Source organism: Nocardioides sp. Soil_C_8 (assembly GCF_057656315.1).
On sequence record NZ_JBDGKQ010000002.1, the window covers coordinates 450,474 to 505,671 of the forward strand.

Annotated in this window: 57 protein-coding genes (2 of these 57 only partly in view); 23 read left to right on the plus strand and 34 right to left on the minus strand. The window is 72.1% G+C overall.

From position 1 onward, the window contains the following. The 5 genes from AC3A3L_RS11960 to AC3A3L_RS11980 all read right to left on the minus strand — a co-directional run. Window positions 1–127, minus strand: the start of a protein-coding gene (locus tag AC3A3L_RS11960) for a TetR/AcrR family transcriptional regulator (RefSeq protein WP_487640251.1). Its footprint begins 470 nt before the window's first position; the window shows 127 of its 597 coding nt (coding positions 1–127); its start codon is at window positions 125–127; its stop codon lies beyond the left edge, outside the window. Window positions 128–178: 51 nt separating this feature from the next. Then, on the minus strand, window positions 179–1,228 hold the full coding sequence (locus AC3A3L_RS11965; protein ID WP_487640252.1) for an ABC transporter ATP-binding protein: 1,050 nt from the start codon (window positions 1,226–1,228) through the stop codon (window positions 179–181). Beyond that, window positions 1,225–2,013, minus strand: coding sequence for an ABC transporter permease (locus AC3A3L_RS11970; RefSeq protein WP_487640253.1), 789 nt, complete (start codon window positions 2,011–2,013; stop codon window positions 1,225–1,227). The genes AC3A3L_RS11965 and AC3A3L_RS11970 overlap by 4 nt, the downstream gene beginning before the upstream one ends. After that, window positions 2,010–2,771, minus strand: a complete 762-nt coding sequence (locus tag AC3A3L_RS11975) for an ABC transporter permease (RefSeq protein ID WP_487640254.1) — start codon at window positions 2,769–2,771, stop codon at window positions 2,010–2,012. The genes AC3A3L_RS11970 and AC3A3L_RS11975 overlap by 4 nt, the downstream gene beginning before the upstream one ends. Window positions 2,772–2,887: 116 nt before the next feature. Next, window positions 2,888–4,012, minus strand: coding sequence for an ABC transporter substrate-binding protein (locus AC3A3L_RS11980; protein WP_487640255.1), 1,125 nt, complete (start codon window positions 4,010–4,012; stop codon window positions 2,888–2,890). Between the two features lie 260 nt (window positions 4,013–4,272). On the opposite strand from AC3A3L_RS11980, the gene AC3A3L_RS11985 reads away from it, so the two are divergent. Together AC3A3L_RS11985 and AC3A3L_RS11990 are read left to right on the plus strand one after the other, a co-directional pair. Continuing rightward, complete coding sequence (locus AC3A3L_RS11985) at window positions 4,273–4,656, plus strand: PLD nuclease N-terminal domain-containing protein (RefSeq protein WP_487640256.1); 384 nt, start codon at window positions 4,273–4,275, stop codon at window positions 4,654–4,656. 11 nt (window positions 4,657–4,667) lie between these two features. Then, complete coding sequence (locus AC3A3L_RS11990; protein WP_487640257.1) at window positions 4,668–6,389, plus strand: fumarate hydratase; 1,722 nt, start codon at window positions 4,668–4,670, stop codon at window positions 6,387–6,389. Between the two features lie 9 nt (window positions 6,390–6,398). On the opposite strand, the gene AC3A3L_RS11995 is transcribed toward AC3A3L_RS11990, so the two are convergent. Further along, a complete protein-coding gene (locus AC3A3L_RS11995) occupies window positions 6,399–7,262 on the minus strand; it encodes a MerR family transcriptional regulator (RefSeq protein WP_487640258.1) in 864 nt (287 codons plus the stop codon). Window positions 7,263–7,386: 124 nt separating this feature from the next. Here AC3A3L_RS11995 and AC3A3L_RS12000 point away from each other — a divergent pair, with 124 nt between their 5' ends. Then, the gene (locus AC3A3L_RS12000; RefSeq protein ID WP_487640259.1) at window positions 7,387–7,638 is read left to right on the plus strand and encodes a hypothetical protein; all 252 of its coding nucleotides are present in this window, start codon (window positions 7,387–7,389) and stop codon (window positions 7,636–7,638) included. Here AC3A3L_RS12000 and AC3A3L_RS12005 read toward each other — a convergent pair. Next, the gene (locus AC3A3L_RS12005) at window positions 7,635–8,504 is read right to left on the minus strand and encodes a MerR family transcriptional regulator (protein WP_487640260.1); all 870 of its coding nucleotides are present in this window, start codon (window positions 8,502–8,504) and stop codon (window positions 7,635–7,637) included. The two genes, AC3A3L_RS12000 and AC3A3L_RS12005, sit on opposite strands and share 4 nt — an antisense overlap. Window positions 8,505–8,639: 135 nt before the next feature. On the opposite strand from AC3A3L_RS12005, the gene AC3A3L_RS12010 reads away from it, so the two are divergent. After that, window positions 8,640–9,326, plus strand: a complete 687-nt coding sequence (locus AC3A3L_RS12010; RefSeq protein ID WP_487640261.1) for a spermidine synthase — start codon at window positions 8,640–8,642, stop codon at window positions 9,324–9,326. Window positions 9,327–9,339: 13 nt separating this feature from the next. On the opposite strand, the gene AC3A3L_RS12015 is transcribed toward AC3A3L_RS12010, so the two are convergent. The 3 genes from AC3A3L_RS12015 to AC3A3L_RS12025 are packed head-to-tail and all read right to left on the minus strand — an operon-like array spanning window position 9,340 to window position 12,185. Next, window positions 9,340–11,232, minus strand: a complete 1,893-nt coding sequence (locus AC3A3L_RS12015) for a penicillin-binding transpeptidase domain-containing protein (RefSeq protein ID WP_487640262.1) — start codon at window positions 11,230–11,232, stop codon at window positions 9,340–9,342. A gap of 54 nt (window positions 11,233–11,286) precedes the next feature. After that, the gene (locus AC3A3L_RS12020; protein ID WP_487640263.1) at window positions 11,287–11,808 is read right to left on the minus strand and encodes an SRPBCC family protein; all 522 of its coding nucleotides are present in this window, start codon (window positions 11,806–11,808) and stop codon (window positions 11,287–11,289) included. Next, window positions 11,805–12,185: an ArsR/SmtB family transcription factor gene (locus AC3A3L_RS12025; protein ID WP_487640264.1), complete on the minus strand. Its 381-nt coding sequence runs from the start codon at window positions 12,183–12,185 to the stop codon at window positions 11,805–11,807. Before AC3A3L_RS12025 ends, AC3A3L_RS12020 begins: the two co-directional genes overlap by 4 nt. A 72-nt stretch (window positions 12,186–12,257) precedes the next feature. On the opposite strand from AC3A3L_RS12025, the gene AC3A3L_RS12030 reads away from it, so the two are divergent. The 4 genes from AC3A3L_RS12030 (at window position 12,258) to AC3A3L_RS12045 (ending at window position 17,370) form a co-directional block, all read left to right on the plus strand. After that, window positions 12,258–13,652: a class II fumarate hydratase gene (locus AC3A3L_RS12030; protein WP_487640265.1), complete on the plus strand. Its 1,395-nt coding sequence runs from the start codon at window positions 12,258–12,260 to the stop codon at window positions 13,650–13,652. 41 nt (window positions 13,653–13,693) lie between these two features. Next, complete coding sequence (locus tag AC3A3L_RS12035; protein WP_487640266.1) at window positions 13,694–14,284, plus strand: GNAT family N-acetyltransferase; 591 nt, start codon at window positions 13,694–13,696, stop codon at window positions 14,282–14,284. A gap of 27 nt (window positions 14,285–14,311) precedes the next feature. Continuing rightward, window positions 14,312–14,956: a DUF4396 domain-containing protein gene (locus tag AC3A3L_RS12040; RefSeq protein WP_487640267.1), complete on the plus strand. Its 645-nt coding sequence runs from the start codon at window positions 14,312–14,314 to the stop codon at window positions 14,954–14,956. A 92-nt stretch (window positions 14,957–15,048) separates the two neighbouring features. After that, the gene (locus AC3A3L_RS12045) at window positions 15,049–17,370 is read left to right on the plus strand and encodes an arylsulfatase (RefSeq protein WP_487640268.1); all 2,322 of its coding nucleotides are present in this window, start codon (window positions 15,049–15,051) and stop codon (window positions 17,368–17,370) included. A 12-nt stretch (window positions 17,371–17,382) separates the two neighbouring features. Here AC3A3L_RS12045 and AC3A3L_RS12050 read toward each other — a convergent pair whose 3' ends face one another. The 3 genes from AC3A3L_RS12050 to AC3A3L_RS12060 form a co-directional block, all read right to left on the minus strand. Continuing rightward, the gene (locus tag AC3A3L_RS12050; RefSeq protein ID WP_487640269.1) at window positions 17,383–18,060 is read right to left on the minus strand and encodes an aggregation-promoting factor C-terminal-like domain-containing protein; all 678 of its coding nucleotides are present in this window, start codon (window positions 18,058–18,060) and stop codon (window positions 17,383–17,385) included. A gap of 369 nt (window positions 18,061–18,429) precedes the next feature. After that, complete coding sequence (gene phoH2, locus AC3A3L_RS12055; protein ID WP_487640270.1) at window positions 18,430–19,785, minus strand: RNA 5'-3' helicase PhoH2; 1,356 nt, start codon at window positions 19,783–19,785, stop codon at window positions 18,430–18,432. A gap of 218 nt (window positions 19,786–20,003) precedes the next feature. Continuing rightward, window positions 20,004–20,783 carry an isoprenyl transferase gene (locus tag AC3A3L_RS12060; RefSeq protein ID WP_487640271.1) on the minus strand — a complete coding sequence of 260 codons (780 nt, stop codon included), beginning with the start codon at window positions 20,781–20,783 and terminating at the stop codon, window positions 20,004–20,006. Window positions 20,784–20,886: 103 nt separating this feature from the next. Here AC3A3L_RS12060 and trhA point away from each other — a divergent pair, with 103 nt between their 5' ends. Together trhA and AC3A3L_RS12070 are read left to right on the plus strand one after the other, a co-directional pair. Next, on the plus strand, window positions 20,887–21,612 hold the full coding sequence (gene trhA / locus AC3A3L_RS12065) for a PAQR family membrane homeostasis protein TrhA (protein WP_487640272.1): 726 nt from the start codon (window positions 20,887–20,889) through the stop codon (window positions 21,610–21,612). Between the two features lie 160 nt (window positions 21,613–21,772). After that, window positions 21,773–22,171 (plus strand): hypothetical protein, encoded by a 399-nt coding sequence (locus tag AC3A3L_RS12070; RefSeq protein WP_487640273.1) that lies wholly within the window; start codon window positions 21,773–21,775, stop codon window positions 22,169–22,171. On the opposite strand, the gene AC3A3L_RS12075 is transcribed toward AC3A3L_RS12070, so the two are convergent. After that, window positions 22,158–23,093: a DUF1353 domain-containing protein gene (locus AC3A3L_RS12075; RefSeq protein ID WP_487640274.1), complete on the minus strand. Its 936-nt coding sequence runs from the start codon at window positions 23,091–23,093 to the stop codon at window positions 22,158–22,160. The two genes, AC3A3L_RS12070 and AC3A3L_RS12075, sit on opposite strands and share 14 nt — an antisense overlap. A gap of 50 nt (window positions 23,094–23,143) precedes the next feature. Beyond that, on the minus strand, window positions 23,144–24,148 hold the full coding sequence (locus tag AC3A3L_RS12080) for a glycoside hydrolase family 26 protein (protein ID WP_487640275.1): 1,005 nt from the start codon (window positions 24,146–24,148) through the stop codon (window positions 23,144–23,146). Between the two features lie 139 nt (window positions 24,149–24,287). Here AC3A3L_RS12080 and AC3A3L_RS12085 point away from each other — a divergent pair, with 139 nt between their 5' ends. Next, on the plus strand, window positions 24,288–25,277 hold the full coding sequence (locus AC3A3L_RS12085) for a YihY/virulence factor BrkB family protein (RefSeq protein ID WP_487640276.1): 990 nt from the start codon (window positions 24,288–24,290) through the stop codon (window positions 25,275–25,277). A 15-nt stretch (window positions 25,278–25,292) separates the two neighbouring features. On the opposite strand, the gene AC3A3L_RS12090 is transcribed toward AC3A3L_RS12085, so the two are convergent. The 4 genes from AC3A3L_RS12090 to AC3A3L_RS12105 form a co-directional block, all read right to left on the minus strand. Further along, entirely contained in the window at window positions 25,293–25,946 is a 654-nt protein-coding gene (locus AC3A3L_RS12090) for an HAD family hydrolase (protein ID WP_487640277.1), read from the minus strand. Beyond that, entirely contained in the window at window positions 25,943–26,410 is a 468-nt protein-coding gene (locus AC3A3L_RS12095; RefSeq protein ID WP_487640278.1) for a PTS sugar transporter subunit IIA, read from the minus strand. The genes AC3A3L_RS12090 and AC3A3L_RS12095 overlap by 4 nt, the downstream gene beginning before the upstream one ends. Next, entirely contained in the window at window positions 26,407–26,640 is a 234-nt protein-coding gene (locus tag AC3A3L_RS12100) for a PTS sugar transporter subunit IIB (RefSeq protein WP_056908300.1), read from the minus strand. The genes AC3A3L_RS12095 and AC3A3L_RS12100 overlap by 4 nt, the downstream gene beginning before the upstream one ends. Window positions 26,641–26,710: 70 nt before the next feature. Then, window positions 26,711–27,757: an SIS domain-containing protein gene (locus tag AC3A3L_RS12105; RefSeq protein WP_487640279.1), complete on the minus strand. Its 1,047-nt coding sequence runs from the start codon at window positions 27,755–27,757 to the stop codon at window positions 26,711–26,713. Between the two features lie 95 nt (window positions 27,758–27,852). On the opposite strand from AC3A3L_RS12105, the gene AC3A3L_RS12110 reads away from it, so the two are divergent. The 4 genes from AC3A3L_RS12110 to AC3A3L_RS12125 are packed head-to-tail and all read left to right on the plus strand — an operon-like array spanning window position 27,853 to window position 31,668. Next, window positions 27,853–28,629: a GntR family transcriptional regulator gene (locus tag AC3A3L_RS12110; RefSeq protein WP_487640280.1), complete on the plus strand. Its 777-nt coding sequence runs from the start codon at window positions 27,853–27,855 to the stop codon at window positions 28,627–28,629. After that, complete coding sequence (locus AC3A3L_RS12115) at window positions 28,629–29,876, plus strand: PTS transporter subunit EIIC (protein WP_487640281.1); 1,248 nt, start codon at window positions 28,629–28,631, stop codon at window positions 29,874–29,876. Before AC3A3L_RS12110 ends, AC3A3L_RS12115 begins: the two co-directional genes overlap by 1 nt. A 1-nt stretch (window position 29,877) precedes the next feature. Further along, on the plus strand, window positions 29,878–31,023 hold the full coding sequence (nagA, locus tag AC3A3L_RS12120; protein ID WP_487640282.1) for an N-acetylglucosamine-6-phosphate deacetylase: 1,146 nt from the start codon (window positions 29,878–29,880) through the stop codon (window positions 31,021–31,023). Window positions 31,024–31,047: 24 nt separating this feature from the next. After that, window positions 31,048–31,668, plus strand: a complete 621-nt coding sequence (locus AC3A3L_RS12125) for a class I SAM-dependent methyltransferase (protein WP_487640283.1) — start codon at window positions 31,048–31,050, stop codon at window positions 31,666–31,668. A gap of 83 nt (window positions 31,669–31,751) precedes the next feature. Here AC3A3L_RS12125 and AC3A3L_RS12130 read toward each other — a convergent pair whose 3' ends face one another. Continuing rightward, window positions 31,752–36,497, minus strand: coding sequence for a 3-keto-alpha-glucoside-1,2-lyase-like domain-containing protein (locus AC3A3L_RS12130; RefSeq protein ID WP_487640284.1), 4,746 nt, complete (start codon window positions 36,495–36,497; stop codon window positions 31,752–31,754). A 140-nt stretch (window positions 36,498–36,637) separates the two neighbouring features. Here AC3A3L_RS12130 and AC3A3L_RS12135 point away from each other — a divergent pair, with 140 nt between their 5' ends. Further along, window positions 36,638–38,779: an MMPL family transporter gene (locus tag AC3A3L_RS12135; protein ID WP_487640285.1), complete on the plus strand. Its 2,142-nt coding sequence runs from the start codon at window positions 36,638–36,640 to the stop codon at window positions 38,777–38,779. A 38-nt stretch (window positions 38,780–38,817) separates the two neighbouring features. Here the strand turns inward: AC3A3L_RS12135 and AC3A3L_RS12140 are convergent, their stop codons facing one another. Continuing rightward, window positions 38,818–39,090 (minus strand): hypothetical protein, encoded by a 273-nt coding sequence (locus tag AC3A3L_RS12140; protein WP_487640286.1) that lies wholly within the window; start codon window positions 39,088–39,090, stop codon window positions 38,818–38,820. Window positions 39,091–39,113: 23 nt separating this feature from the next. Continuing rightward, window positions 39,114–40,013 carry a mycothiol conjugate amidase Mca gene (gene mca / locus AC3A3L_RS12145; protein WP_487640287.1) on the minus strand — a complete coding sequence of 300 codons (900 nt, stop codon included), beginning with the start codon at window positions 40,011–40,013 and terminating at the stop codon, window positions 39,114–39,116. A gap of 38 nt (window positions 40,014–40,051) precedes the next feature. On the opposite strand from mca, the gene AC3A3L_RS12150 reads away from it, so the two are divergent. Both AC3A3L_RS12150 and greA read left to right on the plus strand, forming a co-directional pair. Beyond that, window positions 40,052–40,441: a DUF4307 domain-containing protein gene (locus tag AC3A3L_RS12150; RefSeq protein ID WP_487640288.1), complete on the plus strand. Its 390-nt coding sequence runs from the start codon at window positions 40,052–40,054 to the stop codon at window positions 40,439–40,441. 175 nt (window positions 40,442–40,616) lie between these two features. Beyond that, window positions 40,617–41,108 (plus strand): transcription elongation factor GreA, encoded by a 492-nt coding sequence (gene greA, locus AC3A3L_RS12155; protein WP_487640289.1) that lies wholly within the window; start codon window positions 40,617–40,619, stop codon window positions 41,106–41,108. Between the two features lie 109 nt (window positions 41,109–41,217). Here greA and ilvA read toward each other — a convergent pair whose 3' ends face one another. From ilvA to AC3A3L_RS12185, 6 genes are all read right to left on the minus strand, one after another. Then, a complete protein-coding gene (ilvA, locus tag AC3A3L_RS12160) occupies window positions 41,218–42,426 on the minus strand; it encodes a threonine ammonia-lyase (protein WP_487640290.1) in 1,209 nt (402 codons plus the stop codon). After that, entirely contained in the window at window positions 42,423–43,823 is a 1,401-nt protein-coding gene (locus AC3A3L_RS12165) for an AI-2E family transporter (protein WP_487640291.1), read from the minus strand. Before AC3A3L_RS12165 ends, ilvA begins: the two co-directional genes overlap by 4 nt. Window positions 43,824–43,833: 10 nt before the next feature. Further along, window positions 43,834–45,240: a glutamate mutase L gene (locus AC3A3L_RS12170; protein ID WP_487640292.1), complete on the minus strand. Its 1,407-nt coding sequence runs from the start codon at window positions 45,238–45,240 to the stop codon at window positions 43,834–43,836. After that, window positions 45,237–45,554 (minus strand): YidH family protein, encoded by a 318-nt coding sequence (locus tag AC3A3L_RS12175; RefSeq protein ID WP_487640293.1) that lies wholly within the window; start codon window positions 45,552–45,554, stop codon window positions 45,237–45,239. The genes AC3A3L_RS12170 and AC3A3L_RS12175 overlap by 4 nt, the downstream gene beginning before the upstream one ends. Window positions 45,555–45,557: 3 nt before the next feature. Next, complete coding sequence (locus AC3A3L_RS12180; RefSeq protein WP_487640294.1) at window positions 45,558–46,718, minus strand: cystathionine gamma-synthase; 1,161 nt, start codon at window positions 46,716–46,718, stop codon at window positions 45,558–45,560. 107 nt (window positions 46,719–46,825) lie between these two features. Continuing rightward, window positions 46,826–47,485 (minus strand): hypothetical protein, encoded by a 660-nt coding sequence (locus tag AC3A3L_RS12185; protein WP_487640295.1) that lies wholly within the window; start codon window positions 47,483–47,485, stop codon window positions 46,826–46,828. 160 nt (window positions 47,486–47,645) lie between these two features. Here AC3A3L_RS12185 and msrA point away from each other — a divergent pair, with 160 nt between their 5' ends. Continuing rightward, entirely contained in the window at window positions 47,646–48,290 is a 645-nt protein-coding gene (msrA, locus tag AC3A3L_RS12190; protein ID WP_487640296.1) for a peptide-methionine (S)-S-oxide reductase MsrA, read from the plus strand. An 11-nt stretch (window positions 48,291–48,301) separates the two neighbouring features. Here the strand turns inward: msrA and AC3A3L_RS12195 are convergent, their stop codons facing one another. Then, window positions 48,302–49,090 carry a CPBP family glutamic-type intramembrane protease gene (locus AC3A3L_RS12195; protein ID WP_487640297.1) on the minus strand — a complete coding sequence of 263 codons (789 nt, stop codon included), beginning with the start codon at window positions 49,088–49,090 and terminating at the stop codon, window positions 48,302–48,304. A 51-nt stretch (window positions 49,091–49,141) separates the two neighbouring features. Here AC3A3L_RS12195 and AC3A3L_RS12200 point away from each other — a divergent pair, with 51 nt between their 5' ends. Then, window positions 49,142–49,456 carry a GNAT family N-acetyltransferase gene (locus AC3A3L_RS12200; RefSeq protein ID WP_487640298.1) on the plus strand — a complete coding sequence of 105 codons (315 nt, stop codon included), beginning with the start codon at window positions 49,142–49,144 and terminating at the stop codon, window positions 49,454–49,456. A gap of 83 nt (window positions 49,457–49,539) precedes the next feature. Continuing rightward, window positions 49,540–49,881 carry a YciI family protein gene (locus AC3A3L_RS12205; protein WP_487640299.1) on the plus strand — a complete coding sequence of 114 codons (342 nt, stop codon included), beginning with the start codon at window positions 49,540–49,542 and terminating at the stop codon, window positions 49,879–49,881. A 21-nt stretch (window positions 49,882–49,902) separates the two neighbouring features. Here the strand turns inward: AC3A3L_RS12205 and AC3A3L_RS12210 are convergent, their stop codons facing one another. The 3 genes from AC3A3L_RS12210 to AC3A3L_RS12220 all read right to left on the minus strand — a co-directional run bounded on the left by AC3A3L_RS12210 (window position 49,903) and on the right by AC3A3L_RS12220 (window position 52,457). After that, the gene (locus tag AC3A3L_RS12210; RefSeq protein ID WP_487640300.1) at window positions 49,903–50,448 is read right to left on the minus strand and encodes a hypothetical protein; all 546 of its coding nucleotides are present in this window, start codon (window positions 50,446–50,448) and stop codon (window positions 49,903–49,905) included. Window positions 50,449–50,535: 87 nt separating this feature from the next. Continuing rightward, window positions 50,536–50,823 carry a DUF1905 domain-containing protein gene (locus AC3A3L_RS12215; RefSeq protein ID WP_487640301.1) on the minus strand — a complete coding sequence of 96 codons (288 nt, stop codon included), beginning with the start codon at window positions 50,821–50,823 and terminating at the stop codon, window positions 50,536–50,538. 149 nt (window positions 50,824–50,972) lie between these two features. Beyond that, window positions 50,973–52,457 (minus strand): S8 family serine peptidase, encoded by a 1,485-nt coding sequence (locus AC3A3L_RS12220; protein WP_487640302.1) that lies wholly within the window; start codon window positions 52,455–52,457, stop codon window positions 50,973–50,975. 159 nt (window positions 52,458–52,616) lie between these two features. Between AC3A3L_RS12220 and AC3A3L_RS12225 the strand changes: the two genes are divergently transcribed. Both AC3A3L_RS12225 and AC3A3L_RS12230 read left to right on the plus strand, forming a co-directional pair. Beyond that, a complete protein-coding gene (locus AC3A3L_RS12225) occupies window positions 52,617–53,987 on the plus strand; it encodes an ABC1 kinase family protein (protein ID WP_487640303.1) in 1,371 nt (456 codons plus the stop codon). A 60-nt stretch (window positions 53,988–54,047) separates the two neighbouring features. Further along, on the plus strand, window positions 54,048–54,479 hold the full coding sequence (locus AC3A3L_RS12230) for a nuclear transport factor 2 family protein (RefSeq protein ID WP_487640304.1): 432 nt from the start codon (window positions 54,048–54,050) through the stop codon (window positions 54,477–54,479). A gap of 4 nt (window positions 54,480–54,483) precedes the next feature. Here the strand turns inward: AC3A3L_RS12230 and AC3A3L_RS12235 are convergent, their stop codons facing one another. Then, window positions 54,484–54,855: a VOC family protein gene (locus AC3A3L_RS12235; RefSeq protein ID WP_487640305.1), complete on the minus strand. Its 372-nt coding sequence runs from the start codon at window positions 54,853–54,855 to the stop codon at window positions 54,484–54,486. Window positions 54,856–54,976: 121 nt separating this feature from the next. Further along, window positions 54,977–55,198 carry the 3' end of a VWA domain-containing protein gene (locus AC3A3L_RS12240; RefSeq protein ID WP_487640306.1) on the minus strand. It continues 1,776 nt past the right edge of the window, so the window shows 222 of its 1,998 coding nt (coding positions 1,777–1,998); the start codon falls outside the window, past its right edge; it ends in the stop codon at window positions 54,977–54,979.

Sequence of the window (55,198 nt, forward strand, 5' to 3'; positions counted from 1 at the left end):
CGGCGTCGGCGAGCTCCTCCATGGTGAAGCCGTCGATGCTGCCGCGCTCGTCGGCGAGGCGCTGGGCGGCCTCGGTGATGCGGAGCCGGGTCCTGCGTCGGCTCGGCGAGATTGCACTATCGGTCACAGAGTGCAGTTTTGCACTCTAAGGCACAGGGTGCAAATCGAGCAGGGGTGCTCAGGCGACGACGAGCACCGGGGCCGGCTCGACGGTCAGTCGCACGCGCCTCCCGGGTTCGAGGCGCAGGGCATCGGAGCTCGCGAGCTGGGCGACGACGGCGGTGCCGTCGTCGAGCGTGCAGGTGACCCGCGAGAGCGGCCCGAGGAACATCACCGTCGTGACGGTGGCGTTGCCCTCGCCCTCCGCGACCACCGAGACCGCCTCCGGGCGCACGAGCGCCTGCCCCGCTCCTGTGGTCGAGCCGGGCAGGACGGGCACTTCTCGGCCGAGGACGGCGGCCACCCCGTCGCGGACCTCGGCCGGCACCCGGTTGCTCAGCCCGACGAACTCGCCGACGAACCGGGTGGCCGGGGCCGAGTAGAGCTCGGCAGGCGGCGCGAGCTGCTCGAGGCGGCCGGCGTTCATCACGCCGACCCGGTCGGCGACGGCGAGCGCCTCCTCCTGGTCGTGGGTGACGAACAGCGTGGTGGTGCCGACCTCGAGCTGCACCCGGCGGATCTCGTCGCGCAGCTGCACGCGCACCTTGGCGTCGAGCGCCGAGAGCGGCTCGTCGAGCAGCAGGACCGACGGCTCGACGGCCAGCGCCCGGGCCAGCGCGACACGCTGCTGCTGACCACCCGACAGCTGGTGGGCGTAGCGGTCGGCGTGCTCGCCGAGGCCGACCAGGTCCAGCATGTCGCCGGCACGCGTGCGCCGCGCGGCGCCGTCGTTGCCGCGCAGCTTGAGGCCGAAGGCGACGTTGTCGATCACGGTCATGTGGGGGAAGAGGCTGTAGGCCTGGAACACCATCCCCATGTCGCGCTTGTTCGCGGGCACGCGGGTGATGTCGCGACCGCCCACCGACACCGAGCCCGAGGTGGCCCGGTCGAGCCCCGCGAGGATGCGGAGGGCCGTGGTCTTGCCGCATCCCGACGGGCCGAGCAGCGCGACCAGCTCGCCGGGCTCGATGTGGAGGGTCAGTCCGTCGAGGGCGCGGACCTCTCCGTAGACGCGGGTGAGGTCGGAGAGCTCGACGGCCAGCCCGCGCTCGGTCGAGAGGTCGGTCATGAGGACGCTCCTTGCTTGTGCCGGTCGCGGCTGAGGAAGGTGAGGAGGACGAGCAGCACGGCCACGAGGATCATCGAGGCGAGCGCAGCGGCCATGGCGGCAGGGCCGTTGCTCTTGTAGAGGAACGCCATCGCCACAGGAAGGGTGTCGAAGTGCAGCAGCGAGGCGAACACGTACTCGCCGAGCACGAGGGCCACCGCGATGAACGCGGCTCCGAGGATGCCGCCGGTGATGTTCGGCATGATGATGCGCACGATCACGGTGAACCACCCGGCACCGAGCGAGCGGGCGGCCTCCGCCAACGTCGCGGCGTCGATCGCGGACAGCGAGGCGTCGATCGCTCGGTAGGCGTAGGGAAGCACCAGCACGACGTACGCGAAGGTCAGCACCAGGGCGCTGTCCCCCAGCAGGTAGGTCACCCATGAGTAGACGTTGCTGATCCCCACCACGATCACCAGCGCGGGGATCGTCAGCGGGAGCAGGCACAGGAACTCGATCAGCCCGCGTGCCCGCGGCACCCGTAGCCGTACCCACACCATCGTCGGCACCAGCAGGGCCACCATCAGCACGACCGTGAACAGGGCCAGCAGCAGCGACGCGACGATCGAGGACCGGAGGTTCTCGTCGGTGACCATGAAGGCCCAGTTGTCCCAGGTGCGGCCGGGGGCGCTCCCCCGGACCTGCGTGGAGAAGTCGAGCATCGCCAGCAGCGGCACGAAGAAGTAGGCCGCGAACACCAGCAGGCCGATGGCGCGGAAGACCTTGAAGCCCCGGGACTGGGTCATCGCATCCACCTCGCCGCACGCCGGAGCAGCAGGTTGTAGCCCACCATCACCACCGTCACCACCACGATCATCTCGAGCGCGAGCGCGAAGCCCACGTTGGCCTGGCCCAGCAGGACCTCGCTGGTGATGGCCTGGCGGATCATGAGCGGCACGATCGGCTGTCCCTGGCTGACCAGCACCGCCGCGGTGGCGTACGCCGCGAACGCGTTGGCGAACAGCAGCAGCAGCGCCCCGAGGAAGGGCGGCGTGAGCAGCGGCAGCGCCACGTGGCGCCAGTAGGTCCAGGTGCTCGCGCCGAGGTTGACCGCCGCCTCGCGCCACTGCGGCCGGAGCCCGTCGAACGCCGGGGCGAAGACGATCACCATCAGCGGAACCTGGAAGTAGGAGTAGACGACGACCAGGCCCGGCAGCCCGAAGAGCCACCCGTCGCCGTAGACGTCGGCCCCGAGCCAGTCGGACATCGCCTGGGTGACGACACCGACCGGGCCGATGGTCGCGATCCACGCGAAGGCGAGCACGACGCCGCCGAACTGGGCGAGCACGCCGCTGACGGCGAGCGACGAGCGACGCAGGAGGTTGTTCGTCGGGAGCGAGACGATGAGGTAGGCGAGCACCGCGCCGAGCACCGCGCCGATCAGGGCGGTCGAGGCCGACAGGATCAGCGACCCCCTGAGCGCGGTGAGGGCGGCCTCGCTGCGCAGCGCGTCCAGGTTGCCCAGCGTCGGGCGACCCTCCGCGTCCTGGAACGCGCCCACCACCACGGTGAGGGTGGGGACGACCAGGAAGACCAGGACGTAGAGGAGGAACGGGAGGAGGGGCAGGGCCGGGCCGACGGCGAACCGCCGGCCCGGGCCCGCGCTCGTGGCGGTCGTGCTCAGCGGACGGCCTTGGACCAGTTCGCCGCGAGGTACTCCCCGGCCTTGGTCGTCTGGTCGTCCGTCGGGATCACCGGCTCGCCGGTGACCTCGGGCAGGGCTCCCCAGAGCTCCTCGTCGATGGTGCCGGCCTCGGCCATCGCGTCGCCGCGGACGGGCCGGGCGCCGCCCTTGAGCCAGAGGTTCTGGCCCTCGTCGCTGTAGAGGAACTCCTGCCACAGCCGGGCTGCCGCCGGGTGCGGGGCGTCGGCGTTGATGGCCTGGAAGTAGTAGCCCGCGACCACGGCCTCCTCCGGGACGACCGTCTTCCACGTGTCGACGTTGGCCGCCGCGGCCGCGCCCAGGTAGTCCCAGTCGATGACGACGGGCGTGGTGCCCTGCTCGATGGTGCTCGAGTCGGGGTCGACGGTCAGGAAGTTGCCGGCCTTCTTGAGGTCGGCGAAGAAGTCGACCCCGGGAGCGATGTCGTCGGCCGACCCGCCGTTGGCGATCGCCGCCATCATCACGCCGCTGAACGCCGCACCGGCCTGCGTCGGGTCACCGTTGAGGGCGACCTTGCCCTTGAACTCCGGCTTCATCAGGTCGGCCACCGAGGTGACGTCGGGGACGACGGACGAGTCGTAGCCGATCGACATGTAGCCGCCGTAGTCGTTGACCCACGTGCCGTCCGGGTCCTTGAAGTCGTCCGGGATGTCGTCCCAGGTCTCGACCTGGTACGGCGCGAACAGGTCGGTGTTGGCGAGCGCGACCGACTGGCCGAGGTCGAAGACGTCGGGCGCGCGCTCGGTGCCCTTCAGGTCGTTGGCCGCATTGATCTCGTCCTGCGACGCGGCGTCCGGCTGGTCGGAGTTGACCGTGATGTCGTACTTCTCCTCGAACGTCGAGATCATCTCGCCGTAGTTGGCCCAGTCGGGCGGGAGCGCGATCACGTTGAGCTCGCCCTCGTCCTGGGCGGCCTTCACGAGCTCGTCCATCCCGCCGAAGTCCTCCGCGGACTTCGCGGACGCGGCATCGACGCCGCTCTCCGTCGTGGTGTCGGACTCCTTCTCGGGAGCCGCGCAGCCGGCCGCGGCTGCGAGGGTCGCCATCGCGGCGAGGGACACGAGTGCGTTGCGGACCTTCAACTTCGACCTCCAGGGTTGCTGGCCGGCCGCAGCCGGTGGAATGTGCCGCGCGGAGCCTCGTCGGGCCCGTCTGCTCGGAGGCTACTCCCGAGTGACCGTTCTGGGTACGACCGATGAACGCGTGGTCTGGCCCGGAGGTCGTCGACCCACGAGGTCGCGACAACTCACCATGTCCGGACGCCGGACGCGCTAGCCTGCCGCCACGCCGGGTCGTCCCCCTGCGTCCGCGGCCCCGGCAGGGCCGACCTGCGGGGGTCGTCGTGATTCGGTTGCTGTTCTTCCTGGTGCCGCTCGTGCTGAGCATCTACTGCCTGGTCGAGGCGATCTCCAGCAGGGACGACGAGGTCCGCCACCTGTCGAAGGTGTGGTGGATCCTGCTGATCCTCTTCTTCCCCTTCGTGGGCTCGATCGCGTGGCTCGCGGCCGGCCGGCCGACGCGGGCGCCGCGCCGGCACGGGCCCCACGAGCGCAGCGCAGGCGCGTTCCCCGAGTACGACCGCCCCGGCCGCTTCGCCGCCGCCGACCCGGCCGCCGACGAGGAGTTCCTGAGGAAGGTGCGCGAGCGCGCCGAGGAGCAGCGGCGCCGGGCGCGCGAGCAGAAGGCCAGGGAGGCCGAGTCCGGCGAGGAGCCCGGCCCGGCGTAGCATCGGCAGCCGTGACGACCGCTGCCGCTGGCCCCGAGTTCCACTACTCCGACCTCCTCCCGACCGCCGGCTCCAACGGCGCCCCGGAGACGCCCTACCGCCTCGTCACGACCGAGGGCGTGTCGACCGTGGAGGTCGAGGGGCGCACCTTCCTCAAGGTCGACCCCGAGGCGATCCGGCGGCTCACCGAGGAGGCGATGCACGACATCAGCCACTACCTCCGGCCCGGCCACCTCGCCCAGCTGCGCAGGATCATCGACGACCCCGAGGCGTCGGGCAACGACCGCTTCGTCGCGCTCGACCTGCTCAAGAACGTCAACATCTCCGCCGGCGGCGTGCTGCCGATGTGCCAGGACACCGGCACCGCGATCGTGATGGGCAAGAAGTCCGAGGGCGTGCTCACCGGCTCCGACGACGGCGAGGCGATCAGCCGGGGCGTGTACGACGCCTACACCCGGCTCAACCTCCGCTACTCCCAGCTCGCGCCGCTGACGACGTTCGAGGAGAAGAACACCGGCACCAACCTGCCGGCCCAGATCGAGCTCTACTCCACACCCGCCAAGGACGTCCCCGAGTACAAGTTCCTCTTCATGGCCAAGGGCGGCGGCTCGGCCAACAAGTCGTTCCTCTTCCAGGAGACCAAGGCCGTCCTCAACCCGACACGGCTGATGGAGTTCCTCGACGAGAAGATCCGCTCCCTCGGCACCGCCGCCTGCCCGCCGTACCACCTCGCGGTCGTCATCGGAGGCACCAGCGCCGAGTTCGCCCTGAAGACCGCGAAGTACGCCTCCGCGCACTACCTCGACGACCTCCCGACCGAGGGGTCGATGTCCGCCCACGGCATCCGCGACGTCGAGCTGGAGGAGAAGGTCTTCGAGCTGACGCAGTCGTTCGGGATCGGCGCGCAGTTCGGCGGCAAGTACTTCTGCCACGACGTCCGCGTCGTCCGCCTCCCCCGCCACGGCGCCTCGTGCCCGGTCGCGATCGCCGTCTCCTGCTCGGCCGACCGGCAGGCGCTCGGCAAGATCACGCCGGAGGGCGTCTTCCTCGAGCAGCTCGAGACCGACCCGGCGCACTACATGCCCGAGGCCGGCATGGCCCACGACATCGAGGGCGGAGCGGTCGTCCCGATCGACCTCAACCAGCCGATGGCCGACATCCTGGCCGAGCTCTCGAAGCACCCGGTCAAGACGCGGCTCTCGCTCACCGGCCCGCTGGTCGTGGCACGCGACATCGCGCACGCCAAGATCAAGGAGCGCCTCGACGCCGGCGAGGAGATGCCCGACTACCTGCGCAACCACCCGGTCTACTACGCCGGGCCCGCGAAGACGCCCGAGGGGATGCCGTCCGGGTCGTTCGGACCGACGACGGCCGGGCGGATGGACTCCTACGTCGAGCAGTTCCAGGCCGCGGGCGGGTCGATGGTCATGCTCGCCAAGGGCAACCGCTCGAAGGCCGTCACCGACGCGTGCGTCACGCACGGCGGGTTCTACCTCGGCTCGATCGGCGGCCCGGCCGCCCGCCTCGCCCAGGACTGCATCCGCTCCGTCGAGGTCGTGGAGTACGAGGAGCTCGGCATGGAAGCGGTGTGGAAGATCGAGGTCGAGGACTTCCCCGCCTTCATCGTCGTCGACGACAAGGGCAACGACTTCTTCACCGACCCGTCGGGCGCGGTGACGGTGCCACTCAGCTCGATCACGGGGGCGGGCATCCGGGTCCGCTCGGCGCAGTAGCCGGCCGAGTCAGCCGGCGGCGGTGAGGCGCCCGGCGAGATCGGCGGCCGCCTCGCCGATCTGGTGGCCGAGGGCCTCGGCGCCCGCCACCCGCCCCTGGTGCGCGCCGCCGAGGAGGACGGTCGCGATGGGCGTGATCGCCTGCACGGCCTCGCGCACCGCCGGGAGGTCCTCGACGGTCGGCACCGCGAGCACGACTGCCTCGGGCAGCAGCGCCCGGACGGTGTCGACCCAGCTCTCGACGGGCAGGTCGGCGCCGAGGTACGTGACGTTGACGCCGCGGCTGCGCAGCACCATCGCAAAGGCCATGACCCCCAGCTCGTGGCGCGAGCCCCTGGCCAGCCCGACCATCACCTGCGGCGCTCCGGGCTCCGCGTGCGGGAGCTGGTGGAACGCCTGCGCGAGCCGGCGCAGGACGGCGGCGCTGACGAAGTGCTCGCCGGCGACGCTGACCGTGCCCTGCTGCCAGGCCTCGCCGAGGCGCACGAGGGACGGCATCAACCACTCGTCGACCGTGATCGCCAGGTCGCCCTCGGCGAACACCTTGTCCAGCATGCTCTCGAGGCGTACGACGTCGAAGTCCTCGCCGCAGGCGGCGAGGTCGTCGAGCCGGGACAGCGGCGACCCCGGTCGGGGCAGGGCGGCGGCCGACCCCGTCGGCTCGTCGAGCACGCGTCGCGCGGCCTCGCGCGGCGCCCAGCCGGAGTCGACGAGGTCGCGCATCACCGACAGGCGTCTGACCGCCTCGTCGTCGTAGAGGCGGTAGTTGCCCTCGGTGCGGGCCGGCGACACCACGCCGTACCGCTGCTCCCACTTGCGCAGGGTCTCGCGCGGCACTCCGGTGAGCTGAGCGGTGCGTCCGACGGTGTACACGCCCACAAGGGTAGCGAACTTTGGACAAAGTATGGACAACAGCCCTAGTCTCCGCGTTGTCCACCAACGGTGGACAAACTGTGGACAAGCCGCAGGCGCACCGGAGGAGCACCGGAGGAGCACCATGTCGATCACCGCGCAGCCGCCCATCGCGACCACCGCACCGCCGGTGGCGCACCTCGACCTCCGTCCCGATCGGCGGCTCCGCGTGGGCGGCATCGCCGTCCTCGTCGCGGCCGCACTGGGCTCGGTGCTGGGCGCGGCTCCCGCGATGTCCGACGCCCCGTCGACCGACCACCCCTGCCGCATGGACATCGTCGGCAGCTACTGGTTCAGCAGCGGGTGCACCGAGGAGCCCGCAGCACCGGCGCGCTAGCTGACCGCGCCGAGGCGGGTGGCGAGCGCGGCGGCCGCCGCGCCGGCCTGGTGCCCGAGGTGCACCGGGCCCTCGACCCGGTCCTGGTGGGCGCCCCCGAGCAGCACCTCGGTGAGCGGCATGAGCGCGTCGCTCGCCTCGCGCACCGCCGGGAGGTCCTCGATCGTGGGGGCGGCGAGCACCACGGCCCGGGGCTGGATGAGGCGTGCGGCGCCGACCCAGGCCTCGAGCGGGAGGTCGCCGCCGAGGTAGGTCACCGCGACGCCCCGCGACCTCAGCACCAGGGCGAAGGCGAGGACGCCGATCTCGTGTCGCGATCCGCGTGCGAGGCCGACGACGACGCGCGGGCCGCCGCTCGGGGCGGGCGGGAGCGACTGGAAGGTCAGGGCGAGCCGGCGGTGCACCGCGCCGGTGACGAAGTGCTCCCCCGCGACCGAGACGAGCCCCCGCTGCCAGGCCTTGCCGAGGTGGACCATGGACGGCAGGAGCCAGTCGTCGACCACCGAGACGACGTCGATGTCGGCGAATCCCTCGGCGAGCAGTCGCTCGAGCTGGGGGACGTCGAAGTCCTGGGCGCAGGCGACGAGGGTCTCGAACCGGGCCTCGTAGGCGGGCTCGTCGGGCCGACCGACCTCGGCCTCGGCGGCGGCGACGTCCTCGGCCACGTGGCGCGCCGCCTCCTGCGCGGTCCAGCCGGCCTCGACCAGGCTGCGCATCACGACGAGCCGACGCACGGCCTCGTCGTCGTAGAGCCGGTAGTTGCCCGGCGAGCGCTGCGGGACGACGATGCCGTAGCGCTGCTCCCACTTGCGGAGGGTCCCGGTGGGCACGCCGGTCAGCTCAGCGGTGCGGCCGACGGTGTACACGGGTTCACGGTAGTCCCGTGCGCCGCGTCTGGGCACGCATTTGCCATGCACGGCCGACGCGTCGACCTTGGACAGAGGTTGTCCGCGACCGTGGGCAGCGTCGGGCCCGCGAGCCGTCCTTGGCAGGATGACGCCATGCCGAGCACCGAGAGCCCCCAGAGCGTGGAGATCGCCCGGGCGGAGACCCCACGCGGCGAGGTCGTGCTCCGGCGGCGCACGAACGGCACCGGGGCCGACGTGCTCGAGCTGCGGGTGAACGGGGTGTTCGTGATGGACACCCTCGAGACGACCAGCGAGATCGAGCTGGCCGCACAGGCGCTCGACCTCGTGGACGAGCCGTCCGCGGTGCTCGTCGGCGGCCTCGGGCTCGGCTTCACGCTGCAACGCGTGCTCGCCGACCCCCGCGTCGAGCGGGCGGTGGTGGTCGAGATCGAGGAGGCGCTGGTCCAGTGGATGCGCGACGGGACGGTGCCGCACGGACCCGCCCTGCTCGCCGACACCCGTGCCACGGTCGTCAACGCCGACATCGCCATGGCCATCGCCGAGGCGCGCTCGACGTACGACCTGGTGCTCCTCGACGTCGACAACGGTCCGGGCTACCTGGTGCACCAGCGCAACGAGGCTGTCTACGAGGAGGAGTTCCTCCGGCGGTGCCGCGACGTCCTCGGCCCCGGTGGCGTCCTCGTGGTGTGGTCGGCCAGCGCCGCGCCGGAGCTGCTCGCCTCGCTCCGCACGGTGTTCGGCAACGCCGAGGAGCAGGCCCACGACGTGCTGCTGCAGGACCGGCCCGAGGAGTACTTCCTCTACCTGTCGCGCCGCTGACGGACCCCGGACGTCACCTGAGGAAGGCCTCGAGCAGGGGTCCTGCGGTCTGCGACCCCGAGACGCCGGTCTCGACGAAGACGGCGACCGCGAGGTCGCCGCGCGTGGCGATCATCCAGGTGTGTGTCGGCAGCGCCCCCGAGGCGTCGGGCTGGCCGTACTCGGCCGTGCCGGTCTTCGCCCCCACCTCGCCCGGCACGTCCGAGAGGAAGCGTCCCGACCCGGTGGTGACCACGGCGCGCATCAGCCCGCGGAGGGTGCCGGACTCGGGACCGGTGAGCGGCTTCCCGGGCGGCACCTGCGCGACCTGGTGGTCCGGCAGCAGCACCGGCAGGACCGCTCTCCCCGCCCGCACCGACGCGGCGACGGTGGCCATGGCGAAGGGGCTGGCCAGCACCGTGCCCTGACCGATCATGTCGGCGGCGGCGCCGGTCTCGGTGTCCGGCGGCGGGACCTGCCCGAAGTAGACCGGGAAGCCGAGGTCGTGGTCCGTGCCGAGCCCGAGGGCGCTGGCCGCCGCAGCGAGGTCGCCGTCGGCGAGGCGACCGGCGTTGCCGATGAGGGCCGTGTTGCAGGACTGGGCGATGGCCTGGGTGAGGGTGACGTCCCCGAGCGCGGAGGCCGGGTAGTCGTCGTAGTTCTTGAACGACCGGCCGTCCACGACGGTCGTGGCGGGGCAGGCGACGACGTCGTCCACGCGCATCCCGCTGCGCAGCAGCGCGAGCGACGTGACGACCTTGAACGTCGACCCGGGGGCGTACTGCCCGGTCATGGCGATGTCCGCGCCGGCTGCCCCGACACCGTTGGCGCTCGCCAGGACCGCGCCGTCGGACGGCCGGATCGCCACGAGAGCCGCGGCCGGCGCACCGTCGCCGAGCCCGGCGAGGACGTCCTCGGCCTTCTGCTGGAGCGCCGGGTCGAGGGTGGTGGCGAGGTCGGCACCGTCGGCGGCCGGGACCTCGGCGAGGGTGCGGAGCCGGTCGTCGGCGCCGCGGGCGATGACGGCTGCGCCGGGCGCGCCCCGCAGCTGCTCGTCGTAGCGGGCCTGGAGGCCGGAGAGGCCGACCTCGTCGCCCGCGACGATGCGGCCCTCGGAGGCCTCCACGACCTCGGCCGTGGCCGGGCCCACGCGACCGAGCAGCGCCGCGGCGAACTCGCGGGTCGGGGCGAGCGGCAGGGTGTCGCGCACGGCGAGCGCCCCACGGACCTTCGCGAAAGCCGGCAGCACGTCGAGGGCGTCGTCCTCGCGCAGCACGAGCCCCTCGACGAACGCCTCGTCGCCCATGGCCTCGGCCCGCTCGACGAACGACGCCACGTCGATCCCGAGGATGCGCGCGATGCGGCGGGCGCTCCGGGCGACCTGGGGCCCCTCCACCTTGGTCTTGTCGAGCCCGTAGCGCAGCACCGGTCGCTCGGTCACCAGGACCGCACCGGCGGCGCCGGTGATGTCGCCGCGCACGGGCGGGAGGGTGCGCAGGCCGAGCGTGTCGCCGTCGGCGAGGTCGGGCGCCAGCGCGTCGGGCGTCCAGTCGACCTGCCACCCGGTGCCGTCGGCCACGAGCGCCACGGTGGTGTCGTACTCCCACGGCGTGGTGTCGGTCAGCTGCCACCGCCACGCCAGGGTCGCCGTCGCCGAGTCGGGCTCGTCGCCGGTCGCCTCGACCTCGTCGACGGAGGCGACCTCGACGGCCACCGGCACGTCCTCGAGGGGAGAGACCAGGTCGGCGAACGCGGCACGGGCGGACTCGTCGACGAGGGGCACCTCGCCGAGCGAGTGGTCCGACAGCGCGGCAGCGAGGTCGTCGGCCACCCCGGACGGCGGGTCGGTGTCGTCACCGCCGAGCGCGGAGCACGACGAGCTCACCCCCACGAGCAGAGCGGCGACCCCGAGACGGAGTGATCGCATGCGCCCATGCTCCCAACGCGTCGTGACGGCTCCAAGCGGCCACGCCGCGACCCCTCAGCCGAGCTGCGCGCGATAGTGGTCCTTGAACGCCGGGTAGTAGTCGTCGAAGTCGACGGTGGCGACGTCGCCGCCGGTCTCGGCGAGGACCATCCGGTCGAGGTAGTAGTCCCACCCCGGACCGACGCTCTCGGCCAGCTCCACGTCGGTGACCCCCTGCGCGAAGGTCAGCGTCGTGGTGCCGTCGGCCTCGACCAGGTCGATCTCCCACGCCCAGAGCTTCTCGGGCTCGACGGGCTGTGCGGACCGCATGACGACCCGGCGGGGCGGGTCGCACTCGTCGACCCAGATGGTCTCGTCGGCGACGTCGTCGCCCTCGGCGGTCATCCGGAAGGTGACCGACCCGGTCGAGGGGTCGCCGGTCCACTCCCCGATCCAGCGGGAGAGGCGGTCGGACTCGGTGACGGCGGCCCACACGTCCTCGATGGGGGCACGGAAGGTGCGCTCGAAGACGAGGTAGGTCTCGCCGTGCCGCTGCTCGCGCCGTCCGGTGGGGCGGGGCTGGTGGGTGGTGGTCATGCGGTCTCCTGGGTGGTGTCGGGCTGGTCGGCGGGCTGGACGGCAGGCTGGCTGGCGGACCGGTCGCGGGTCGTACGGCGCACCTCGAGGTCGAGGCCGTCCAGGACCGACTCGTCGAACCGCGGGCGTGGCTCGAGCGCCGCGAGCCAGTCGGTGACCACGTCCAGACCCGTGCGCCGGAGCCGGTAGTGCCGCTCGCGCCCGCGGTCCTCCGCCTCGACCAGGCCCGCTTCGGCGAGCACGCGGAGGTGACGGCTGATCGCCGGCCGGCTGATGGCGTGGTCGGCGGTCAGGTCGACCACGCGGGCCGGGCCGCTCGCCAGGCGCACGACGAGGTCACGGCGTACGGGGTCGGCGAGCGCTGCGAACGGGTCCACGCCTATTGGTAACCTTTCTGTTACCAATTGTCAAGCAGGCGTAAGCACCTCGTCCTTGGGTACGGTCGTCAGGTGACCGAGACACGCACCGAGCACGACTCCATGGGCGAGGTCGAGGTGCCTCGCGACGCCCTCTGGCGGGCCCAGACCCAGCGCGCGATCGAGAACTTCCCGATCAGCGGCCTCACGCTCCAGCCCCGGCACGTCCAGGCGCTGGCGCACGTGAAGGCGGCGGCCGCGACGGCCAACGCCGCGCTGGGCGTCGTACGCCACGAGCAGGCGCAGGCCATCGTCGCCGCCGCCGACGCCATCGTCGCGGGGACGCACGACGGGGAGTTCCCGATCGACGTCTTCCAGACGGGGTCGGGCACCAGCTCCAACATGAACGCCAACGAGGTGATCGCGACCCTGGCCGCGCAGGCGGGCGTGGAGGTGCACCCCAACGACCACGTCAACGCCTCGCAGAGCAGCAACGACACGTTCCCCACCAGCATCCACGTGGCCGCGACGCTCGCCGTGGTCGACGACCTGCTGCCCGCGCTCGACCGGCTCGCGACGTCGTTCGAGGGCAAGGCCGAGGAGTTCGCCGACACCGTGAAGTCTGGGCGCACGCACCTGATGGACGCCACGCCCGTCACGCTCGGTCAGGAGATGGGGGCGTACGCCGCCACGCTGCGGCTCGGCGTCGAGCGACTCGAGGCGGCGCTCCCCCGGGTGCGCGAGCTGCCGCTCGGCGGCACCGCCGTCGGCACCGGCATCAACACCCCCGCCGCCTTCGCCGAGCGCGCCATCGCCGCGCTGTCCGACCGCACCGGGCAGCCCTTCACCGAGGCGCGCGACCACTTCGAGGCGCAGGGCACCCGCGACTCGCTGGTAGAGCTCTCCGGCGCGCTGCGCACGATCGCGGTCGGCCTCACCAAGGTGTGCAACGACCTGCGCTGGATGTCGTCCGGCCCCACCACCGGGCTCGCCGAGATCCACCTGCCCGACCTGCAGCCCGGCTCGAGCATCATGCCCGGCAAGGTCAACCCGGTGCTGCCCGAGGCCACGCTGATGGTCTGCGCCCGGGTCGTCGGCAACGACGCGACGATCGCCTGGGCGGGCGCGTCCGGCAGCTTCGAGCTCAACGTGATGATGCCGGTCATGGCGCACGCCCTGCTCGAGTCGATCCACGTGCTCTCGACCTCCACGGTCCTCCTCGCCGAGCGGTGCGTCGACGGGATCACCGCCGACGCCGAGCGGATGCGGCGCTACGCCGAGTCCTCCCCGTCGGTGGTCACCCCCCTCAACGCGCACATCGGCTACGAACAGGCGGCCAAGGTCGCCAAGAAGGCACTGGCCGACGGGGCCACGATCCGCGAGACCGTGATCGCGATGGGCTACGTCGAGCGCGGCGACCTGACCGAGGAGCAGCTCGACGCCGCCCTCGACGTCGACTCGATGACGGGGCGCCCGGCCTCGGAGTGAACCGGTAGCCTCTCGTCCGGTTCCGGTCGTACGGTCGACGGATGAGCGAGACCACGTACGAGATACGGGCGCTGACGCCCGAGACCTGGGACCTGTTCGCCGACCTCAACGAGCGGATGGGCGGGCTGTTCGGCGGCTGCTGGTGCGTCGCGTTCCACGCGGAGCGCGACGACCACGTTCCCGGTCCGGAGGGGAACCGTGCGTTCAAGAAGGCGATGGTCGACGAGGGCATCGCCCATGCAGCACTGGTGATGGACGGCGACCTCGCCGTCGCGTGGGCGGAGTACGGCACGCCGGCCGAGCTGCCCGACATCCACCACCGCAAGCAGTACGACGCGGAGAAGGACGCCGACCCGGACTGGCGGGTCACGTGCATCCGCGTCGACAAGGGCCGCCGGCGCGAGGGGCTCGCCGAGGTGGCCCTGCGCGGTGCTCTCGAGCTGATCGCCGCCGCGGGCGGCGGCACGGTCGAGGGCTACCCGCACGACCTCACCGAGGTCACCAAGAAGACGTCGTCCTCGTGGCTCTACAACGGCACGCGCCGTCTCTACGAGCGCCTGGGCTTCACCTACGTGCGGCCCAAGGGGCTGAAGAACTGCGTGATGACCACGACGGTCGCGCCGTTGACCTAGATACCCCCCGGGGGTATGTTCGACGCTATGGATCACGACGCGTCCCACACGGCCGGGCACGACACCCACCACGAGATGGGCAGCACCAACGCGATGGCGGTGTCGGCCACGCTGCACTGCCTGACCGGCTGTGCGATCGGCGAGATCGTCGGCCTGATGGTCGGCACCGCCCTCGGGCTGGGCAACCTCGCCACCATCGCGATCGCCGTCGGACTCGCGTTCCTGTTCGGCTACACCCTGTCGACGCTCCCGCTCCTGCGCGCCGGACTCGGGGTCGGCGCCGCGCTGACCGTCGTCCTCGCGGCCGACACGCTGTCGATCGCGACCATGGAGCTCGTCGACAACCTGGTCGTCGCCGTCATCCCGGGAGCGATGGACGCGGGGCTCGTCAACCCCGTCTTCTGGCTCTCGATGATGCTCGCGCTGACGGTGGCGTTCTTCGCCGCGTGGCCCGTCAACCGCTACCTGCTCGCCCGCGGCAAGGGCCACGCCCTGACCCACGACTTCCACGGCGCCGAGCCGGAGGGCGCGCGCCGCTACATCCCGGACCTCGCCACGTCGACCCTCGTGGCGGCCATCGTCGCGTTCATGCTGGGCGGCCTGGTCGTCTCGGTCGCCGACGAGCTCGAGGCGTCACCGGGGACGGGTCACGCGGCCCCCGTCGGGAGGTGAGGTCCCACGTCGGTCTCGCCCGCAGCGGGTGACGCGGGGCCGGACGCCTCCTCCTTACCGTGGCGGTCCGTCCGACCAGGAGATGGAGCGCCGTGACCCCCTTCCCGCAGCTGCCGCGACAGGACGTCCTCCCGTTCCCCCCGACGCCGTCGGCGTCCCACGCCGGACGCACCATGCAGGACTCGATCTACGAGCCGCGTGCGCAGGAGCGGCGGCTGGCGGCCGACGCCCCGAACATCCTGGTCGTGCTGATCGACGACGCCGGCCCGGGACTGCCGGACACCTTCGGCGGTGAGGTGCGCACCGCGACGCTGACCCGGGTGCTCCGGGAGGGCATCGGCTACAACCGCTTCCACACGACGGCGATGTGCTCGCCCACCCGCGCCTCGCTCCTGACCGGGCGCAACCACCACCGCATCGGCAACGGGCAGATCGCGGAGCTCGCCAACGACTGGGACGGCTACTCCGGCCACATCCCGACGAGCACGTCGCTGGTCGCCGAGGTCCTCACCGACTACGGGTACGCGACGTCGGCGTTCGGCAAGTGGCACAACACCCCGGCCGAGGAGACGACGCCGTCGGGCCCCTTCCACAACTGGCCGACGGGTCGCGGGTTCGAGTACTTCTACGGGTTCCTCGCGGGCGAGGCCTCCCAGTACGAGCCCAACCTGGTGCGCAACACCACCAGCGTGCTGCCACCGAGGAGGGCGGAGGACGGCTACCACCTCAGCGAGGACCTGGCCGACGACGCGATCGGCTGGCTCCGCCGCCACCAGGCCTTCGAGCCGGACAAGCCGTTCTTCATGTACTGGGCGAGCGGCTGCCTGCACGGACCGCACCACGTCATGAAGGAGTGGGCGGACAAGTACGCCGGGCGGTTCGACGACGGCTGGGACGCCTATCGCGAACGGGTGTTCGCGAGGGCCAAGGAGGCCGGGTGGATCCCGGAGGACGCCGAGCTCACGCCCCGCGACCCGACGCTCCCTGCATGGGACGACATACCAGAGGACGAGAAGCCCTTCCAGCGACGGCTGATGGAGGTCGCCGCCGGCTTCGCCGAGCACGTCGACGTCCAGGTCGGTCGCCTCCTCGACGAGGTGGAGCGCCTCGGCCACGGGGAGAACACCCTGGTGTTCTACATCTGGGGGGACAACGGTTCGTCCGGCGAGGGCCAGAACGGCACCATCAGCGAGCTGCTGGCCCAGAACGGCATCCCGACCACGGTGGACATGCACATCAGGGCGCTCGACGAGATGGGCGGCCTCGACGTGCTCGGCTCGCCGAAGACGGACAACCAGTACCACGCCGGCTGGGCATGGGCGGGGAGCACGCCCTACCGGGGCATGAAGCTGCTGGCCTCGCACCTCGGCGGGACGCGCAACCCGATGGCGGTGCGCTGGCCCTCGCGGATAGCCCCCGATGCCCGCCCGCGCACACAGTTCCACCACTGCAACGACCTCGTGCCGACCATCTACGAGGTCCTCGGGATCACCCCACCGCGAGTCGTCCGCGGCGTGGAGCAGCAGGCCCTCGACGGCACCAGCCTCGCCTACACCTTCGACGACCCCGATGCCGCCGGCCGCCTGAAGACGCAGTACTTCGAGATCATGGGCAGCCGGGCGATCTACCACGACGGCTGGATGGCGTCCGCGTTCGGACCGCGGACACCCTGGCTGCCCGGCCTGCCTCCCGGGATCCAGGACTGGACGCCCGACCACGACCGGTGGGAGCTCTACCACCTCGACCAGGACTGGACGCAGGCCCACGACGTCGCCGACGCACACCCCGAGAAGCTCGCGGAGCTCAAGGAGGTCTTCGCCATCGAGGCGGCGCGCAACAGCGTGTACCCGATCGGGGGCGGGCTCTGGGTGCCCGTCTACCACCCGGAGCTGCGGATCTCGACGCCGTACCGCAGCTGGACGTTCAGCGGCGACGTCGTGCGGATGCCGGAGTTCTGCGCACCCGCGCTCGGCAACCGCGCCAACACCGTCACCATCGACGCCGAGCTGCCCGAGGCGGCGAACGGCGTCCTGTACGCGCTCGGCGGCGCCGGCGGCGGCCTCACCTGCTACCTCGACGACGGCCGCCTCTGCTACGAGTACAACTGCTTCATCCTGATGCGCACCAAGATCCGGAGCGACGGGCCGCTCCCCGCCGGACGGACCAGGATCGAGGTGCGCACCGAGTACGCCGAGGTCCGGCCCGGCGGACCGCTGGACGTGACGCTCACGGTCGACGGCACGGAGGTGGCGTCGGGACAGGTCCCCGTCAGCGCGCCGCTGCTGTTCACCGCCAACGACTGCCTCGACATCGGGACATGTCTGGGCGGCTCGGTCTCGCTCGACTACTACGACCGCGCGCCGTTCCCCTTCGAGGGCGCCATCGACACCGTCGAGGTCCGCTACCTCACCTGAGCCGCGCCGGGGTCAGTACCAGCCGTTGCCCTGCTTGAAGCTCCACGCGCTGCACGGGGTGCCGTAGGTGTCCTGGATGTACTCCAGGCCCCACCGGATCTGCGACTCGGCGGAGGTCATGTAGTCCGCCGGCAGGTCGTGCAGCTGCGTCAGCGCCTGCGGGATGCCGTACGCCGACGACGTCGGGTTGTCGGCGTCGATGCGCCAGTCCGACTCGCTGACGTAGAGCGAGTCGAGGCACGAGAACTGGTCGGAGGAGAAGCCGTACGCCGGCAGCAGCGCGCGGGCGATGTCACGCGGGTCGCCCTCGGACAGCTTCTCCGAGCGGGCCACGGCCGAGCCGCCCGACATCGCCAGCGTCGTGGCCTTGGCCTTGTCGGTGCGTCGCGCCGAGCGGGAGGCGACCTGGCGGGAGGACCGCTCGACGGAGGTCGCAGCGGCGGTCGAGCCGGTCGCCCGGGGCGTGGCGTCGGCGGACGGCGTCGGGGTCGCGGGCGCGACGTCGGCGGCGGCGGGGGTCAGCACGTCGGGGTCGCTCGAGGCGAGGCCGCCGGTCACGCTCACACCGGTCACGGCAGCGGCCAGCCCGGTCAGGGCGACGCCGGTGCGCAGCGCTCGGCGCGGCGCGCGGACGGCCTTGTGCTTGCCGGGGGCGCGGTGCTTCGGGACGTACTTGTCTGACTTCGACACAGGGGCTCACGGGGGTTGACGACAGGGGGTGTCACGCCGGGTCGTGCACGGAGGCGCGGGCGACCACGAGGACCTGGACCGGCTGGACGGGGCGGTGCTGCGGGGGGATCCCGGCGCCCTGCCGGCGACCGAGGTCACGAATCGGTCACGAGCCACCTTGCATGAGGGTTCAACCACGTGCAAACCGAACACCACAATTGGTGCTGTCCCTTGCGTCACATGCGTTGCACTACACCTCATCGGCCACATCCGTCACGCCGTGGTGACCACCGCCACCGCCGGCAACGGGGTCGGACGACCACCTGGCGAGCGCTGTAACGCCGGGTAACCCGGCGTTACAGCGCGCCAGCCCGACCGGCCGCGCGGTCCTCAGAGGGTGACGTCCTCCAGCATCTCGGTCACGAGCGCGGCGATGGGCGATCGCTCGGAGCGGGTGAGGGTGACGTGCGAGAAGAGCGGGTGGCCCTTGAGCTTCTCCACCACCGCGACGATGCCGTCGTGGCGGCCGACGCGGAGGTTGTCGCGCTGGGCGACGTCGTGGGTGAGCACGACCTTGGAGTTCGCCCCGATACGGGACAGCACGGTCAGCAGCACGTTGCGCTCGAGCGACTGCGCCTCGTCGACGATGACGAAGGCGTCGTGGAGGGAGCGGCCGCGGATGTGGGTGAGCGGCAGCACCTCGAGCATCCCGCGGTCCATCACCTCGTCGACCACGTCGCGCGAGACCAGCGCCCCGAGGGTGTCGAAGACGGCCTGCGCCCAGGGCGACATCTTCTCGTTCTCCGAGCCGGGGAGGTAGCCGAGCTCCTGCCCACCGACGGCGAACAGCGGCCGGAAGACCACCACCTTCTTGTGCTGGCGGCGCTCCATCACGGCCTCGAGGCCGGCGCAGAGCGCCATCGCCGACTTGCCGGTGCCGGCGCGGCCGCCGAGGGAGACGATGCCGACCTCGGGGTCGAGCAGCATCTCGAGCGCCACCCGCTGCTCGGCCGACCGGCCGTGGATGCCGAAGGCGTCGCGGTCGCCGCGGACCAGGTGCACGCGCTTGTCCGCCCCCACGCGGCCCAGCGCCGTACCCCTCTCCGACAGCAGGACGAGCCCGTTGTGGCACGGGAGGTCGCGGGCCTCGGCGAGGTCGATGACCCCGTCCTCGTAGAGCTCGTCGAGGTCGCCGGCCGCGACCTCCAGCTCGGACATCCCGGTGTAGCCGGTGTCCGAGCTGCTGATGGCCTCGGCGCGGTACTCCTCGGCGTCCAGCCCGACGGCCGAGGCCTTGATGCGCAGCGGGAGGTCCTTGCTGACCAGGGTGACCCGGTGGCCCTCGTTGGCCAGGTTGCGCGCCACCGCGAGGATGCGGGTGTCGTTGTCGCCCAGCCGGAAGCCCGACGGCAGCGACTCCGGGTCGGTGTGGTTGAGCTCGACGCGGACCGTGCCGCCCTCCGTGCCGACGGGGACGGGCTGGTCGAGGCGCCCGTTGACGATGCGCAGCTCGTCGAGGGCCCGCAGCGCGGAGCGCGCGAAGAACCCGAGCTCCGGGTGGTTGCGCTTGCCCTCCAGCTCGGTGATCACGACGACCGGGAGCACGACCTCGTGCTCGGCGAAGCGTTTGATCGCGGCCGGGTCCGCGAGCAGGACGCTGGTGTCGAGGACGTACGTGCGGCGGGTGCTGCTGGGCGGGGTGGAGCTGGACGATGCGGAGCTGGGTGAGGTCTTGCTGCTGGCCACGACTAACCCCTTGCTGCGGGTCGGCGCGCGCACTCCTCGCCCGGCCCGATGTCATTCAACGGACCGGAGAGCTCCCATCTGAGTGCCCAAGGTGTGCCTCCCGGTTCAGCCGGCTTCCCCACCTGCTGATGTCGCGAAAGTACGCCCGCAGGTGACCCGATCCCGGGCGACACGCCCGAACGCGAGGTGACGGTCGGATGACGTCTGCGAGTCGCGGATCAGCCGCCGAAGCGGCGCTCGCGCTCGGCGTACGCACGGATGGCGCGCAGGAAGTCGACGCGCCGGAAGTCGGGCCACAGCGCCTCGCAGAAGTAGAACTCCGAGTTCGCCGACTGCCAGAGCAGGAAGCCGCCGAGGCGCTGCTCGCCCGACGTGCGGATCACCAGGTCGGGGTCGGGCTGGCCCTTGGTGTAGAGGTGCTCGGCGATGTGCTCGACGTCGATGATGTCGGCGAGCTCCTCGAGGGAGGTGCCCTTGATGGCGTGGTCGGCCAGCAGGGCGCGTACGGCGTCGGCGATCTCGCGGCGGCCGCCGTAGCCGACGGCGACGTTGACCAGCAGGCCGTCGATGTCGCGGGTGCTCTCCTCCGCCGCCTTGAGCCGCTCGGCGGTCTCGGTCGGCAGCAGGTCGAGCGCCCCCACCGGGTGGATCCGCCAGCGGCCCGCCTCGGCGAGCGACTCGACGGCGCCCTCGATGATCTTGAGCAGCCCGGTCAGCTGCTCGGGCGGGCGGTTGGTCAGGTTGTCGCTGGAGAGCAGCCACAGCGTGACGACCTCGACGCCGACCTCCTCGCACCAGCCCAGCAGCGGACGGATGTTGTCGGCACCGGCCTGGTAGCCCTCCGCGGTGTTGAGCCCGACCGCCTTCGCCCACCGGCGGTTGCCGTCGAGCATCACGCCCACGTGCTTGGGGATCTGGTCGTGGGGCAGGAACTTCACCACCCGGGACTCGTAGGCCGGGTAGAGCACCCGTCGCACGGCGTCCTTCACGTTGACCACCTGCCGATCGTAACGCCGACACCCTGTGTGACCGGGCACTCTCCGCACTCGACTGCGTACTTCACGCCCGTCCGGGTACTTTCAGGGACATGGAGACCGCCGCATGACCCCTCGCGACCGCGTCGAGCACGCCGTGGAGCGTGCCGGCGAAGTGATGGCCGACAAGATGGCCGAGATCAAGCCGCACCTGCGCGGCTGGCTGCACGCCGCCACCGCGCCGATCGCGCTCGCCGCCGGCGTCGTGCTGGTCGCGCTCTCGCCCACGGCCTCGACCCGGGTCGGGTCGGCCGCCTTCGCGCTGTCTGCGCTCCTCGTCTTCACGGTCTCGGCGATCTACCACCGCGGCACCTGGTCCCCGCGCACGTGGGCGTTCCTGCGCCGCTTCGACCACGCCAACATCTTCGTGCTCATCGCGGGCACCTACACGCCCTACGCCCTGCTGTTCCTCGACGACCCCGCCCGTACGACGCTGCTGCTCGTCGTCTGGCTCGCGGCGATCGCGGGCGTGCTCTTCCGGGTCTTCTGGACCGACGCGCCGCGGTGGCTCTACACCCCGATGTACATCGCCCTCGGCTGGGCGGCGGTGTTCTTCATCCCCCAGTTCATGGAGGGCGCCAACCGCTTCAGCAGCGGCATCGCGGTCGCCACCTTGGTGCTGGTGGCGGTCGGCGGCGTGCTCTACACCCTCGGCGGCGTGGTCTACGGCCTCAAGCGCCCCAACCCCTCACCGCGCTGGTTCGGCTTCCACGAGGTCTTCCACTCGTTCACCATCCTCGCTTTCGCCGCGCACTACGTCGGCGTCTCGCTCGCGACCTACTCGCTGCGCTGACCGATATCTGAGGACGCCGTGGATGGGATCCGGCGTCGGATTCGTTCGCCGCGTCCTCAGATAGCCCCGCCGGTCGGGGTGAGGGTGCTCACGTCGGGCAACGATCGGGCGCGCCCGGTCGTCGTACAGGGGAAGCCCTGTCCCCCACCCCCACCGCGAGATGCCTGACTCCCCCACTGACACGCCCGACACGCCGGACCGCACCGAGCGCCAGCCCCTCCTCGACCTGAGCCTGCCGCAGCTCGTGGCGGGTGCCACGGCCGCCGCGACGTCGGCCATCCTCATCAGCCACCTCGACCTCCTCGGCACCGTGCTGGGCGCTGCCTGCGCCAGCGTGGTGTCGGCGGTGGTCACCGCCGGGCTCGTCGGCGGGTGGCACCGCGTACGGACGGTGCCGAGCCGGTTCCCGCGCAACGTCAACGGGATGGTGGTGACCGCCATGGCGCTCGGACTGGTCGTCCTGGCGGCCCGCGAGGGCCTCCACCTCGTCACCCAGGACCTGCCGCGCGGCACCTTCGCCGCGCGCTGGCTCGCCGAGATCGGCGTCAGCCGAGGCTGAGCACCGCGAAGACGACCAGCGAGGCGGCCACGACGAACCCCGCCAGCACCCAGGCGGCGAAGGGCGAGCGCCGGGCCAGCCGCTCGAGGGCGACGTAGCTCGCCGCGATGACGGCGAGGCCGACGGTCACGTGCAGCAGGACGGCGAGCATCACCCCGGCGATCGCGCCCGCCATCCGCAGCCGGCCCCACAGCAGGCTCAGCGCCAGCGGCAGCACGACCGCTCCGGCGAAGCCGCCGGCGACCTCCGCCCACCACGGGCGGTCGCCCATCCACGGCACGTCGACGGCACCCGGCCACGAGACGTCGAACAGGTCGCCGGTGGCGCTGTAGCCGAGGTAGACGATCGCGACGATCGTGACGGCGGCCGCCACCCGGTAGGACCAGTGCTTGGCCGGCGACCAGGACACCGCCCGGCCGACGAAGATCGTCGCCACTGTGACGGCCGACCAGACGATCCAGCGCCGGATCACCCCGGTGCCGGTGTCGGCCATCGCGTCGCGGAAGACCCGGTCGGCCTGCACCCGGTCGACGACGTGACCCTCGGTGGAGACGTAGGACGTCGGGTCGCCGCGGCCTGCCACCAGCGCGTCGTGCAGCAGCGCGGCCGGCAGGTGGGCCCCGGTCTTGGGCACCAGCCACGTGAAGAGGGCGGGCACCGAGGTCAGGTCGGTGCGGAAGTCGGCGTCGGCGGGGACGAGCAGCTCGCCGAGGTGGCGGTCGCGGTAGGCCAGGCGGCGCTCGAGGGCGAACGTCTCGACGCCCTCCTCGGAGTGCCGCTCCAGCACGATGCGCGGGTCGGACCCGGGGTCGGGCGGCTCGCCCGGCCCCGCCGCCGTGGTCAGCGTGCCGCCGTCGTAGAACCGGCGCGGCTCCGCCGCCACCTGCTTGCCGATCGATCCGACGCGTTCCCGAGCCTGCATGCGCCCAGTCTGGCGCTGCGGACCGACAGCCGCGAGCGTCCGGCGGGAGGTCAGGCCGGCATCTGGTCGAGCGCGGTACGCATCGCCTTGAGCGCGTCGTTGGAGGAGTTCACCCGCCAGTCGCGCTCCTTGTTGCCCTGGAACCAGCACACGGCCCGGACCCGCGGGAAGGTGGTCGCCGCGAACATGTCGGTGATCCAGCGACCCTTGGAGGCCGACTTGATGCGAGGCGCACCGTCGTCGTAGGACGGCTCCTTGCAGCCGACCTCGCAGATCCACACCGGCGCGGTGGGGTGCAGGGCGGCGATCCGGTCGTACTGCTCGCGGTAGATGTCCTCGAACGTGCGCCACGGGCCCCAGCCCAGGCCGGTGTTGCCCCAGTTGTAGCCGTCGAGGCCGAGGACGTCGACGTACTCGTCGCCGGGGTAGATCGTGCGGATGTCGGTCGTGCCCTCGTAGGTGTCCGTCGTCGGGTTGAACACCCAGCGCAGGTTGGTGGCGCCGCGCTCGCGCAGGTAGGTCACCAGGTAGCGCCAGGCGGCGATGAACTCGTCCGGCGTGCCGCCGTGCTCCTTCTCGCCGGCCGGGGTGGGCTGGAACGAGGTCCAGTCGCCGTTCATCTCGGGCCAGGGGCGCACGTGGACGACGTAGGGGAAGGCGCGCGCCGCCGCGGCGACCCGGTCGAGGTAGTCGTCGTGGAGTCCCGCCGGCCACTCGCTGTAGCGGAACTTCCCGATCTCCCACGCGACCAGCAGGTCGCGCGTGCCGCCGCGGGCGGTGTCGAGGTCCTGCTGCGCGGGGAAGACCACGTCGGGTCCGTAGAAGTAGGAGGCGATCGAGACCGGCGCCTGGACGGTCCGCTGGAGGTCGTCGAGGACGCCGGGGGTCCAGGGCACGTCCCAGGCGTAGGCGCCGAACCGGACCTGCCGGCCGAGCGGCGTGCCGGAGGCGGCGTACGCGCTCCCGGGCGCGACGGACAGGGCGGCCGCAGTGGTGCCGAGGAGGGAGGCGCCCATGAGGGCGCGACGGGACAGGGCGGGGCCGAGGAACGACACGGGGACTCCGAGCGGGTCGAGAACGTCTGCCAGCGGTCACGACGACCGGTGGGGTTCCAGAGTAAAGGCGGCACCGGGCGCCCGTCCGGCGAATCCGGGCACTGCACCGACGCGACCGGCCCCCGCCTAGGGTGCGGCCATGACCACCGCGCGGACCGTCCCCGTCACCACCGAGATGGACGGTGACGAGCTGGACGCGCTCGACGCCTGGCACCTCGCGCGCCACCACGGGCTGGGCAGGATCGCGGTCGAGTCCTTCGTGCGCTTCCGCTACGGCGACGGGTTCACCAACTCCCGCGCGCTCGCGCTGCAGGCCTGCCTCGCCGTCGTGCCGTTCCTCCTCGCCCTGACCGGCCTCGCCTCCGACATCGACGAGGAGCGTCCCGCCGCGGTCGTCGCGCACGTCGTCGACTCGCTCTCCCCCGGCTCGGGCGACAGCGACGCGCTCGCCTCCGCGGTCGACGACTCCGACGCCTCGGAGCTCGCAGGCGAGGTCGCCCTCGTGCTGGGACTCGGCTTCGCGCTCGTCTCCATGACCACGGCGATGGCGCAGGTCGAGCGCGGCGCCAACCGCATCTACGGCATCCGGCGCGACCGCAAGGCGCTCCACAAGTACGGCCGGGCGGCGGTGCTGACCGCCGTGCTCGCCGCCCCGGTCGGGGTGGGGTTCGTGATGATCGTCGGCGGCGGCGCGCTCGGGGACGCGATGGCGGAGAACTACGGCTGGTCGGACACGGCCGTCGACTGGTGGAACGGCCTGCGGTGGCCGGTCGGCCTCGCACTGCTGGTCTTCGCGATCGCCGTGCTCCTCGACCACGCCCCGCGCCGCCGGCAGCCGGCCCTGTCGTGGCTCGCGCTCGGGTCGGGGATCGCGGTCGTGCTCAGTGGCCTCGCCACGGCCGGCCTGGCGGCGTACGTCTCGCTCAGCGGGTCGTTCGGCAGCGTGTACGGCCCGCTCGCCGGCGTGTTCGCGCTGCTGCTGTGGGCGCTGCTGTCGTCCGTGGCGTTCTTCTACGGCACCGCCGTGTGCGCTCAGCTCGAGGCGCTCCGAGCGGGCGAGGTCGCCCCGGCGCTCGACGACCCGGGCCGCCCGCACGCGAAGACGGTCGGGGACCAGGTCACCGGCTGACGTAGCTCCCCCGGCTCACGACGCCAGGAGCGCCAGCAGCGGCCGGAGGTCGGCGTGGACGTCGACGGCGCCGGCGTCGAGCAGCACCTCGCGCGGGTGAGACGTGCCGATGCCGTGCACCTGGCGTACGCCGGCGCCGAGGGCCGCGCGGACGCCCGCCGGCGAGTCCTCCGCCGCCAGCGCGGTCGCGGGGTCGGCGTCGAGCCGTCGGCAGGCGAGGGCGAAGCCGGCCGGGTGGGGCTTGCCGTCCTCGACGTCGCGGGCGGTGACGACGAGGTCGACGCTCTCGAGCGCCAGGGTCAGCGACTCGACCAGCGACCGTTGCACCCAGTCGGGTCCGGCCGAGGTGACGATGGCGACCGGCGTGCCGCCGGCACGCGCCGCCTCGATCAGCTCGCGCGCACCGGGCACGGCCCGCGCCGCCTCGTCGGGCACGTGCTCGAGCACCTCCGCGAGCACGGCCTCGGGGTCGAGGCCGGCCCACGGGCCGGGCTCCGTCGCGAAGACGTCGACCGCCCTGCGTCCGGTGAAGACCGAGAGGTCGGGGAGGTCCCAGCCCTTGTGGGCGAAGAACGACTCGTAGCCGCGCCGGTGCAGCGGCTCGGAGTCGACCAGCGTGCCGTCGAGGTCCAGCAGCAGCGCGGAGACCTGGGTCGCAGCAGCCGTCATGCGGTCGCGAAGAGCAGGTCGCCAGCGACCACGGACCCGCCGACGGCGTCGCTCCGGACCGAGCCCTTCGGCGCGTCCATCAGCACGACCGGGACGACCGGCGAGACGTCCTGGCCGGCGGCCGTGGACGGCAACGACGACGGGTCCCACGTGATCATCGGGTCTCCCGCGGCGACCTCGCCGCCCTGGGTGGCGAGGACCTCGAAGCCCTCTCCCTCGAGGCGGACGGTGTTGATGCCGAGGTGGACCAGCACGCCGACGCCGTCGCCGAGCACGACGAACGCGTGCGGCAGCACCTTGACGATCTTCCCGGCGATCGGCGACACGACGGTGGTGCGGCCGGGCTCGGGCTCGATCGCCACGCCGGGGCCGACCATCTCCTCGGCGAAGACAGGGTCGGGCACGTCCGACATCGCGACCACACGACCCGGGCAGGGAGCGAGGACCTGGACGGCACCGCTCACATCAGGTCCTCGATGTCGTCGGCGAGGTTGTCGGCCTCGGGGCCGACGACGACCTGCACCACGGTGCCGCTGGCCATGACTCCGTGGGCTCCGGCGGCCTTGAGGGCCGCCTGGTCCACGAGCGAGCCGTCCTTGACCTCGGTGCGGAGGCGGGTGATGCACGCCTCGATCTCGACGACGTTGTCGGCGCCGCCGAGGCCGGCCAGGATCTGCTCTGCCTTGCTGCTCATCTCGGGTTCCTTTCGTGGGTGGTTCCACTGTCGCGTACGTCGACGGGTGCGGCGCAACCGTCCTGGAGGTTCAGCGGTCGGTCTGGGTGACCTTCTTCAACCCGCGCGGGTTGTCGGGGTCGAGGCCCAGCCGCCGCGCCATCTGCTCGATCATCAGCTGCGCGGGCACGATCGAGGCGATCGGCTCCACCGTCTCGGGCAGGTCCGGACCGGGCAGGTGCAGGTCGCACTGGCCCGCGAACGCGGGCGTGCCGCCGATCCCGAGGACCCGTGCTCCGCGCTCGTGCAGGTCGCGGACGAGGTCGAGCATCGGCTCGGCGAGCGGGCCCTCCGCGGCACCGACCAGCACGGCCAGCAGCCCCTCGCTGACCACCGAGATCGGGCCGTGGCGCAGGTCGGCGTAGGAGTAGCCGCGCACCGGGCGCAGGCACGTCTCCTCCATCTTGAGCGCCGTCTCCAGCGCCGTGCCGAGGAGCAGGCCGCGGCCCGAGACGACGACCCGGTCGGTGGTGGCCAGCGCCTCGGCGGCGGCGTCGACGTCCGTGCGCAGCAGTCCCTCGACCGCAGCCGGGACCCGGTCGAGCGCGGTGCGCAGCGCACCCTCCCCCAGCGCGTCGGCGACGACGGCGAGGGCGACGAGCTGGGCGAGGTAGGACTTCGTCGCCGGCACGGCGACCTCGGGGCCGGCCCGGGTCACGAGCGCGAGGTCGGCCTCCTCGGCGAGCGGAGAGCCCTCGACGTTGGTCACGCCGACGGTGGCGGCCCCGCAGGCCCGGGCCCACTCCTGGGTCTCCACGATCTCGGCGGTCGCACCGGACTGGGACACCGACACCACGACCGTGTCCGAGAGGTCGAGCCGTGCGCCGTAGTGGGTGGCGACGCTCGGCGCGGCCAGCGTGGCGGGGACGCCCGCGGCCACCTCGAGCAGGTAGCGCCCGTAGATCGCGGCGTTGTCGCTCGAGCCGCGCGCCACGAGCATCACGCGGCGGCGCCCGGCGGCGAGGTCGCGCAGCCGCGACTGCTCGGGGAGCAGTGCCTCGAGGGTGCGGCGGGCGGCCTCCGGCTGCTCGGCGATCTCGGTCGCCATCTGCGTCGTGGGTGCGTGCGAGGTGTCCATCGGTGGTCCTTGACAACGTCGGTGCGTCGGAGCCATGCTCCAACTGGTACGTACCAGACCGTACCAATGGATCCACCGAACGTCGAGAGGACGGCATGGCTCCCAGGATCGAGGACGGCCCCCGGCCGAAGCACGTGCAGCTGAGCGACGTGCTGGCCGAGCTCGCCACCCGCGACCTCGGCCCCGGCGCATCGATCCCCTCCGAGCGCGAGCTCATGTCGACGTACGACGTCTCGCGCGCCACGGTGCGCAAGGCGATCGACAGCCTCGTGGTCGGCGGCCTGCTCGAGAAGATCCACGGCAAGGGCACCTTCGTCGCGCGACCGCGCGTGCAGACCAGCCTGCACCTGGCGTCGTTCTCCGACGACATGCGCCGCCGCGGCCTGGTCCCGGCGACCCGCCTCATGCGCGTCGACGAGGAGCGGCCCCCACCGGAGGTCGTCAAGGCGTTGCGGCTCGGGGCCCGCGGCACCGCCTGGCGGATCGACCGCGTCCGCCTCGCCGACGGCCAGCCGATGGCGATCGAGCAGGGGTGGTACCCGTGCTCGCTCCTCCCCGGCCTCGACACCGCGGACCTCACCGGCTCGCTCTACACGCTGTTCGCCACCCGCTACGACCTCGTCATCGACAGCGCCGAGCAGACGCTGTGGGGCGAGGCCGCGGAGGGCGCGACCGCCCGCCGGCTCGAGGCGGCCGTCCACACCCCGCTCCTGGTCTTCCGCCGCGTCTCGACCGCGGCCGGCCGGCCGGTCGAGTACGTCGTCTCCCGCTACCGCGGTGACCGCTACCAGGTCCACATGAGCCTCGGCGCCACCCCCGACGCCGTCGGAACAAGCAGCACCAACAGCACCACCAGAAGGGATCGATCCTGATGACCACCCAGGACGCCGCCTCGGGCGGCACCACGACCCGGCGCAAGCTCAACCTCGCGCCGGTGCAGAAGTTCGGGCGCAGCCTGATGCTCCCGATCGCCGCACTTCCCGTCGCGGCGCTGCTGCTGCGGCTCGGCCAACCCGACCTGCTGGGCGCCGACGGACTGGGCTGGGACAGCGTCGCAGCCGTCATCGGTGCAGCGGGCAACGCCCTCTTCGCCAACCTGCCGCTGCTGTTCGCCGTCGGCATCGCGATCGGCATGGCGCGCAAGTCGGACGGCTCGACGGCCCTGGCGGCCGTCGTGGGCTACCTCGTCTTCCAGGGGGTCGGCGAGGCGATGTCGCCCGAGATCCTCGAGGGCGACGAGCTCATCAACTACGGCGTGCTCGGCGGCATCGTCATGGGCCTCGTGAGCGCCTGGCTCTGGCAGCGCTACCACCGGATCTCGCTGCCGCCCTACCTCGCGTTCTTCGGCGGACGTCGCTTCGTCCCGATCATCACCGCGTTCGCAGCCGTCGTGATCTCGGTCGCGATGAGCTTCGTCTACCCGGCCTTCGACTGGGCGATCACCGGGCTCGGTGAGTGGGTGACGGACAACGCCGTCCTCGGCGGCTTCGTCTACGGCACGCTCAACCGGCTGCTGATCCCGCTCGGCCTGCACCACATCCTCAACAACCCGCCGTGGTTCATCTTCGGCGAGTACACCAGCGGCGGCGAGACCTACAACGGCGACATCGCCCGCTTCCTGGCCGGCGACCCGACCGCGGGCGCCTTCATGACCGGCTTCTTCCCGATCATGATGTTCGCGCTCCCCGCCGCGGCCCTCGCGATCTGGCACGAGGCCCGCCCGCAGAACAAGAAGCTGGTCGGCGGCATCATGCTGTCGGCCGCGCTGACGGCGTTCCTGACCGGCGTCACCGAGCCGCTCGAGTTCGCGTTCATGTTCGTCGCGTTCCCGCTCTACGTCATCCACGCCCTCCTCACCGGCACCTCGATGGCGCTGATGAACTGGATCGGGGTCAAGGACGGGTTCGGCTTCTCGGCCGGTCTGTTCGACTACGTCCTCAACTTCAACATCGCCACCAAGCCGCTGCTGATCATCCCGATCGGCCTGGCCTACGCGGCCGTCTACTACTTCCTGTTCCGGTTCGTGATCCGGAAGTGGAACCTCAGGACGCCCGGTCGTGAGGACGAGGACGACCCGGCCGGCGGCGGCTCGATCCTCGAGCAGGACAACAAGGCCTGACGTGATCCTCGCTGCAGGACAGGTGGTCACCCCGGCGCGCATACTCGCGCCGGGGTGGCTGCTCGTCGACGGTGACCGCATCGTCGACGTCGGCGACGGGGCGCCGCCTCGCGCGCCCGACCTCGACCTCGGCGCGGCCACCGTCGTACCGGGGTTCGTCGACCTCCACGTGCACGGCGGCGGGGGCGCGTCGTTCGACCCCGGTACGGCGGACGCCGCGGCGGTCGTGGCCGACTCCCACCTCGCGCACGGCACCACGTCGATGGCGGCGAGCCTCGTGACGGACACCACCGAGCGGATGGCCGCCGCTGTGCGCGAGCTCGCGCTGCTGGTGCAGGACGGTCGACTCGCCGGTGTGCACCTCGAGGGGCCGTGGCTGAGCCCGCAGCGCTCGGGCGCCCACCAGCCGGGTTCGCTCACCCACCCGGCCCCGGCGTCGATCGACACGCTCCTCGCCGCCGGCGGCGGCGCGGTGCGGATGGTCACCCTCGCGCCCGAGCTGCCCGGCGGCATCGACGCCGTACGTCAGCTCGTCGACGCCGGTGCGCTCGCCGCCATCGGCCACACCGACGCGACGTACGACCAGGCGCGCGCGGCCCTCGACGCGGGCGCCCGGCTCGGCACCCACCTCTTCAACGCGATGCGCCCGCTCCACCACCGCGACCCCGGACCGGTCGGCGCGCTGCTCGACTCCCCCGTCGACGTCGAGCTCATCGCCGACGGCGTACACCTCCACCCCGCCGTGCTGCGTACGGTCTTCGCCGCCAAGCCCGGCCGCTGCATCCTCGTCACCGACGCAATGGCGGCCGCAGGCGCGCGCGACGGCGACTACGCGCTGGGGCAGATGGACGTCCAGGTGCGCGGCGGCATCGCCCGGCTCGCCTCCCCGGACGGCGACGGCGCCATCGCGGGCTCGACGCTCACGATGGACGCGGCCGTGCGCTTCTGCGTCCGCACCGCCGGGATCCCGCTGCTCGACGTGGTCCACGCCGCCAGTACCGCGCCGGCCCGGGCGTGGGGGCTGGACGACGTCGGCGCGGTCGAGCCCGGCCGCCGCGCCGACCTGGTCGTGCTTGACGAGGAGCTGCAGGTGGTCCGGGTGATGCGCGCCGGCGGGTGGGTCAGCCCTTCGTCGATCCCAGCGTGAGCAGCCGGGCCTACCCTGCTGGGCATGGACGCAGACGCCTGGGACGAGAGGTACGCCGCCACCGACCTGGTGTGGTCGCGCGAGCCGAACCAGTTCGTGGCCGCCGAGCTCGCCGACCTGCCTCCCGGCGCCGCGGTGGACCTCGCGGCCGGCGAGGGACGCAACGCCATCTGGCTCGCCGCGCGCGGGTGGTCGGCCACCGCCGTCGACTTCTCGCAGGTCGCCCTGGACAAGGGCGCCCGCCTGGCTGCGGACGACCCCCAGGACCTCGACCTGACCTGGGTGCGCGCCGACGCCACGACGTGGGAGCCGGCGGCCCCCGTCGACCTCGTCGTCGTCGCCTACCTGCAGGTCCCCGCCGCCGACAGGACGCGTGCCGTGCGCAACGCCGTCGGGATGCTGCGCCCCGGCGGGACGTTCCTGCTGGTCGCCCACGACTCGACCAACCTCACCGAGGGGACCGGCGGTCCGCAGGACGCCGCGGTGCTGATGACGGCCGAGGACGTCCTCGCCGACCTGGCCGGCCTCGAGGTCGAGGTGGTGCGCGCCGAGCGCGTCGCCCGCGAGGTCACCTCGGCCGACGGCCACGGCGGCGAGGAACGACGTACGGCCTGGGACTGCCTCGTCCGGGTCGTCCGCCGCTGAACCCCCGGCTCGCCGCAGCCCACGTACGACGACGGCCCGCCCTCCGGTGGGAGGACGGGCCGCCGGCTACTGCGTGGCGCGGGTCAGCGCTTCAGGCGGACCTTCACCCGCTGGGTGCTGCCGTCCTCGAAGCGGACGACCGCGACGGCCTTGAGGCTCGCCTTCTTGCCCAGCTTGGCGCGTGCGCGCTTGTTGAGCTTGACGGTGACCTTGCCCTTCTCGCTGACGTCGAGGTCGAACGAGCCGGCGCCGAGGCGCTTGCCCTTCGCGCCGCGGTCGCGGAGCACGACCTTGCCCTCGCAGGCGGCCGAGCCGCAGCTCAGCACCATCGTGGCCTTGCGGCGGTTCTTCGTCGCGTCGACCTTGCCACCCTTCCTGACCGTCACGGCGGGGTTGGCCGCCGTGGGCGGGGTCGGGGGCGTGACCACCGGCGCCGGGGTGACCACCTTGACCTGCGCGCGTCCCACGCCGGGGTCGTGCGCGATGTCGCCGGCGTACGTCGCCGCCAGCTCCACGGTCTTCGGCCCACCGAACGGGCCGAGCTCGAAGGTCGCCTTGCCGTCCACGAGCTCCGTGGCGGGCAGGTCGTTGCCGTCGACGGACAGCACCACCTCACCGGTCGGGGTCTCCTCGACGACCGAGTCGACCTCCACCACGACCTGGGCCTTCTTGCCCGTCTGGACCTCCGCCGGGGCGGTGACCGTCACGTCGGACGCGACGTTCTCCGGGTCGGCGTACTCCTTGACCTGCACGTCGCGGTAGAACACGGTCTCGCCGCCGCCGTGGTTCTGCAGGCCGAGGTAGGACGGCCACTTCAGCCGGTTGTCGTCCTTGCTGGTGAAGTCGTTCACCAGGACGTCGTTGAGGAAGACGCGGATGCGCTTGCCCTCGACCCGGATCTCGTAGTGGTTCCACTCGCCGACCGGGTTCAGCGCCTCGTCACGAGCCGCTTCGTCGGCACCCTGGAACGTGTAGATCGCACCGGTGGTGCGGTCGTCGGCGTCCGTGGCGTCGATCTGGATCTCGTAGCCCTGGTTGACGGCGACCCACGGGTCGTTGCCCGGGTCGGGGAACCCGACGAAGACGCCGCCGTTGTCGTCCTTGGTGAGCTTCCAGTCCAGCTGCAGCGAGTAGTCGCCCTCGAGCGGCTCGGAGTGCCAGAGCAGACCCATGCCGCCGTTGCCCTTCAGCGTGCAGTCGGCCTCACGGGTGAACAGGCCGGGGCCGGCCATGTTCCAGTCCTCGAGGCTCGAGGCGGTGCCGTCGAACAGCGTCCGGTAGCCGGGGTCGGCCTCGACCGCCTCGCAGGTGTCCGCCTCGACGACCGGGTCGCCGGTCACCTTGAACCAGTCGAACGCGCCGACCTGGCTGCCGGTGCCGTTGTAGGCGGCGAGACCGATCTTGGGTGCGTCGAGCCCCGTGAGGGGGTAGCCCGCGCCCATCGACTTCCAGGTCGCGCCCTGGTCCACCGACCAGCGGCCCTGGACCGCGGTGCCTGTCGAGACCATCTGCAGCTGCAGGTCGTCCGGAGCCGCACCATCGGGCAGGTCGGCGTTGGTGTAGACCATGTCGCCGTTGATCCGGCGACCCAGCTCCAGCACCCAGTCGCCGTCCGGCTTCTCCATCGCGACGAGCTTGGCGTAGTTGCTCGCGCTGGTCCACGCGACCAGGCCACCCTGCAGGTAGTCGTCAGTGCCCGTCATCGTGAGCTGCGTGGTCGCATCCCACGTGTCGTCCGCCGGCGCGTCCTGCAGGACCATGTTCTTCGCGTCCACGGCACCGCCGGACAGGTCACCGGCCTGGGCGTTGATGCGCAGCTGCCCGCCGGCCACCGTGACGCCGGTCGCCGTCTTGTTCAGGATGGTGCTCCATCGGCAGGTGTCGAGCGCGGTGCCCTCGAACTCGTCGTCGGCACCCGGCGTCTCGCCCGGCGCGCAGGCCGAGCGGGCTCCGAGGTCGAGGTAGTCGAGGTTCACGTTGCCGTTGTCACCGGCGTCACGAGCGATCTTGACGACGTTGGCGCCGGCCTGCAGCTCGATCTGGTCCTCGATGCTGCCCCACTCCTTCCAGGTGGCGAACGGCGGCAGCGAGAGCTTCTTGACGAACTCGTCGTTCACGTAGAGCGACATCTGCTTCGTCTGGTTGGCCTGCGGGTTGGGCCCGTTGGCGTAGCCGAGCTTGATGGCATGGAAGCCGGCCGCCGTTGTGGTGAGGTCGAAGGTCACGGCGGTGCCGTCGTTCTCGAAGCCACCGACGTAGCCGGTGCCGCTGTAGCCCGCGTGCTCGGTCTGGACGCGGTTGCCCTGACCGGTGATGGTGCCGTCCTCGGCCTCGACGCGACCGCCGGTCGGGTCGACGAGCTTCACGTGGTCGAGGTTGACGTGGCCGTCGTCGCCCTGCTCGTAGGCGATCTCGACGCGCGTTGCGCCCGCCGGCAGCGTGACCCGGACCGTGAAGGTGCCCCACGTCTTCCAGTCGGCGAAGGGCGGCAGCGAGATCTGCTGGCGCTCGTCACCGATGTAGAGGCTCATCTTCTTGGTCTGGTTGGGCGCCGGGTTGGGGCCGTTGGCGTAGCGGATCTGCAGGTCGTACGCACCTGCACTGGGCGCCACCACGGTGACCGCGCTGCCCGAGCCGACGGTCTGGATGCCGTCGACGAAGCCCGAGCCGGTGTAGCCGGCGTGCTCGGTGTCGATGCCGGCGGTGCCGGACAGCTCGCCGTCCTCGAGCTCGTAGATGCCGTCCGGAGCGGGCTCCGGCTCGGCCTCGACGTAGCCGGGGTAGCTGTTGAGGGTGTACCAGGCCTCGGTGCTCCAGAGCGTCTCGTTCGAGGCGGACTCGAACGGGCGCGGCGAGCGCAGGTGCACGACGCGGTCGGGCTTCATGCCGTCGACCTGGAGGGTGACCGTGCGGCCGTCCTCGCTGGCGGTCGCGCTGGTGACCTGGAGCGACTCCTCGTCGAGCTTGGGGCCGCCGTACTGCGCGGTGGCGCGGTAGCGCCACTGCTCGACCTGGTACTTGGACGCGAGGTCCGTCAGGGTCTCGGCCGACAGCGGCTGGGTGTACTCGATCTCGAAGCCGCCCTCGACGACGTCCATCGACAGCATGTCGAACGGCACGTCACCGCTGAGGTCGAGCTTCTGCAGGCCGTGGCGCAGCTTGCCCGTCTGGCCCCAGTTGCCGCCGGCGCCGAGGCCGCCGATGATCAGCGAGCCGTCGTCGCCCTTGAGGACGCGGCTCACGCCGGCCTCGAGGCCCTGGGTCATCCGGAAGAGCGCGCCCTGGTAGCGGCCGTCGACCTTCTCGAGGTCCGCACGCTGCAGACCGCCGTAGGTGACGTCGCCGATGAACAGCTGGCCGTCGTACGGGCCCTCCTCGACGACCACCGGGGTGCTCGGGGAGTTGGCGATCTCGTTCTGCGGCATCCACAGGACCGGCTTGGTCACCGGCTCGTCGTCGAAGCGGCCGGGGGTGCCGTCCTTCTCCGTCGTGTAGTGGTTGTAGAACTCGCCGGGACGGATGTCGATGAGCTTGGAGGCCGGGAGCCAGCCGCCCTGGTTGTCGGTCACGAAGATCTCGCCCTCGGGACCCCAGCCCATTCCGTGCGGGGTCCGCAGGCCACCGGCGACGTAGTCGATCTCGCCGGTCTCCTTGTCGATCGTGATGTGCGTGCCGCGGTCCTGCGAGCCCTGCGGCACGGTGGTCGCGCCGCCGAGGTTGATGGAGACCGACAGGTTCACGTGGAACTTGCCGTCCTTGTAGAGCATGCCGAAGCCGAACTCGTGGAAGTTGCCGTCGAACGGGTAGTCGGCGATCTTCTGCTGGCTCTGGAAGACGCCCTGGGCGTCCTCGCCGGTCAGCTTGATCAGGCCGGTCTTCTCGGAGATGTAGATCTCGCCGTCGACGACCGAGATGCCCTGCGGCTCCTTGAGCCCGCCGGCGATCTTCGTGCGCGTGACGTCAGCGGGGGACGCGGCGCCCTTGACGCCGCTGAGCCGGTAGAGCTCGCCGAGCTCGACGTTGCCCTGGTCGTTGCCGTTGCCGCCCCAGGTGAGGACGAGGAGGTCGTCGCCGTCCCACTCGAGCCCGGTGACCTGCGGCTCGAAGCCGTCGGGGCGCAGGTCGACCAGGTCGTACGCCGGGTTGACCCCGTCGAGCTGGAGGCCGTCGCCTGCGGAGTCGTCCTGGCCCTCGCACTGCTTGAAGCCGGGAGCGGTCACGCGGGTGACGTTGGCCTCGGTGCTGAGCGCGGAGGTCGGGACCACCGAGAAGGTGGAGGCGCCGGGCGGCATCCACTCGAGCGTGAGCCGCTCGCCGCCGCCGGCCTCGAAGTAGTCGACGCGCAGCTCGTGCACCGTGCCGGCGGTCAGCGTCGTGCTGCCCGTCTTCGCGGTGTCGCCGTGCAGTCCGTCGTGGTCGATGACCTCGGTGTCGTCGATGGTGAGCCGCGAGCCGTCGTCGCTGGTGAGCCGGAACTCGTAGGTGCCGCTCGCCTCGACGCTGACGTTGGCGAGCGCCTCCACCACGAAGTTGTCCTGGAGGCCACCGAAGTCGGCGGGCGTCCGCCAGTCGATGACCTGCTTGAGCTCGTCGACGTTGGGCGTCTGGCCCGCCTTGAGGGTGCAGAGCTCCGAGATCGACTGACCGAGCTGGAACGCGCGCATGGTGAGACCGGGCTCGTCGCCCGCGGGGACGGCGGACGCGCTGGGCGCGACCGCGGCGAGGCTGGCCGCCACGGTGGTGGCCAGGGCCGCAGCGGTCCAGCGGGACCGGCGGCGCGACCGTGCGCCGGCGGCGCTCGATCGGGGATGGACAGGGGACAACGACACCGGAACCTCCTGGGACCCCGACGGCACGGCGCACGCCGGGACAGTTGTGACGCCGCTCACCCTAGGACCGATCGGGCGCTTTGTGAACAACTTTTGCTCGGTGATCGCCAAAAGGGGTACCTCCCGTTACAGTCACGCTCGTGCTGGAGGACCTCGGACGGCTGCTGCACCGCTGGCGGCGGCAGGTCCTCGCGACGTGGGCGGTCGTCGTCGTGCTCGGCGCCGTTCTCGGCGGCTCGGTCTTCGACCTGGCTGAGGCCCCCGACCCGCTGCGCGACGACAGCCAGTCGGCCCGGGTCGCAGAGCTGCTCGAGGCCGCCGACCCCGAGGGCGAGCTGGTGGTCGCCGTGCTGGGCGGCGCGGACATCTACAGCGTCGACCTGATCGACCAGGCCACCCGCGTGATGCACGACGTGCGCGACCTGCCGGACGTCGTCGAGGTGCGCGACCCGTGGACCACCGGCGCGCAGGACCTCGTCCGGCCCGACCGGTTCGGCACCATCGTCACGGTCGAGATCGACCACACCGTCGAGCGCGAGCGTGCCCTCGCCGCCGCGGCGGAGGTCGACGACGCCCTCCAGCACGTCGGCATGCCGGAGGTCCTGGTGGGCGGCCCGCTGCTCGCCGAGGAGGCCTTCGGCGAGCAGGCGGTGCAGGACGCCGCCCGCGGCGAGGGCGTCGCGATCCTGGTGCTGGTGGTCGTCCTCGCGCTCGCCCTGGGCGGGTTCGTCGTCGGCGTGCTGCCCGTGGCGACCGCGCTCGGCTCGGTCTGCGTGGCGCTGCTGGCGCTGGCCCTCCTGGCTCGCCTGACGCCGGTGAGCGACTACGCCGTCAACGTCGTCACCCTCCTGGGCCTCGGCCTCGCCGTGGACTACGCCCTGCTGGTGCTCGGTCGCTTCCGGGAGGAGCGGGCGGCCGCGCCCGGCACCGACGTCGCGGAGGCCCTGGCGCGCACCCTGGCCACCTCGGGCCGCACGGTCCTGGTCTCCGGCCTCACCGTCGCGACCGCGCTGGCCGGTCTGCTCGTGCTGCGCGACCCCGTGCTGTCCCCGATGGCCGTCGGCGGCCTGGTCGCCGTGGCAGGGGCCACGCTGACCGGCCTGACCCTCGCGCCCGCGCTCGTCGCCGTCTCCCACGGCCGCATCCCCGCCCCCGCGACCGGCCGCCTGCTCGGCGGCACGCCCAGCGCCCACGCCCTGCTGCCGCGCCTGGCGCGGATCTCCCAACGCCGCCCGTGGCCGGTGCTGCTGGGGTGCACCGCGCTGCTGCTCCTGCTCGCCACTCCCCTGCTGGCCCTCGACCTGCGCAACTCCGACGCCCGCACGCTGCCGCGCGACAGCGAGCCGCGGTTGACCCAGGCCGCGATCGAGGCCGACTACCCCGACCAGAAGGCCGTCCCGATCACCGTGCTGGTCGAGGCGGACTTCACCTCCCAGGAGACCGCGGACGCCATGGGTGGGCTGGCCGGCATCCCCGGTGTGGTGGACGTGCTGCTGTTCGACCCGGTGCCGGGCGACCTCAGCCAACTCCTCGTGGAGCCGGAGCCGGACGCCGCCGGGGACTACGACGGCCCGAAGGTGCAGGACCTCGTCCGCCGGCTGCGGGCGGCCGACCTCGGGGCCGACGTCCTGGTCGGTGGCCCCACGGCCGAGCTGGTCGACACCCGCGACGCCCTGGCCGACCGGGCGCCGATCGCGGTGCTGGTGGTCGCGCTCCTCACCGCCGTGCTGCTGGGACGGCTGACCCGCTCCGTCGTCGTACCGGTGAAGGCCGTCGCGCTCAACCTGCTCTCGCTCGGTGCGACCCTGGGCGTCGTGGTGGCGATCTTCCAGTGGGGCTGGGGGTCGTCCCTGCTGGGCTTCGACTCGTGGGGCGCCCTCGACGTCACCACGCCCCTGCTGCTGTTCATGTTCGCGTTCGGGTTGTCGATGGACTACCACGTCTTCCTCGTCGCCCGGATCCGTGAGGCGTGGGACGAGGCGCTCGCCCGCCCCAGGCGCAAGCGCGACCGCTCGACCGACCTGCGGGCGCTCAACGACGAGGCCGTGCTCACCGGCATCACCGCCTCGGGACCGGTCGTGACGCTCGCCGCGGTCGCGATCGGGATCGTGTTCCTCGGCTTCGCGCTCGGCGAGCTGGTCGCGGTCAAGGAGATCGGCGTCGGGATGACGGTGGCGGTCCTGCTCGACGTGACCATCGTGCGCGGGCTGCTGCTGCCTGCGTCGATGACGCTGCTGGGCCGGTGGAACTGGTGGCTGCCCGGGAAGAGTCAGCAGGGCTGAGCCGGCCGAGGGTGACCGAGGGGTGGCAGAGGGGTCGCTCAGCGCTCGTCGGTGGTGGCGGAGCCGCCCGGGGTGCCGGCGGCGCCGGTCGCGTCGTCCGACGCGTCGGTGCGCTGCACCGGCTCGTCGCCGTAGACGCCGGCGTCCTTCGCCGCCTGCGCCTTGCGCAGCTGCTTGACCAGGCTGAACGCGATCACGACGACCGCGATGATCATGAAGATCCACACCGCGAAGCCCAGTGGACCGGCCTTCACCTCGGTGTCCTTCGGCGTCGGGTCGTCCACCAGAGCGATGATCAGCAGGTCGAGCATGCTCCTAGTGTCCCACTTCCCGCTCAGGGAGCGGGCGTCGGGATCCCGGCGAACAGGTCGTCCTCGGGCAGCGTGCTCGCGACCGTCGACTCGACCAGCTCGTAGTCCTCGGTGGGCCACGTCTTCTGCTGGATCTCACGCGGGATCGCGAACCACATGCCGTCGGGGTCGATCTGCGTGGCGTGGGCGAGCAGCGCCTGGTCACGCACCCCGAAGTAGTCGCCGCACGGCACCCGCGTGGTGATCCGCTCGTCCCACTCGGGCTCGCGCTCCCAGTTGGCGAGGCGCTCGGTGTACGGCGACTCGAGGTCGTGGGCGAGCATCGCCTCGTGCAGGGCGTTCGTCTTCGCCCAGCTCCAGCCGTGGTGGTAGTAGAGCTTCATGGGCTGCCACGGCTCCCCCGCGTCGGGGAAGCGCTCCGGGTCGCCGGCCGCGTGGTAGGCGGCGACGGAGACCTCGTGGCAGCGGATGTGGTCGGGGTGCGGGTAGCCGCCGCGCTCGTCGTACGTCGTCAGCACGTGGGGACGGAACTCGCGGATCAGCCGGACGAGCCGCTCGGTCGACTCCTCGAGCGGGACGAGCGCGAAGCAGCCCTCCGGCAACGGCGGCAGCGGGTCGCCCTCGGGCCAGCCGGAGTCGATGAAGCCGAGCCAGTCCTGGCGGATGCCGAGGATGTCGCGGGCCCGGTGCATCTCCTCGCGACGGATCTCGGTGATGTTCTCCCAGACCTCCGGGCGGTCCATCTTGGCGTTGAGCACCGAGCCGCGCTCGCCGCCGGTGCAGGTCACGACGTGGACGTCGACGCCCTCGGCGACGTACTTCGCCGTCGACGCGGCGCCCTTGCTCGACTCGTCGTCGGGGTGGGCGTGGACGTGCATGAGTCGGAGCCCGGTGCGGGACCGGTCGGCGGAGGGCTGGGCCATGGTCTGGAGTCTAGGAGGAGGGACTTACGCTTCTGTGCGTGACCACCGACCTCGCCGACCGCTACGGCGCCCCCGCCCGGTGGCGGCGACCCGTGGCCATCGGGTTCGCGGTCGTGCTGGCGGTCGTCGGGCTCACCTGGCTGGGCTGGACCGCGTGGTTCCACGGCAGCCCCGACGTCCGCTCCGAGGTGGTCACGTTCGAGGTGACCGGTGACCACCAGGTGGAGACCCGCGTCGACGTCCAGCTCGCCGACGGTGTCGAGGCCAGCTGCCGGGTGCGCGCCCTCGCCGAGGACAAGACGGCCGTCGGCGAGCTGGCCTTCACCCCCGTGGACGGCGTCAACGAGGTCGTCATCCGCACCGAGCGCCGGGCCACCTCCGTCGAGAAGCTCGGGTGCACCTCCCCGGACCAGCCGCGCCCACGCTGAGTCGTCGGCCTGCACTTTTGCCCCGGGCTTGCTAGTCTGAATGTTCTGCCCGTCCGGGTGCGCTGGCCGACGTCCGTCGCCGCGCCGACACCGATCGGACGGAAGACACCACCGACCCGATGCGGGGGCGCTGAGGCACACCCGCATCCAGTACCACGTGAGCAGGAGCACCGACATGACCGACCAGGGCACCATCTGGCTGACCCAGGAGGCCTACGACAAGCTGAAGGCCGAGCTCGACGACCTCAAGGGTCCCAAGCGCCAGGAGATCATCGAGCGCATCTCGGCCGCCCGCGACGAGGGCGACCTCAAGGAGAACGGCGGCTACCACGCCGCCAAGGACGAGCAGGGCAAGCAGGAGGCCCGCATCCGTCAGCTCGAGGACATGCTCCGCAAGGCCGAGGTCGGCGAGACGCCCCCCGACGACGGCGTCGTCGAGCCGGGCATGGTCGTCACGGTCGACTTCGGTGGCGGCGACGAGGAGAAGTTCCTCCTCGGCGCCCGCGAGAACCTCAGCGACGGCGACACCCTCGACGTCTACTCCCCCGAGTCGGCGATGGGTGCCGCGATCAACGGCAAGACCAAGGGCGACAAGGTCACCTACACCGCGCCCAACGGCAAGGAGCTCTCCGTCACGATCGTCGACGCGGAGCCCTACAAGGCCTGAGCGCTTTTCACCGCCGGAGCGGTGAGTGGGACACCTTTTCTGCGTGCAGAACGCGTGTCTCACTCACCGCTCCGCGGCATTTTCGGCGGCAGTCGAGGGCGTACGCCGCTCAGTTGTCGACGCGGTAGCCGCGCTCGCGGAGGCGGGCCATCAGGTGCTCGGCGTGCGCCTCGCCGCGGGTCTCGAGCTGGATGCGCACCTCGACCTCGTTGAGGGTCAGCGACGGGGAGAGCCGCTCGTGGGCGACCTCGAGGACGTTGGCGCCCTCGGCGCCGACCTCGGCGAGCAGGGAGGCCAGGCCGCCGGGCAGGTCGGGGATGCAGACGCGGAGGTAGAGGTAGCGCCCGGCCGCGGCGAGGCCGTGGCGGATCACCTTGCCGAGCAGGAGCGGGTCGATGTTGCCGCCGGACAGGACCGCGACGGCCGGGGTCTCGAAGCCGGTCGGGTTGTCGAGCATGGCCGCGACGGCGGCGGCACCAGCCGGCTCGACGACCTGCTTCGCGCGCTCGATCAGCGCGAGCAGCGCGCGGGACAGCGACTCCTCCGAGACCGTCACGATCTCGTCGACGTGGTCGCGCACGGCCGCGAAGGTGATGTCCCCCGGCCGGCCGACGGCGATGCCGTCGGCCATCGTGCTCATCGACTCCAGCGGCACGGGCTGCCCCGCAGCGAGGGAGCCCGGGTAGGCCGCGGCGCCCTCCGCCTGCACGCCCACCACGCGTACGTCGGGGCGCAGCGCCTTGACCGCGATCGCCACCCCGGCGAGCAGGCCGCCGCCACCGGTCGGCACCAGCACCGTGCGCACGTCGGGCGCCTGCTCGAGGACCTCGAGGCCGAGCGTGCCCTGCCCCGCGACGATGTCGACGTGGTCGAAGGGGTGGATCAGCACCGCGCCGGTCTCGGCCGCGAACTCGCGCGCCCGTGCGAGCGAGTCCTCGAGGTAGCGGCCGTGGAAGACGACGTCGGCACCGTAGCCGCGGGTCGCCTTCTCCTTGGGGATCGGCGCACCCTCGGGCATGAAGACGGTGGACGTGATGCCGAGGGTCGAGGCCGCGAGCGCGACGCCCTGCGCGTGGTTGCCGGCGGACGCCGCGACGACGCCGCGGGCCCGCTCCTCGGCGGACAGCCGCGCGATGCGGACGTAGGCGCCCCGCGACTTGAAGGAGCCGGTGCGCTGGAGGTTCTCGCACTTCAGCGAGACCGGTCCCCCGACCAGCGCGGAGAGCCAACGCGACTCCTCCATCGGCGTGGTCACCGTGACGCCCTCGAGCATCTCGCGCGCGGCCACGATGTCGGCCAGGGCGCATTCGTCGGTCATGCAGGGTCCTTCTCGGGGTGGTCGGGGTGGTCGGGGTGGTCGGGGTCGTCGTCCGGGGCGTCCGGGCCCGCCAGCGGGCCGTCGTCGCGGATCTGGTCGCCCTCGTTGGGTGGTGGCGCGATGTCCTCCTCGAGCGCGTCGTCGGGGTCGTCGTCACCGACCTCGGTGTAGGAGGCGAGGTGCTGGACGACGGCGTTGCCGGCGGCGGCGAGGGGTACGGCGACCAGCGCGCCCGCGATGCCGGCCACGAGCACCCCGCAGCCGATCGCCACGATCACGCCGAGCGGGTGCAGCGAGACGAAGCGGCCCATGAGGAACGGCTGCAGGACGTGGCCCTCGATCTGCTGGACCAGGATCACGCCGCCCAGCATCAGCAGCGCGGTCCACGGGCCCTGGTCGACCAGGGCGACCAGGATCGCGACGAGCCCGGCCACGGTGGCACCGATCATGGGGACGAACGCACCCAGGAAGACCAGCACGCCGATGGCCACCACGAACGGCACGCTGAGGAACCAGGCGACCAGCATGATGCCGATCGCGTCGACGATCGCCACCAGGACCGTGGCCCGCACGAACTGCATGAGCGACACCCAGGCGACGCGACCCGAGGCGTCGACGCGCTCGCGGGCCGCGCGGGGGGCGATCCGCACCAGCCACGACCAGATGCGCTCGCCGTCGGCGAGGAAGAAGTAGGTGGAGAACAGCACGATGAAGAAGCCCGCGACCACGTGGCCCACGGCCGTGCCGACCTCGGTGGCCCGGGTGAAGATGCCGTCGGCGCCGGTGCTGCCGGAGACGGCGGACTGCACCTGCTTGATGTAGCCGTCGAGCTGGGAGTCCGAGATGTGGAAGGGGCCGGTTCGCAGCCACTCGCGGACCTGCCCGAGGCCGGTGACCACCGAGTCGGCCAGGTCGTCGGCGCCCTGGGCGACCTGCTGGCCGACGAACGTGAGCAGCAGCGCGACCGTGCCGAGGCCCAGGAGCATCACGACGCCGGTCGCGAGGCCGCGCGGCACCCCGACCCGGCGCAGCCAGACGACCGTGGGCGACGCCAGCGCGCTGATCAGCAGCGCGATGGCGATCGGCAGCGTGATGACGGCGAAGAAGCGCAGCGTCCACAGCAGGCCGAGCATCGCGACCACGATGACGACGAGCCGCCACGCCCACGCGGCGGCGAGGTCGAGGCCCCACGGCACCTGGGCGCGGCTGAAGTTGGAGGGGCCGGTGGTGAACGCCGGTTCGGTCCGCCGCTCGGCGCGGCCCTGGGCCCACTGGGCGACGATGCGATCGGTCAGCCCCTCCTCCTCCCGGGCGAGGGCGGCGAACAGTCGCCGCCGGCCCGACTCCACCTCGGGGTCGCCGGGAGCGTCGGGCGCGGGCTCGTCGTGCTCGCTCACGTCGCTCACGCTACCGATCCGCCGCCGCAGTGAGACCACCCAGCAGACGGTGTGCCGCGCCCGGGTGGTCCTGCGCCAGCAGCCCGGCGGCGGCCAGCACGTAGTCGTGGTCGACCACCACCCGTGGGTCGCGCGGCAGCTGCCAGCCCCCCTCGAAGGCGTCGCCCGTCGCCGGCGCCAGCACCCGTCGTACGGCGTCGGGGCCGCCGTGGCGCAGCACCCCACCGGAGCCGACCAGGAGGTCGACCTCGCGGAGGTCCTTGCCGCTGCGCTCGACGACGCGGCCCTCGGGGCTCACCACGACCCGGCTCCGGCCGGCGTGGCGCTCAAGGGCGATCCGGACCGCGGCCGCGGCGATGTCGAGGTCGGTCTCCTGCTCGGCGACCGGGTCGGGACAGCTCTCCGGGAGCAGGTCGGGACGCTCGTGGCGTCGTACGGCGGCGGCGTGCAGGTCGTGACGACCGGCGGCCTCGACGGTCGAGACGGCCGACCAGCGCATGCCGAGGTCTCCCTCGACCGTCCGGGTGACCGGCGTGGTGGCGACGACCTCGCGGGCCAGGCCGCTGTCCTCGGGGTCGAGCTCGACGACGCTGTGCACGTCGGTCGTGGCGCCGCCGACGTCGACGACCACGACGTCACCGGCACCGGGGTGCTGGTCGTCCAGGCCGCGCGCGAGCAGCTCGACGCCGGTCAGCACGACGTCGGGCGTCGCGCCGCGGACCATCGAGGTGAAGGTCCGACCACTCGCGTCGCTGCGGCTGCTGAGGTGCTTGCCGCCGATCACGTGGCTGAGGAAGATCTCGCGGATCGCCCGCCGGGCGCTGTCGGGGGCGAGCACGCCGATGCGGGGCACGACGTTGTCGGCGAGCACGTGCGGCGTCCCCGAGCCGGCGAGCAGCCCCGACACGACCGGCTGGGACTCCACGTTGCCGGCCACCACGACGGGACCCGGCCACGGCACGCGGGCCAGGAAGGCAGCGTCGCCCTCGAGCACCTCGGCGTTGCCGCCGTCGGTGCCCCCGACGAGGAGCACCACGTCGGGCTCGGCCGCCCGCAGCCCGGCCAGCTTGGTGTCGTCGAGGCCGCCGTGCAGGACCAGCACCACCTTGCCGCCGCTGGAGAGCGCGACCCGGCGCCCGGCCTCCGCGGTGACCAGCTCCTCGTTGCCGACGACGGCGATCCGCAGCCCACCACCCGCGCTGGAGCAGGCGAGCACGTCGGCACCGAGCGTCCGCGGGTCCTGCTGCGCGAGCGCGGCGACGCAGGCGTCGTACCCGTCGAGCACGTCACCGTCGCCGTCCGGGCCCGGGAGGGTGGTGGGGTGGCTCGCGGTCCCGAGGAGCAGTCCGCTGTCGAGCTCGACCAGCGCCGCCTTCGTCCAGGTGGATCCGAAGTCGACGCAGACGACCGCGCTCACACCAGCACCGTCAGGGCGACCACCACGATGATCGTGATCACGGCGAGGACGACGACCTGCACGGCGAACCCGGACGGGAGGTCGGTCCCGGCCCGGATCGCCTGCTCCGCCTGGCGGTAGCGGTGCCACCCGACGCCGGCGGTCATCGCCGACGCGAGGAGGAGGGCGATGCCGAGGGCGACGTTGGGCCAGGTCTCGTCCAGCAGGTTGAGGGCGCCGACGGCCGCGACGACGAGCCCGATCGCGGTGCGCTCGTAGGCGAGGAGCGTCCGCTCGTTGGCCAAGAGGTAGCGCGGGTCAGGTGCCTCGGCCACGGGTCAGCCCAGGGCTCTGTCGAGGTCGGCGACGAGGTCGTCGGCGGTCTCGATGCCGACGCTGAGCCGGACCAGGTCGGCCGGCACCTCGAGGTCGGTGCCGGCCACGCTGGCGTGCGTCATCCGGCCGGGGTGCTCGATGAGGGACTCGACGCCGCCGAGGGACTCGCCGAGGGTGAACACCTCGGCGCGCTCGCACACCGCGAGGGCCTGCTCCTCGCCGCCGGCGACGCGGAAGGACACCATGCCGCCGAAGCGCCTCATCTGCCGGGCCGCGACCTCGTGCCCGGGGTGCGCGGCCAGACCGGGGTAGATCACCTCGGTGACCCGCGGGTCGCCGTCGAGGAACGCCACGACCCGCTCCGCGTTGTCGCAGTGGCGGTCCATGCGGACGCCGAGGGTCTTGAGGCCGCGGTGGGTCAGGAAGGCGTCGAACGGCCCGGCGACCGCGCCCATGGCGTTCTGGTGGTAGCCGATCTTCTCGGCGAGCCCGAGGTCGCGCACGACGACCGCTCCCCCGACGACGTCGCTGTGCCCGCCGACGTACTTGGTGGTGGAGTGGACCACCACGTCGGCGCCGAGCGTGAGCGGCTGCTGGAGGTAGGGCGAGGCGAAGGTGTTGTCGACGACGAGCAGGGCGCCTGCGTCGTGTGCGACCGTGGCGAGGGCCTCGATGTCGCCGATGGTGAGCATCGGGTTGGTGGGGGTCTCGACCCACACCAGCTTGGTCCGGCCGGGCTCGATCGCCGCTGCCACGGCGTCGGCGTCGGCCACCGACGCCGAGCTGTGGTCGGTGCCCCAGACCTTGGCGACCTTGTCGAAGAGACGGTGCGTACCGCCGTAGGCGTCGTCGGGGATCACCACGTGGTCGCCGGGGCGGGTCAGCGCCCGGATGATGGTGTCCTCGGCGGCCAGGCCGGAGGCGAAGGCGAACCCCTTCTCGCCGTCCTCGACCCCCGCGAGCGCGCTCTCCAGCGCCGTACGGGTCGGGTTCGCGGAGCGGCTGTACTCGTAGCCGCCGCGCAGGCCGCCGACACCGTCCTGCTTGTAGGTGCTGCTGGCGTAGATGGGCGGGTTGACCGCCCCCGTCATCGCGTCGGGCTCGTAGCCGGCGTGGATCGCACGCGTGTCGAAGCCGGACTTGTTGCGGTGCTCCTGGGTCACATGCCGAGGGTAGACCCCGCGGCTCCCGGCCCGGACAGGGGAACGGCCGCCGCACCCCTGGCACGGCGACCGGTCCCGGTCCGGTCAATCGTGTGGCCAGCCACTCCTCACGGCGCGCTGACGACGGCAGCCGGGCGGAGGGCCCACGAGCCGTAGGCGACCGTGTCGCCCGCGGCGGTGCTGGTCACGTACACGATGGCTCCGTAGACGCTGGCTCCTGCAGCGTTGGCGCCCGCGTTCCAGATGGTGCGCGTCGCCACGTTGGTGCTCGATGCCTCGTAGAGGCACAGGTTGCCCGGAGCGGCTGCGGGAGCGGCTGCGGTTCCGGGGCAGTTGGCGGTCGGCGCAGCCCCGGTGTTGAGGTAGTTGACCGTGGGCGCCGCCGACAGCGACACACCGAAGGTGATGTTGTCGCCGACCCTGGTCCCTGCAGCAGTCGTCCCGATGGCGGCGTACTGGCCTCGGTAGAGCGCCTGCTTGGGGAGGTACCTGCCGTCGGACTCGGCCTTGGTGTACGACGAGCCGGTGAGCGAGTACCGCTCGTCGCTCTTCTTCTTGGTGTAGTACTTCTTGTCGCTCTTCTTCTTCGTGTAGTACCGCTTGTCGGCCTGCGGCTTGAGCTCCTTGTTCCAGATCTTCTTCCAGTTGGTGGCCACGGCACTGCTCACCTCGGCCCCCGCCGGGGTGAGGACCATCAGGCCGCCCCCGACCAGGACCCCTACGAGGACGGCGACGGAGAGCTGCCGGATCGTTCGACGTGAAGACATGACACTTCCTTTCCACGAGTTGCTGACGTCTTCACCGTCCTCCCGCCCCGGCGTTCCCGCATCCGCGACAGCGCGGACGTCTAGACCGCGTGGCTCCACGTGCGCCGGCCATCCGCCGAGACACAGTGGCGCCGCTTGCCCGGCGCGCGACAATGGAGGCATGTTCGGATTCGGCAAGCCCACCACCCTGCCCACCCCCGACCAGGCGCTCCCGGGGCGCGAGCAGCAGATGTGGCCCCTGGGCGAGCACGTGGTCCTGCACACCCCGGTCGTCACCGACGAGGTCCCTGATGGCTACGAGGTCGCCGTCCTCGGCCTCGGCTGCTTCTGGGGCGCCGAGGAGATCTACTGGCAGGTCCCCGGCGTCTGGTCGACGTCCGTCGGCTACGCCGGCGGCAGCACGCCCCACCCGACCTACGACGAGGTCTGCAGCGGGCACACCGGCCACACCGAGGCCGTGCGCGTCGTCTTCGACCCCGCGAAGGTGTCGTACGCCGACCTGGTCAGGAAGTTCTTCGAGATCCACGACCCGACCCAGGGCATGCGCCAGGGCAACGACGTCGGCACCCAGTACCGCTCGGCGATCTACTGGACCACCCCCGAGCAGGAGCAGACCGCCCGCGAGCTGACCAAGGTCTACGGCGAGGAGCTCGCCCGCCGCGGTCTCGGCGAGATCACCACCGAGATCCGCCCCGCCAGCGAGACGCCGTACTACTACGCCGAGGACGCCCACCAGCAGTACCTCGCGAAGAACCCGTTCGGCTACCGCTGCCACGCCAACACCGGGGTGGCGTTCCCGGCCTGAGCCGTGGGGGGCTAGGCCGGGGCGAGCGTGGCCTCCGGCTCGATCCTGTGCCGACGGACCAGCAGCGTGCCGCCCACGACCACGTAGGCGAGGATCGCCGCGATGGTGCCCGGGTATCCGCCCTGGTCGACGGCGATCGCGGAGCCGGTGAGGATCGAGAAGTCGAACAGGCCGTGGATGACGGAGTTCAGCACGTTGCCACCACTGACGCGGCGGATCAGGTAGAAGAAGTAGCCGGCGAAGCTGACCGCGATCGCCTGCGGCAGCGCGTGCGCGACGTCGCCGGTGAGGGCGTTGCTGATGTGGACGGCGCCGAAGACGACGCTGGACCACAGCGCCACCTTCCCCTCGGTGAGGCCGTGCTGGCGCAGTGTCGTCACGCCGATGCCCCGGAACATGCCCTCCTCGCCCCAGCCGACGAACTGCGTGGCGACCAGCAGCGCGAGGACGTAGCCGAGCGGCTTGTCGAAGAGGTCGGCGTAGTCGATGGCGATCAGGATGCAGACGGCGAACACGATGGGGACCATCCACACCCACCGCTGCACGGGCCGGTCCTCGCGCAGGACCGGTTGCCACCACCCGAGGGCGGCCACGACGGCGTACGTGAAGACGAGGGCGGCGCCGAGGGGGATCCACATCTGCACGATGACGTCCTCGGTCGTGTACAGACCGTCGTCGATCTCCCAGACCTGGCTGACGAGGAACCCGGTGCCCTTGATGACGGCCAGATAGGCGATCACGATCACCGCGAACCAGGCGTAGGACAGATGGCGCTGCTGCTGGCCCCCCGGCGCTGTCATGGCACGACCCTAGGGGGATCGCCGTCCCACGACCAGAGGTAGCCTGCCCTCGTGCCTGACACCGTCGACGTCTCGGTCAACTCCGACAAGTCCCGCTACGAGGCCCACCTGGCCGGAGAGCTGGCCGGCTTCGCCGAGTACCAGCTCGCCGACCAGCTGATCGTCTTCACCCACACCGAGGTCGACCGGGTCCACGAGGGCAAGGGCATCGGCTCGGCCCTGGCCAGGTTCGCACTGGACGACGTGCGCGACCACGGCGGACGCCGGGTGCTCGCCATCTGCCCGTTCATCAAGGCCTGGATGCTGCGCCACCCCGACTACGCCGACCTCCTCTACGACCGGCCCGCGTCGGTCGTCCACGACTGAGCCGCACCGGGCTGTCGATCCCGGCCCCGTTCGTCCGTCAGAGTGGTGACGCGCCGCACGGGGCGGCCGCAAGGAGGAGCGACATGACCAAGTACGCCATCTACTTCCACCAGCAGTGGGTCGGCGACCACCCCGCCGAGTGGTACCAGACGCGGGTGGAGCCGAGCACGGCCGTGGTGAGGGACATGGAGGCCGCCGGCGTCCTGGTGTTCGCCGGCGGTCTCGTGGAGGACATGTCCCTGGCCTTCAGCGCCGACGCCACGAGCGGGTCCATCGTGGTGACGGACGGTCCCTACACCGAGACCACGGAGTACCTCGGCGGGATCACGATCATCGAGGTCCCCGACATCGAGACCGCGAAGATGTGGGCCGGCCGAGTCGCCGAGGGCTGCGGCTGGCCGCAGGAGGTCCGGGAGGTCAAGTAGCCTCCCGGACCTGCGGGTCCGCTACTGCGCGACCCAGTCGGTGAAGCTGCGCGGCGCGCCGAGCCAGTCGGTGCGGGTGCTGCCGCCGTCGGGCCGCGTGCCGGCGACGCGTACGGCGACGCGCACCTCGTCGGGCGAGCCGAGGGCCTCGCGGGAGATCCGCATGCGGACCTGGTCGGTGTCGTAGTTCACGCGCATCCGGTAGGAGCCCTCCACGGGCTGCCCCCAGGTCTTGTTGGCGAAGCCGTCGGTCTCGACGAGCTGGTAGTCGGTGCCGACGAAGTAGCCACCCGCGAAGACGTACTCCGGGCCGGGGTCGTCGGGGTCGGTGTCGAGGAACACCGATCCCGACGAGCCGGTGCGGAAGGACGGCCGCAGGTCGGTGTGGGTCGTGGTGATGACGATGTTGGCGGCCTTGTGCTCGACCTCCACCGACCGCAGGTCGACGCCGTGGCCGAGGTCCGCGGGGTCGGAGACGCCGATGCCGTCGGCGTTCGCCGCAGGGATCTGGGTGAGGGCGAGGGTGGCGACCGCCACGGTCGCGGCGCTCAGGAGGGTCCTACGCATGGTGCTGTCCGTTCTCTCGTCGGGCCCCTGACGGGGACGTAGAGGGAGACGCACGGCGGTGCCCCGAGGTTGCACGCGGCGGCTGGCTCAGTCGCGACCGACGTGCATCCGGACGTCGACGACCTGGCCGAGGTCGACGTCCTCGGCACGGCGCACGGCCACCTTCAGCGGCAGGAACCACGTGTCCTCGCGGGGGAACATCGCGGTGGTGAACTCCGTGTCGCCGATCCACGCGCGGACCGGGACCACGCCCCAGTAGACGACGTCGGCCTTCACCTCGTCGACGAGGTCGGCCGCGTCCGGCGGGAGGGCGACGAAGAAGAACGGCGCCGGGCCGCGCCACTCGACCACCTCGCCGGCGAACTCGATCTCCATGCCCCCACCTTCCCAGCAATCCGCCCGCTCGGGGCAGACACCGAGGCGGGCGGAAGACCCCACGGCCTCCGCCCGCCTCGCACCGTCGCACCCCTGTCGCACGACGGCCCTCCCTGGAGGGTCTGGTCAGCCCCGTGACGAGCTGGTGCTCACCCCAGGGCCGCGACTGCCGCCACGACGTCGACGAGGCCGTGGCCCTTGTCGTACGACGTGGTGCCGACCGGACCGGGCTGGTAGGCCGCTCCGTCGGTGAACTTGTACGCCGAGACCTCCAGCGCCTGCTCGACCTCGGCGGGTGTCGCGCTCGGGTCGGCCTGGAACAGCTGGGCGACGATGCCGGCGACGTGCGGTGCCGCCATCGACGTGCCGCTGATGGTGTTGAACGTGCCGAGGTCGAGCGCGCCCGGACCGTTGCGGAAGTCGAGGCCGGTCGAGCAGATCGCGAGGTAGAGACGGCACGAGGACGTGATGTTCTCCCCGGGCGCCGAGACGTCGGGCCACGTCGAGGCGTCGGAGGCGAGGCCGCGCGAGCTGTACTCGGACACCACGCCGTCCCGGGTGCCGGTGTCCTGGTCGTAGGAGGAGGCCACCGAGAGGATGCCGCCGGTGGGGTCCTGGCCGGGCGGGTTGGTGAGGCTCGTCGAGCCGTCGCCGCCGTCGTTGCCTGCGGCCCAGACCGTGACGACGCCCTCGGCCGCGAGCGCGCGCTGCAGCTTGACGGTGGCCGACTCCGGGTCGAACGCGCCGCCGCCGCTCGGGCCGTAGGAGTTGTTGGTGACCTTGATGGGCGGGCAGGTCGACGCGGGCACGTCGGCACCGCACGGCGCCTCGTGGTTCTCCAGCACCCAGTTGAGTGCGGAGTCGGCGCCCAGGATCACGATCGCGGCGCCGGTCGAGATCGACACCAGCTTGGCGCCGGGGGCGGCGCCCTGCAGCTTGCCGCCGTCGGTCAGCGTGGTGGGGCGGCCGGCGACGATGCCGCTGACGTGGGTGCCGTGGCCACCGACCGACAGGGTGTCGGTGTCGACGAACGCGGGCACGCGCTGCACCGAGCAGGTCTCGGTCAGCGGCTCGCACAGCGCCTTGAGGTTGGCGACGACGGCGCTCGAGCCGTCGGCCTCCTTGAAGTAGGGGTGGGTGGGGTCCACGCCGGAGTCGATGACCGCGACGCTGACGCCCGTGCCGGTGAGCGGCGTGCCGTCGGCACCGGTGAGGGTCGCGGCCGCCTCCGCGCCGCGGGTGGCGATGTTGGAGGTCTCGGCCATGGTGTCGGCGAGGAAGTCGATCGGCTGCGCCCCTCCCTCGACGTACGTCACGCCGTCCTGTCCGCGGACCGCCTCGACCTGGCTCCGCGTGGCGTCGGCGATGACGACGCCGATGCGGCTGAACTCCCCGGACTTCCGCATCCCGGTGGCCGCGACGGCCTGTCGGGCAGCGGTGATCGAGGTGCCGTGCACCATCACGGTCGTCCGGCCGGACAGCCCGGACAGCTGCCGGGCGAGGAAGTCGGAGACGTTGGCACGGTCGGCCTGGGCGGTGGCCTCTCCCGCGGCCGGAGCGGTCGCGCCGATGCCGAAGGTCGCGGTGGCCGCGAGCACGCTCGCCGCACACGCGAGAAGGGTCCTGGGTCGCACGGGTGTCCTCCCGAGAGGTCGAGGGTCGTCGGGTGGTCCAACGAGCCGTCGCGCGCGAGGTCACGCCCGGCGCTCGCGGCCGCCGCGGGCGGAGCTCCGGACGCGCCACGTCGGCGCGGGTGTGGCAACCCGATTGCGCGGACCCGGACAATGGAAGGCATGACCGAGCTCCCCCGCAAGGCTGCCGCGCGCACGGCCCGTCTCGCTGCGCTCCCGCTCGGCTATGCCGGGCGGCAGGCAATGGGGCTCGGCAAGCGGCTCGGGGGCAAGCCCGCCGACGCGGTGCTCACCGAGGTGCAGCAGCGCACGGCCGAGCAGCTCTTCCGCACCCTGGGCGAGCTCAAGGGCGGCGCCATGAAGTTCGGTCAGGCGCTCAGCGTGCTGGAGTCCGCCCTGCCCGAGGAGGTCACCGCCCCTTACCGCGAGCACCTCACCGCGCTGCAGGACTCCGCTCCCCCGATGCCGACCGCGACCGTGCGCGAGCAGCTGGCCGCCCACCTCGGCGACGACTGGACGCAGCGGCTGGTGTGGCTCGACGGCGCCCCGACCGCGGCCGCGTCGATCGGGCAGGTGCACCGCGGCCGCTGGCGCGACCTCGCGGGCTCGGAGTCCGATTCCGAAGCCGACGACGAGCGCGAGGTCGCGGTGAAGGTGCAGTACCCCGGTGCCGGCGAGGCGCTCATGTCCGACCTCCGGCAGATCGCCCGCGTGGCGCGTGGGGTCGCCCCGGTCTTCCCCGGGATCGACATCAAGCCTCTGGTCGCCGAGCTGCAGGAGCGCGCGGCCGACGAGCTCGACTACCACCTCGAGGCGGAGGCACAGGCGGCGTACGCCGAGGCGTTCGCCGACGACCCCGACATCGTCGTCCCGGCCGTGGTCGCCGTCGGCACCGAGGTGCTGGTGACCGAGTGGCTCGACTCCGCCTACTCCCTCGCCCACGTCATCCGCGACGGCACGCAGGAGGAGCGCGACCACTACGGCGAGCTGTTCGTCCGGTTCCTCTTCGAGGGTCCGCGACGCACCGGCATGCTCCATGCCGACCCGCACCCCGGCAACTACCGCGTCATCCCCGCACCCGACGGCGGCCTCGGCCGCCTCGGCGTGCTCGACTTCGGTGCCGTCGCCCGGCTGCCGCACGGACAGCTCCCCGAGGCGATGGGCCGGCTGATCCGCATCGCACTGGAGTCCGATGAGGAGTCCCTCGTCGCCGGGCTCCGCGAGGAGGGCTTCATCAAGGAGCGCATCGAGGTCGACCCCGCGATGCTCCTCGCCTACCTCGCGCCGTTCGTCGAGCCGGCCGACCAGGAGCGCTTCACCTTCACGCGCGAGTGGATGCGCGAGCAGTTCGAGCGGATCAACGACCCCCGCGCCGAGACCTTCGCCCTCGCCACCAAGCTCAACCTGCCGACGTCCTACCTCCTCATCCACCGCACGTGGCTCGGCGCCCTCGGCCTGCTCAGCCAGCTCGGCGCCGCGGTGCCGTTCCGGGAGATCCTGGAGGAGTCGCTCCCGGGCTTCGCCGCGGGCTAGAGGCCGACAGCGGCGCGCGACCCTGTCAGACCGGGCGTGCCCGGTGGCACGATGACGCGCATGTCCCTCCCCACCGAGGCCACCCCCACGTCAGAGGCGGCCCTCGCCCGCTGGCACTCCGTCGTCGAGAGCCGAGACCCCGCCGGCCTGCCCGGCCTGGTCGCCGAGGACGCGGTCTTCCGCAGCCCGGCGGTCCACACGCCGCAGGAGGGGCGCGACACCGTGGTCGGCTACCTCACCGCCGCCTTCACCGTCCTCGGGCCGGGGCTGACCTACGAGCGCGAGTGGCTCGGCGCGGACTCAGCGGTGCTGCAGTTCCGCACGGAGGTCGGCGGCCTGCAGGTGTCCGGCGTCGACATGATCACCTGGGACGCCGACGGTCAGATCGTCGACTTCACCGTCATGGTCCGCCCCGCCAAGGCGCTGCAGGCGGTCATCGAGCACATGGGCGCCGAGCTGCTGCGGATGCTGGAGTCGGCCGAACGCCCGTGATGCGTCACCGGGGCCGCTGCTCGACCAGGCCGACCGTGCTCCCCTCGGGATCGGTGAAGAACGCCATCCACTCGTCGGTGCCGGCCGGGCCGAGCGTGTCGTCGTCGTGGCCGAAGATCACGTGCGGCTCGCCCGTGATCTCCACGCCCTTCGCCCGCAGGTCCTCGACGGCCGCGTCGATGTCGTCGACCGGCAGGTAGATCAGCGCGGACGGCGCGCCGCGGTCCAGCAGGAGGCGTACGCCGTCGAGGTCGAAGAAGGCGAGCCCGGGCGGGTCGAACGTCGCGACCGGCTCGATCCCCAGCAGGTCGGCGTAGAAGGCGGTCGTCGCGGCGAGGTCCGTGGCGCGCTGCGCCACCTGCACGAGTCGGGGCATCCCGTCAGTGTGCTGCGGCCGGGTGGGCGGGCACCAGCCTTTCGCCCAGAGTGGCGGCAGACGACACCCCGAGCCGCCGATCCGATGTCGTACGCCGCCACCCTCGAGGCGGACAGAAGACCTAGACCCAGAACCCCCGGCCGCCGCCGTACCAGTCGCCGAAGTGCTCGCGGTACGACGACGCGGGACCCCGCGAGCCGAGGTAGGACCCGACCACCGCGGCACCGAGGTCGTCGAGCTCGGGGCTCACCATGCGGCCGTCGACGCGCCGCGCCATCGAGTCGATGAAGCGGGCGAGTCCGGGGTCCTCACCGAGCCGGAAGAAGGTCGTCTGCGCGCCGAG

Excerpts from the sequence above, each read along its gene's own strand:
- AC3A3L_RS12015 (WP_487640262.1), bottom strand. The coding sequence starts at position 11,232 with ATGCGATCACTCCGTCTCGGGGTCGCCGCTCTGCTCGTGGGGGTGAGC.
- AC3A3L_RS12185 (WP_487640295.1), bottom strand. The coding sequence starts at position 47,485 with ATGTCTTCACGTCGAACGATCCGGCAGCTCTCCGTCGCCGTCCTCGTA.
- AC3A3L_RS12040 (WP_487640267.1), top strand. The coding sequence starts at position 14,312 with ATGGATCACGACGCGTCCCACACGGCCGGGCACGACACCCACCACGAG.
- AC3A3L_RS12115 (WP_487640281.1), top strand. The coding sequence starts at position 28,629 with ATGACCACCCAGGACGCCGCCTCGGGCGGCACCACGACCCGGCGCAAG.
- AC3A3L_RS12195 (WP_487640297.1), bottom strand. The coding sequence starts at position 49,090 with ATGACAGCGCCGGGGGGCCAGCAGCAGCGCCATCTGTCCTACGCCTGG.
- AC3A3L_RS12215 (WP_487640301.1), bottom strand. The coding sequence starts at position 50,823 with ATGGAGATCGAGTTCGCCGGCGAGGTGGTCGAGTGGCGCGGCCCGGCG.
- AC3A3L_RS12210 (WP_487640300.1), bottom strand. The coding sequence starts at position 50,448 with ATGCGTAGGACCCTCCTGAGCGCCGCGACCGTGGCGGTCGCCACCCTC.
- AC3A3L_RS11965 (WP_487640252.1), bottom strand. The coding sequence starts at position 1,228 with ATGACCGACCTCTCGACCGAGCGCGGGCTGGCCGTCGAGCTCTCCGAC.
- AC3A3L_RS12100 (WP_056908300.1), bottom strand. The coding sequence starts at position 26,640 with ATGAGCAGCAAGGCAGAGCAGATCCTGGCCGGCCTCGGCGGCGCCGAC.
- AC3A3L_RS12000 (WP_487640259.1), top strand. The coding sequence starts at position 7,387 with ATGTCGATCACCGCGCAGCCGCCCATCGCGACCACCGCACCGCCGGTG.
- AC3A3L_RS12225 (WP_487640303.1), top strand. The coding sequence starts at position 52,617 with ATGACCGAGCTCCCCCGCAAGGCTGCCGCGCGCACGGCCCGTCTCGCT.
- AC3A3L_RS12020 (WP_487640263.1), bottom strand. The coding sequence starts at position 11,808 with ATGACCACCACCCACCAGCCCCGCCCCACCGGACGGCGCGAGCAGCGG.
- AC3A3L_RS12110 (WP_487640280.1), top strand. The coding sequence starts at position 27,853 with ATGGCTCCCAGGATCGAGGACGGCCCCCGGCCGAAGCACGTGCAGCTG.
- AC3A3L_RS12010 (WP_487640261.1), top strand. The coding sequence starts at position 8,640 with ATGCCGAGCACCGAGAGCCCCCAGAGCGTGGAGATCGCCCGGGCGGAG.
- msrA (WP_487640296.1), top strand. The coding sequence starts at position 47,646 with ATGTTCGGATTCGGCAAGCCCACCACCCTGCCCACCCCCGACCAGGCG.
- AC3A3L_RS12235 (WP_487640305.1), bottom strand. The coding sequence starts at position 54,855 with ATGCCCCGACTCGTGCAGGTGGCGCAGCGCGCCACGGACCTCGCCGCG.
- AC3A3L_RS12075 (WP_487640274.1), bottom strand. The coding sequence starts at position 23,093 with ATGCAGGCTCGGGAACGCGTCGGATCGATCGGCAAGCAGGTGGCGGCG.
- greA (WP_487640289.1), top strand. The coding sequence starts at position 40,617 with ATGACCGACCAGGGCACCATCTGGCTGACCCAGGAGGCCTACGACAAG.
- AC3A3L_RS12230 (WP_487640304.1), top strand. The coding sequence starts at position 54,048 with ATGTCCCTCCCCACCGAGGCCACCCCCACGTCAGAGGCGGCCCTCGCC.
- AC3A3L_RS12105 (WP_487640279.1), bottom strand. The coding sequence starts at position 27,757 with ATGGACACCTCGCACGCACCCACGACGCAGATGGCGACCGAGATCGCC.
- ilvA (WP_487640290.1), bottom strand. The coding sequence starts at position 42,426 with ATGACCGACGAATGCGCCCTGGCCGACATCGTGGCCGCGCGCGAGATG.
- AC3A3L_RS12125 (WP_487640283.1), top strand. The coding sequence starts at position 31,048 with ATGGACGCAGACGCCTGGGACGAGAGGTACGCCGCCACCGACCTGGTG.
- AC3A3L_RS12070 (WP_487640273.1), top strand. The coding sequence starts at position 21,773 with ATGCCTGACTCCCCCACTGACACGCCCGACACGCCGGACCGCACCGAG.
- AC3A3L_RS12035 (WP_487640266.1), top strand. The coding sequence starts at position 13,694 with ATGAGCGAGACCACGTACGAGATACGGGCGCTGACGCCCGAGACCTGG.
- mca (WP_487640287.1), bottom strand. The coding sequence starts at position 40,013 with ATGGCCCAGCCCTCCGCCGACCGGTCCCGCACCGGGCTCCGACTCATG.
- AC3A3L_RS12090 (WP_487640277.1), bottom strand. The coding sequence starts at position 25,946 with ATGACGGCTGCTGCGACCCAGGTCTCCGCGCTGCTGCTGGACCTCGAC.
- trhA (WP_487640272.1), top strand. The coding sequence starts at position 20,887 with ATGACCCCTCGCGACCGCGTCGAGCACGCCGTGGAGCGTGCCGGCGAA.
- AC3A3L_RS11970 (WP_487640253.1), bottom strand. The coding sequence starts at position 2,013 with ATGACCCAGTCCCGGGGCTTCAAGGTCTTCCGCGCCATCGGCCTGCTG.
- AC3A3L_RS12140 (WP_487640286.1), bottom strand. The coding sequence starts at position 39,090 with ATGCTCGACCTGCTGATCATCGCTCTGGTGGACGACCCGACGCCGAAG.
- AC3A3L_RS12205 (WP_487640299.1), top strand. The coding sequence starts at position 49,540 with ATGACCAAGTACGCCATCTACTTCCACCAGCAGTGGGTCGGCGACCAC.
- AC3A3L_RS12085 (WP_487640276.1), top strand. The coding sequence starts at position 24,288 with ATGACCACCGCGCGGACCGTCCCCGTCACCACCGAGATGGACGGTGAC.